The sequence below is a fragment of the Rhodoferax sp. OV413 genome, from assembly GCF_945881795.1.
Taxonomy (GTDB): Bacteria; Pseudomonadota; Gammaproteobacteria; order Burkholderiales; family Burkholderiaceae_C; genus Allorhodoferax.
In genome coordinates, this window is the sequence record NZ_CAMCVG010000009.1 from 1 (window position 1) to 44,504 (window position 44,504).

43 protein-coding genes are annotated in these 44,504 nt (G+C 64.8%); 15 read left to right on the forward strand and 28 right to left on the reverse strand.

Annotation, left to right across the window (positions count from 1 at the left end):
• On the reverse strand, positions 1-707 hold a 707-nt coding region (locus Q0O05_RS02225), incomplete at its 3' end, for an amidohydrolase (RefSeq protein WP_293660247.1).
• Between the two features lie 121 nt (positions 708-828).
• Here Q0O05_RS02225 and Q0O05_RS02230 point away from each other — a divergent pair.
• Positions 829-1,464 carry a MarC family protein gene (locus Q0O05_RS02230; protein ID WP_293660248.1) on the forward strand — a complete coding sequence of 212 codons (636 nt, stop codon included), beginning with the start codon at positions 829-831 and terminating at the stop codon, positions 1,462-1,464.
• A gap of 16 nt (positions 1,465-1,480) precedes the next feature.
• On the opposite strand, the gene Q0O05_RS02235 is transcribed toward Q0O05_RS02230, so the two are convergent.
• Genes Q0O05_RS02235 through Q0O05_RS02250 form a run of 4 tightly spaced genes read right to left on the reverse strand, consistent with a single transcriptional unit; the run spans position 1,481 to position 5,234 of the window.
• Positions 1,481-2,164 carry an ABC-type transport auxiliary lipoprotein family protein gene (locus Q0O05_RS02235; RefSeq protein WP_293660249.1) on the reverse strand — a complete coding sequence of 228 codons (684 nt, stop codon included), beginning with the start codon at positions 2,162-2,164 and terminating at the stop codon, positions 1,481-1,483.
• A 41-nt stretch (positions 2,165-2,205) separates the two neighbouring features.
• Entirely contained in the window at positions 2,206-3,228 is a 1,023-nt protein-coding gene (locus tag Q0O05_RS02240) for an MlaD family protein (protein WP_293660251.1), read from the reverse strand.
• Between the two features lie 12 nt (positions 3,229-3,240).
• Positions 3,241-4,062, reverse strand: a complete 822-nt coding sequence (locus Q0O05_RS02245) for an ATP-binding cassette domain-containing protein (RefSeq protein ID WP_293660252.1) — start codon at positions 4,060-4,062, stop codon at positions 3,241-3,243.
• Positions 4,059-5,234 carry an ABC transporter permease gene (locus tag Q0O05_RS02250; protein WP_293660253.1) on the reverse strand — a complete coding sequence of 392 codons (1,176 nt, stop codon included), beginning with the start codon at positions 5,232-5,234 and terminating at the stop codon, positions 4,059-4,061. Before Q0O05_RS02250 ends, Q0O05_RS02245 begins: the two co-directional genes overlap by 4 nt.
• Positions 5,235-5,330: 96 nt before the next feature.
• On the opposite strand from Q0O05_RS02250, the gene Q0O05_RS02255 reads away from it, so the two are divergent.
• From Q0O05_RS02255 to Q0O05_RS02270, 4 genes are all read left to right on the forward strand, one after another.
• Entirely contained in the window at positions 5,331-6,116 is a 786-nt protein-coding gene (locus tag Q0O05_RS02255; RefSeq protein ID WP_293660254.1) for an enoyl-CoA hydratase/isomerase family protein, read from the forward strand.
• A 17-nt stretch (positions 6,117-6,133) separates the two neighbouring features.
• Positions 6,134-7,399, forward strand: a complete 1,266-nt coding sequence (locus Q0O05_RS02260) for a putative Na+/H+ antiporter (protein ID WP_293660298.1) — start codon at positions 6,134-6,136, stop codon at positions 7,397-7,399.
• A complete protein-coding gene (locus Q0O05_RS02265) occupies positions 7,396-9,135 on the forward strand; it encodes a GMC family oxidoreductase N-terminal domain-containing protein (protein WP_293660255.1) in 1,740 nt (579 codons plus the stop codon). Before Q0O05_RS02260 ends, Q0O05_RS02265 begins: the two co-directional genes overlap by 4 nt.
• Before the next feature lie 295 nt (positions 9,136-9,430).
• Positions 9,431-10,195, forward strand: a complete 765-nt coding sequence (locus Q0O05_RS02270) for a TSUP family transporter (RefSeq protein WP_293660257.1) — start codon at positions 9,431-9,433, stop codon at positions 10,193-10,195.
• A gap of 12 nt (positions 10,196-10,207) precedes the next feature.
• Here the strand turns inward: Q0O05_RS02270 and mrdA are convergent, their stop codons facing one another.
• From mrdA to Q0O05_RS02290, 4 genes are read right to left on the reverse strand one after another with little or no spacing between them, the layout of a single operon-like run.
• A complete protein-coding gene (gene mrdA / locus Q0O05_RS02275) occupies positions 10,208-12,145 on the reverse strand; it encodes a penicillin-binding protein 2 (protein WP_293660259.1) in 1,938 nt (645 codons plus the stop codon).
• Positions 12,146-12,157: 12 nt separating this feature from the next.
• On the reverse strand, positions 12,158-12,688 hold the full coding sequence (mreD, locus tag Q0O05_RS02280) for a rod shape-determining protein MreD (protein ID WP_293660260.1): 531 nt from the start codon (positions 12,686-12,688) through the stop codon (positions 12,158-12,160).
• Entirely contained in the window at positions 12,685-13,617 is a 933-nt protein-coding gene (gene mreC, locus Q0O05_RS02285; protein ID WP_293660262.1) for a rod shape-determining protein MreC, read from the reverse strand. Before mreC ends, mreD begins: the two co-directional genes overlap by 4 nt.
• Before the next feature lie 39 nt (positions 13,618-13,656).
• The gene (locus Q0O05_RS02290) at positions 13,657-14,700 is read right to left on the reverse strand and encodes a rod shape-determining protein (RefSeq protein WP_293660263.1); all 1,044 of its coding nucleotides are present in this window, start codon (positions 14,698-14,700) and stop codon (positions 13,657-13,659) included.
• 201 nt (positions 14,701-14,901) lie between these two features.
• Between Q0O05_RS02290 and gatC the strand changes: the two genes are divergently transcribed.
• From gatC to gatB, 3 genes are read left to right on the forward strand one after another with little or no spacing between them, the layout of a single operon-like run.
• Positions 14,902-15,201 carry an Asp-tRNA(Asn)/Glu-tRNA(Gln) amidotransferase subunit GatC gene (gene gatC / locus Q0O05_RS02295; RefSeq protein ID WP_293660264.1) on the forward strand — a complete coding sequence of 100 codons (300 nt, stop codon included), beginning with the start codon at positions 14,902-14,904 and terminating at the stop codon, positions 15,199-15,201.
• A gap of 14 nt (positions 15,202-15,215) precedes the next feature.
• A complete protein-coding gene (gene gatA / locus Q0O05_RS02300) occupies positions 15,216-16,733 on the forward strand; it encodes an Asp-tRNA(Asn)/Glu-tRNA(Gln) amidotransferase subunit GatA (RefSeq protein ID WP_293660265.1) in 1,518 nt (505 codons plus the stop codon).
• A gap of 23 nt (positions 16,734-16,756) precedes the next feature.
• Positions 16,757-18,202, forward strand: a complete 1,446-nt coding sequence (gene gatB, locus Q0O05_RS02305) for an Asp-tRNA(Asn)/Glu-tRNA(Gln) amidotransferase subunit GatB (protein WP_293660299.1) — start codon at positions 16,757-16,759, stop codon at positions 18,200-18,202.
• On the opposite strand, the gene Q0O05_RS02310 is transcribed toward gatB, so the two are convergent.
• On the reverse strand, positions 18,199-18,858 hold the full coding sequence (locus Q0O05_RS02310) for a DUF4124 domain-containing protein (protein WP_293660266.1): 660 nt from the start codon (positions 18,856-18,858) through the stop codon (positions 18,199-18,201). The two genes, gatB and Q0O05_RS02310, sit on opposite strands and share 4 nt — an antisense overlap.
• Positions 18,855-19,529, reverse strand: a complete 675-nt coding sequence (gene pyrE / locus Q0O05_RS02315; RefSeq protein WP_293660267.1) for an orotate phosphoribosyltransferase — start codon at positions 19,527-19,529, stop codon at positions 18,855-18,857. The genes Q0O05_RS02310 and pyrE overlap by 4 nt, the downstream gene beginning before the upstream one ends.
• Before the next feature lie 10 nt (positions 19,530-19,539).
• Here pyrE and Q0O05_RS02320 point away from each other — a divergent pair, with 10 nt between their 5' ends.
• Positions 19,540-20,331, forward strand: a complete 792-nt coding sequence (locus Q0O05_RS02320; protein WP_293660269.1) for an exodeoxyribonuclease III — start codon at positions 19,540-19,542, stop codon at positions 20,329-20,331.
• A 64-nt stretch (positions 20,332-20,395) separates the two neighbouring features.
• On the opposite strand, the gene Q0O05_RS02325 is transcribed toward Q0O05_RS02320, so the two are convergent.
• Positions 20,396-22,165, reverse strand: a complete 1,770-nt coding sequence (locus Q0O05_RS02325; protein ID WP_293660270.1) for a methyl-accepting chemotaxis protein — start codon at positions 22,163-22,165, stop codon at positions 20,396-20,398.
• A gap of 154 nt (positions 22,166-22,319) precedes the next feature.
• On the reverse strand, positions 22,320-23,237 hold the full coding sequence (locus tag Q0O05_RS02330) for a M48 family metallopeptidase (RefSeq protein WP_293660272.1): 918 nt from the start codon (positions 23,235-23,237) through the stop codon (positions 22,320-22,322).
• A 21-nt stretch (positions 23,238-23,258) separates the two neighbouring features.
• On the opposite strand from Q0O05_RS02330, the gene Q0O05_RS02335 reads away from it, so the two are divergent.
• Entirely contained in the window at positions 23,259-24,602 is a 1,344-nt protein-coding gene (locus Q0O05_RS02335; protein WP_293660273.1) for an AmpG family muropeptide MFS transporter, read from the forward strand.
• Positions 24,603-24,682: 80 nt separating this feature from the next.
• Here Q0O05_RS02335 and Q0O05_RS02340 read toward each other — a convergent pair whose 3' ends face one another.
• The 8 genes from Q0O05_RS02340 to alr form a co-directional block, all read right to left on the reverse strand.
• A complete protein-coding gene (locus Q0O05_RS02340; protein WP_293660301.1) occupies positions 24,683-25,837 on the reverse strand; it encodes an ROK family transcriptional regulator in 1,155 nt (384 codons plus the stop codon).
• A gap of 469 nt (positions 25,838-26,306) precedes the next feature.
• Positions 26,307-27,326: a lipopolysaccharide heptosyltransferase II gene (gene waaF / locus Q0O05_RS02345; RefSeq protein ID WP_293660302.1), complete on the reverse strand. Its 1,020-nt coding sequence runs from the start codon at positions 27,324-27,326 to the stop codon at positions 26,307-26,309.
• An 89-nt stretch (positions 27,327-27,415) separates the two neighbouring features.
• Entirely contained in the window at positions 27,416-27,622 is a 207-nt protein-coding gene (locus Q0O05_RS02350; protein WP_293660274.1) for a zinc-finger domain-containing protein, read from the reverse strand.
• A gap of 2 nt (positions 27,623-27,624) precedes the next feature.
• Complete coding sequence (locus Q0O05_RS02355; RefSeq protein ID WP_293660275.1) at positions 27,625-28,575, reverse strand: branched-chain amino acid transaminase; 951 nt, start codon at positions 28,573-28,575, stop codon at positions 27,625-27,627.
• 50 nt (positions 28,576-28,625) lie between these two features.
• A complete protein-coding gene (locus Q0O05_RS02360; RefSeq protein ID WP_293660276.1) occupies positions 28,626-29,051 on the reverse strand; it encodes a glycerate kinase in 426 nt (141 codons plus the stop codon).
• An 80-nt stretch (positions 29,052-29,131) separates the two neighbouring features.
• Positions 29,132-30,499, reverse strand: a complete 1,368-nt coding sequence (gene radA / locus Q0O05_RS02365) for a DNA repair protein RadA (RefSeq protein WP_293660278.1) — start codon at positions 30,497-30,499, stop codon at positions 29,132-29,134.
• A gap of 53 nt (positions 30,500-30,552) precedes the next feature.
• A complete protein-coding gene (locus tag Q0O05_RS02370; RefSeq protein ID WP_293660279.1) occupies positions 30,553-31,764 on the reverse strand; it encodes a hypothetical protein in 1,212 nt (403 codons plus the stop codon).
• Between the two features lie 14 nt (positions 31,765-31,778).
• Complete coding sequence (gene alr / locus Q0O05_RS02375) at positions 31,779-32,873, reverse strand: alanine racemase (protein WP_293660280.1); 1,095 nt, start codon at positions 32,871-32,873, stop codon at positions 31,779-31,781.
• A 93-nt stretch (positions 32,874-32,966) separates the two neighbouring features.
• Between alr and lplT the strand changes: the two genes are divergently transcribed.
• Together lplT and Q0O05_RS02385 are read left to right on the forward strand one after the other, a co-directional pair.
• Positions 32,967-34,250 (forward strand): lysophospholipid transporter LplT, encoded by a 1,284-nt coding sequence (lplT, locus tag Q0O05_RS02380; protein ID WP_293660282.1) that lies wholly within the window; start codon positions 32,967-32,969, stop codon positions 34,248-34,250.
• Positions 34,251-34,322: 72 nt separating this feature from the next.
• Entirely contained in the window at positions 34,323-34,805 is a 483-nt protein-coding gene (locus Q0O05_RS02385; RefSeq protein WP_293660283.1) for a glutathione peroxidase, read from the forward strand.
• Here Q0O05_RS02385 and glcF read toward each other — a convergent pair.
• The 6 genes from glcF to glnK form a co-directional block, all read right to left on the reverse strand.
• On the reverse strand, positions 34,802-36,058 hold the full coding sequence (gene glcF / locus Q0O05_RS02390) for a glycolate oxidase subunit GlcF (RefSeq protein WP_293660284.1): 1,257 nt from the start codon (positions 36,056-36,058) through the stop codon (positions 34,802-34,804). The genes Q0O05_RS02385 and glcF overlap by 4 nt on opposite strands.
• A 27-nt stretch (positions 36,059-36,085) precedes the next feature.
• Entirely contained in the window at positions 36,086-37,252 is a 1,167-nt protein-coding gene (gene glcE, locus Q0O05_RS02395) for a glycolate oxidase subunit GlcE (RefSeq protein ID WP_293660285.1), read from the reverse strand.
• A 98-nt stretch (positions 37,253-37,350) separates the two neighbouring features.
• Positions 37,351-38,262 (reverse strand): SMP-30/gluconolactonase/LRE family protein, encoded by a 912-nt coding sequence (locus Q0O05_RS02400; protein ID WP_293660286.1) that lies wholly within the window; start codon positions 38,260-38,262, stop codon positions 37,351-37,353.
• On the reverse strand, positions 38,259-39,128 hold the full coding sequence (locus Q0O05_RS02405; RefSeq protein ID WP_293660287.1) for an aldose 1-epimerase: 870 nt from the start codon (positions 39,126-39,128) through the stop codon (positions 38,259-38,261). The genes Q0O05_RS02400 and Q0O05_RS02405 overlap by 4 nt, the downstream gene beginning before the upstream one ends.
• 160 nt (positions 39,129-39,288) lie before the next feature.
• Positions 39,289-40,791, reverse strand: coding sequence for an ammonium transporter (amt, locus tag Q0O05_RS02410; RefSeq protein WP_293660288.1), 1,503 nt, complete (start codon positions 40,789-40,791; stop codon positions 39,289-39,291).
• 19 nt (positions 40,792-40,810) lie between these two features.
• Positions 40,811-41,149 (reverse strand): P-II family nitrogen regulator, encoded by a 339-nt coding sequence (gene glnK / locus Q0O05_RS02415; RefSeq protein ID WP_293660290.1) that lies wholly within the window; start codon positions 41,147-41,149, stop codon positions 40,811-40,813.
• 248 nt (positions 41,150-41,397) lie between these two features.
• Between glnK and Q0O05_RS02420 the strand changes: the two genes are divergently transcribed.
• From Q0O05_RS02420 to Q0O05_RS02430, 3 genes are all read left to right on the forward strand, one after another.
• Positions 41,398-42,966 (forward strand): YifB family Mg chelatase-like AAA ATPase, encoded by a 1,569-nt coding sequence (locus Q0O05_RS02420; RefSeq protein WP_293660291.1) that lies wholly within the window; start codon positions 41,398-41,400, stop codon positions 42,964-42,966.
• Positions 42,967-43,044: 78 nt separating this feature from the next.
• On the forward strand, positions 43,045-43,299 hold the full coding sequence (locus tag Q0O05_RS02425; protein ID WP_293660292.1) for a type II toxin-antitoxin system HicA family toxin: 255 nt from the start codon (positions 43,045-43,047) through the stop codon (positions 43,297-43,299).
• Positions 43,296-43,628 (forward strand): type II toxin-antitoxin system HicB family antitoxin, encoded by a 333-nt coding sequence (locus tag Q0O05_RS02430; protein WP_293660294.1) that lies wholly within the window; start codon positions 43,296-43,298, stop codon positions 43,626-43,628. Before Q0O05_RS02425 ends, Q0O05_RS02430 begins: the two co-directional genes overlap by 4 nt.
• Positions 43,629-43,667: 39 nt before the next feature.
• On the opposite strand, the gene Q0O05_RS02435 is transcribed toward Q0O05_RS02430, so the two are convergent.
• A partial coding sequence (locus Q0O05_RS02435) for a vitamin B12 dependent-methionine synthase activation domain-containing protein (RefSeq protein ID WP_293660296.1) occupies positions 43,668-44,504 on the reverse strand: 837 nt, incomplete at its 5' end.

Below are 44,504 nucleotides of genomic sequence, written 5' to 3' on the forward strand. Positions count from 1 at the left end.
GCCCGCCATTCGGGGCACAGGGTCAACACGCCGCCCGCAGAGCAGGTCAGCCCCGGCCGGTACGACAGCTCCCCCATCAGACCCGGGTATTGGCGCAAAAGGGCGCGCACCCGCTCGACCGGGGTGCCGCCGATGCCGGTGTGGGCCCATAGCAGCTTGCTGCGGGCGCCGCCCGAGGGGGTGGCACGCAGCAGGCCGTCTACCGCAACATCGTCCACATGCGCCAGCACCACCAGTCCCTCCTGCTCGGCACGGGCCATCAGCTGCATGGCAGTGGGGCCGGCGGCATTGGCGCTGTCGTAGAGGTGAAACTCGCCCAGACCGCGGTAGGGGCCGGCAGCCGTGCCGCGCTGCAATTCAGCGTCCACCATGGCTGCGATGCTCGGATCGCGAAACCAGCTGCTGTAGTCCGCGCGGTCGCGGTAGAGGCGCACCAGCGGCACCACGGTAACCCCCGCCGCCCGCGCCAGGGCGCCTGCCTCGGTCAGGGTGCGCGTGCCGTCGTTGGGGCGGGAGTTGGCCAACACCGCTCGCACCCCGCTGCGCTGCATCCGGCCCAGCACGTCGGCCAACGGGTGGGGCTTTTGCGCCTCCACGTTGTAATGCAGGTGGGCATCAAAAATAGGGCCGGCGTAATCTGCCGCCTGCGCCAGCGTGGCTACCAACAGGCTTGCCGCCACCAGGCATGTAATAAGTACGTGTTGCATGTTGTCGCCACTCCATCCGGTATGTGCAAGCCGTTTGCCGCAGTATGAGCAGCACTCAGCATAGCCAAGGTGCTTTACGATGATTGGTCTGCCGCACCGGCAGCGCCTACCGGACACTGCTATGGACCTCAAACCGCTGGTGACTCTTCTGGCCATCGTGAACCCGCTGGCCATCGTGCCGTTTTTCATCCACTACACCCAGGGCTTTTCGGACGCGCAGCGGCGCAACACGGTGTGGGTGTCGTCGGTGAGTGCGTTTGTGGTGATTGCGGTGAGCGCCATGCTGGGTCTGCAGATACTGGCGTTTTTCGGCATCACGCTGGCGAGCTTTCAGGTCGGCGGCGGCATGCTGCTGATGACCAGCGCACTGAACATGCTCAACGCCCAGCCGGCCGAAGCCAAGCCCAGCAGCCACGAGCTGCAGGACGGCGCCGAGAAAGCCGCCATGGGCGCCAGCATTGCGGTGGTGCCGCTCACCATCCCGCTGCTCACCGGCCCGGCCACCATCTCCACCGTGGTGATTTACGCCGACAAGGCCAAGTCATTCCTCCAGCTCGGCACGCTGGTGGGCTACGGCGTGGTGGTCGCGCTGGCCACGGCGCTGTGCTTTTCGCTCGCGCAGCCGATTGCCCGCATACTGGGCAAAACCGGCATCAACGTGATGACGCGGCTCATGGGCCTGATTCTGGCCGCGCTGGCAGTCGAAGTGATGAGCGACGGGCTGACCAAGCTGTTCCCGGCGCTGGGCGTGCGCTAGTCGCGGTCGTGCGGAGTCAGGGCTTCGCGGCCGCGGCGCCCTGCGTTTGCTGCACCCATTCGTCGAGCTGAGTGACCGCAGCGGCGGCAGCGGCGGCCAAGGCGCGCACCCCGCCTGCGGCGTCCTGCGTGGCGGCCGGGCTGCTGACCAGCACGGTGCGCTGGGCCAGCAGAACCTCGCCCCCGGGGGCAGTTTGCGTGAGTGTGGCACGCAAGCGCAGCAGTCCACGGCTGGACTGGGCGCTGTCAAACAGCTGGCTAAATTCTTCCAACTCCAGCCGCAGCACCTGGCTGCCCTCGGGGAACTGCAGGCCTTCACTGACCGACATCACTGGGCGTCGCGCGCCCAGGGCCGAGCGAAGCTGCTGGCGCAAAAGCTGGGCCGGCGGCATGCTCCAGCGGGCCTGGGCGTAGGGTTGCAGCAGATTGGCGTCGGCGTAGCCCAGCCGGTAGAGCACGGCCGTGTTGTCCAGGGCGGCCACAGCCGCCACCTCGGCCAGTGCCAGCGGAGGCAGCGGCGCGGCAGTTGTGCGCTGCTCCGGCATCGGGGCCGAGGCCCCGGGCCCGAAGTCGTACACCAGCACGGTGCTGCCGCGGGGGGTGGCACAGCCCGAGAGCGCAAGCGCAAAAACAAGGCAAAAAGTGCCGCCAGCCCAGGTGGAGTATGCGCGGGCAGCTATGAATTGGATAGCGTTTTTCACGTGAGGGGCTTCCGGTTCAGCGGGTTCTTCTGGCGCCGGCTTCAGGGGGCGGTGGCGGTTACGGGGGTGGCTAAGGCCGCGGGCGTCACAAAGCCAGGTTCGCCAGGCCCCGGGGCGTGGGTGCCGCGGCCCCAGAGCACGCTTTGGGGCTGGTCACCCAGGCTCTCGGCGCTACGGCCCACCTGGCGCACGGTGCGGCCGGCGTCCTCCACGGTGCGGTTCAGGCGCGGCAGCAGCTGGCTCTGAACCTGGCGGCTGGTGGCAGCCAGCGCGTCGGTGCTCTGGGAGATTTTGTCGAGCGTTCCGCCGGGTTCGCCGATGCGGCGGTTGGTACGGCGGAATTCCTCGGCCGAATCCCGCACGGTCTGGGCGCTGCTGCTCAGGCGCTCAGCGGTGGCCTGCATGGTCTTCAAGGTGGCTTCGGTCTGCGCCGCCAGCTGCGGCAGGTTGACCGCATCGGGCGCGTTGGCCGGGCCCAGCGCCTGTTCGGCCCGCCGGCTCAGGCTGCTCAGGTTGGCGGCTGCCTGGCTCAGGTTGCCGATGGCGCCCATGATCTGCTTCTGGTTGTCGTCGGCCAGCAGGCTGTTCATCTTGACGCTGGCCTGCTCAAGCTGGGTAAGCAGATTGCCGCCCTGCTCGGACAGGCGAGACACCATGCCGGCCCGCATGGGAATGCGCGGCAGCGCATCGCCTGCGGACTCCAGCGCCGGGCTGCCCTGCTCCTTGTCATCGAGCTGCACAAAGGCCAGCCCGGTCACGCCCTGATAGCTCAAGGCGGCAAAGGTGCTGCGGGTCACGGGGGCGGCTTCATTGACGGCAATGCGCAGCAGCACATTGCCCTGCTCCTGCGGGTCCAGCCCGACGCTGATGACCCGCCCGACCAGCACCCCCTTGTAGCGCACTGCCGCCTGCGGCTGCAGGCCGGCAACGCCCTCGGGGCTGGAAATCTCGAACACCCGCTGCTCGGTGGTGTCGCGGGTCAGCCAGACCGCCATTGCGGTCAGCAAGGCCAGCAACAGCAGCACGAAGGCACCGGCGGCAAAGGCGTGGGATTTGTTTTCCATACGTCGGTCTATTTAGGCTGGATTGTGAGCGGAATGCAAGAGCTGTTGCGCACGCCGCCCCCGCCCGCCCCGGAAAAAATCGTGCACGAAAGGGTGGTCAAAGGCCGCCACCACCGCAGGGGCTGCGTCCACCACCACATGCTTGTCCGCCACCACCGCAATGCGGGTGCTGAGCTCGAAGATGGTGTCCAGATCATGGGTGACCATCACCACCGTGAGGCCCAGCTCATGGTGCAGGCTTTGCAACAGGGAACAAAAGGCATCGGCGCTGTCGGGGTCCAGTCCCGCGGTGGGCTCGTCGAGCAGCAGCAGCGGCGGGTCCATGGCCAGGGCGCGGGCCAGCGCCACGCGCTTGATCATGCCGCCGGAGAGGTCGGCCGGCATCTTGTGGGCATGCGTGGGGCTCAGGCCCACCATTTGCAGTTTCACCATCGCCGCATCGCGCACCAGCGCCGGCGGCAGGGTGCCGAGTTCGCGCAGCGGGAAGGCAATGTTCTCCAGCACGGTAAACGCCGAGAACAGCGCGCCGTGCTGAAACAACATACCCACCCGGCTCGATGCTCCGGCACGCCCCAACTCATCGGCCGGCCGGCCCAGCACGGTGACACGTCCCTGCGCCGGTGTTTCCAGCCCCAGCATCTGGCGCAGCAGCACCGTCTTGCCGCTGCCCGAGCCGCCCACCACCGACAAAAACTCACCGGCCGCCACGCTCAGGCTCAGGTTTTTGTGGATGACCGCGGGGCCCGAAGCGGTCTTGAATACCGACGACAGGTTTTCGATCCGGACCACAGGCTGCGCCTTGGCTTGCAAAAGTCCGCTCAATACTCCGCTCACAGGCCCACCGACTTGAAAATCACTGCGAACAGGGCGTCGACCAGAATCACCGTGGTGATGGAGCTGACCACCGACGCTGTGGTGCCCTCACCCAGGCTCTGCGTGTCGGGCTTGACCCGCAGCCCGTGGTGGCAGGCAATCAGCGAGATCAGCACGCCGAAAACGCACGACTTGGCCAGCGCCAGCCAGAGGTTGACGATATCGACCGTCTTGGGCAGTGCGCTCAAAAAATACGCCGGCGCCATGCCCATGGACAAGTCAGCCACCAGCATGCCGCCCAGCAGAGATGCAATCGTGGTCCACCCCGCCACCAGCGGCATGGCCACCGCCATGGCCAGGGTGCGGGGCAAAACCAGGCGAAATCCGGTGGGGATGCCCATCACGCGCATGGCGTCGAGCTCTTCGGTCACCCGCATGACGCCGATTTGCGCGGTGATCGCCGAGCCCGAGCGACCCGCCACCAAAATGGCCGCCAGCACCGGGCCGAGTTCGCGGATCAGGGCCAGACCCAAAATATTGACGATGAAGCTGTCGGCCCCGTATTGCCGCAGTTGCTTGGACATCAGGTAAGCCAGCACCACTCCGATCAGAAAGCCCACCAGCGCCGTGATCGGCAAGGCGGTGGCACCAATGCGGTAGAGGTGGCCCGACACGTCCCGCCACGGGCCTTGCAAAGGGTTGCGAAGGAGCTGAACCAGGTCAAGCAACAGCTGCCCGATCAAACGCACCATGCTGCCTAAATGGCCTAGACCGCCAATCAGTTGGCGGCCCAGCGACTGCAACAGGCCCGTCCAGTGACGGCGCTCGGTGGCAGGGGCCGGCACGGAGAATGTCTCGACCCGCTCGAGCAGGGCACGCTGCACCGCGGCGGCCTCCAGCCGCTGGGGCCAGCGCCTGCCCCAGGCATTCCAGAGCACCTGCGCGCCAGTGTGGTCCATGCGCTGCACCCTCGTCAGGTCCCACGCACAGTCTTCCCGGGGAGCCGGGGGCGGCAGAAGCGTTTGCGTGGGTGCGGCCCCGGGCAGCCGGGCGGGCAGCTTCGCGAGCTGCTGCTCCAGCCCCGGCCACACGCCGCGCACAGCCAAGGCGTCGGCCGTCCAGCGCCCGCGCAAAGCAATGTGCGGGCCCTGCGGACCGTGGCTGATGATCAAGGCGGGTTGGGTATCCTCCACGGGGCGCAAATGACGAAGTGGCTAAGCGTGGAATGGTACCCTCACGCGGCAGCCGATCCCATCGAACACAACATTGGCGCAGGAGACAGACCCACCATGCAAGAAGACAAGCGTCCCACCGGGGAACTCGGCACCGAATTGCGTGCCGGCGTCCTGTGGCTCACCATCCAGCGCGAGGAGCGCCGCAACGCCATGAGCCACGGCGTTCTCGCTGGCATGGCCGAAGCCATTCGCGCCGCGCAGCAGCAGCCTGATGTGCGCGCCATCGTCATCACCGGCGCCGGCGCCAAGGCCTTCTGCGCGGGCGCCGACTTGCAGGCGGCCAAGGCATTTACCGACGATTTTTCGCAGCCCCACGGCCATCTGGCGCAGCTGCTGCGCGCTGCGCGGGCCAGCCATGTGCCGCTGATTGCCCGGGTGAACGGTCATTGCCTGGCCGGCGGCATGGGCCTGTTGTCCATGTGCGACATGGCCGTGGCCGCCAGCCACGCCAGCTTCGGGCTGCCCGAGGTGAAGCTGGGCTTGTTCCCCGCGCAGGTGCTCACCGCGCTGCAGCACCTCATTCCACGTCGGGTGCTCTCCGAGATGTGCATCACCGGCGAGCCCATGACCAGCGCGCAAGCTCTGGCCTGCGGGCTGGTCAACTATGTGGACGACGATGTCGACGCCAAGTTGCAGTGGCTGCTGAACCGTATCCTGGACAAATCGCCCGCCGCCATCCGCCGCGGGATCTACACCATGAAAGCGGTGCAGACGATGGCCTTCGAAGAATCCATGGCTTTCACCGAGAGCCAGATCGCCCTTCTCACCCTGACCGAAGACGCGCAAGAGGGCCAGAAGGCCTTCCAGGAAAAGCGTAAACCCGTCTGGAGCGGCCGATGAGCACCACCGCCGAAACGATGACGCTGTTGCAGTGGGTCGGCGCCGTGGTGTTTGGCGTGGCGCTCCTGCACACTTTTTGCGCCAAGCTGCTGGAGCGGCTGGTCCACCGCTACCCTGCCCACGCCGGACTGCTGCACCTGCTGGGCGAGGTGGAGGTGGTGTTTGGTTTCTGGGCCTTTGTGCTGGTGGCGGCTATTGCGCTGCTGGCGGGCAGCCAGGAGGCCATCGCCTACGCTGAGTCGCGCAAGTACACCGAGCCCTTGTTCGTGTTTGTGGTGATGGTGGTGGCCGCGTCCAGGCCGGTGCTCGCGCTGGTGCGCGGCGTGCTGGGGGGCATCAGCCGCTGCGTCCCGCTGCCGCAGGCGCTGGTGCTGGTGTGGATGGGACTGGCGGTCGTGCCTCTGATGGGCTCGCTGGTCACCGAGCCGGCTGCCATGACCCTGGCCGCGCTGATGCTCGCGCCGCTTATCTTTACCCCCGCCATGCCGGAGCGCCTCAAGTACGCGGCGCTTGGCGTGCTGTTTGTCAATATTTCCATTGGCGGCACGCTCACCTCGTTTGCCGCACCACCGGTGCTGATGGTGGCCGCAACCTGGCAGTGGGATAGCGCTTACATGGCGACCCATTTCGGCTGGAAGGCGATGGTGGCGGTGGTGCTGAACGCGAGCGTTGTGACCTGGGCGATGCGCCGCAACCTGGTGCCGTCCGGCAGCAATGGTCAGGCGGCGCAGCCTGAGGCCGGCGCCGATGGCGTGCCGTGGGTGGTGAGCCTGGTGCATATCGGCGTGCTGGCGGGTGTGGTGGTGCTGGCGCACCACCCGGTGTTGTTTATGGGCTTGTTCCTGTTCTTCCTGGGGTACACGCAGGCCTACCCCGCACACCAGAGCCCGCTCATCCTCAAGGAGGGGCTGCTGGTGGGCTTTTTCCTGGCGGGGCTGGTGGTGCTCGGCGGCATGCAGCAGTGGTGGCTTCAGCCGCTGGTCGAGAGCCTGACCCCTAACGCCCTGTTCTGGGGCGCCGTTGCGCTCACCGCCGTGACCGACAATGCCGCCCTCACCTATCTGGGCTCGCTGATTGAGGGCATCAGCCCCGCCGCGCAGTACATGCTGATGGCCGGCGCAGTGACCGGTGGCGGACTCACCATCATCGCCAATGCGCCTAACCCTGCGGGTGTTGCCTTGCTGCGGCAAGGTTTTCAAGACCAGTCCGTCGGCGTGCTCGGTTTGCTGTTGGGCGCCCTGTTACCCACGGCCGTGGCAGCGGCCTGCTTTTTGATGCTATGAACCACGAAAACACCTTTGACTACATCATCATCGGCGCCGGCACCGCGGGCTGCCTGCTGGCCAACCGCCTGAGCGCAAACGCCTCCAAGCGGGTTCTGCTGATCGAGGCCGGCCGCAAGGACGACTACCACTGGATTCATATCCCGGCGGGCTACCTGTATTGCATTGGTAACCCGCGCACCGACTGGCTCTACCAGACCGCCGCCGAAGCAGGGCTCAACGGCCGCAGCCTGCGCTACCCGCGCGGCAAGACTCTGGGCGGCTGCAGCAGCATCAACGGCATGATTTACATGCGCGGGCAGGCCCGCGACTACGACCGCTGGGCCCAGCTCACCGGCGATGCCAGCTGGACCTGGGACAACAGCCTGCCCTACTTCAAGCTGCACGAAGACCACTACAAAGGCGCGAGCGCCATGCACGGTGCCAAGGGCAGCGCCCAGCCGCTGTTGCAGGACGGCGCGTCGGAGTACGCACGGGTTCTGCGCCACCGCCAGGCCGGCGGTGAGTGGCGCATCGAAAAGCAGCGCCTGCGCTGGGACGTACTCGACGCCTTTGCCCGGGCCGCAACGCAGGCGGGCATTCCTGCCACCGACGACTTCAACCGCGGCAACAACGAGGGCGTGGGCTACTTCGAAGTCAACCAGAAAGACGGCTGGCGATGGAACACCGCCCGGGCCTTTTTGCGCCCGATGTGCTACGGCCGCCCGAACTTCGAGCTCTGGACGAGCGCACAGGTGGCCAAGCTGGTCATCGAGCCCGCGCCAACCGGCGCCGCGCAGGACGCCTCCCTGCGCTGCACCGGAGTGCAGGTGTGGGACGGCAGCGAGATGGTCACCGCCACGGCGCGCGCTGAAGTGCTGCTGTGTGCCGGCGCAGTGGGCTCGCCGCAGATTTTGCAGCTCTCCGGCATTGGCCCGGCGCAGCTGCTGCAAAGCCAGGGCGTTGCGGTGCTGCAGGACACCCCCGGGGTGGGCGCCAACCTGCAGGATCACCTGCAGATCCGCGCCGTCTTCAAGGTGCGCAACACCACCACCCTCAACACCCAGGCCTCCAGCCTATGGGGCAAGGCCAAGATCGGTCTGGAATACGCGCTCAAGCGCAGCGGCCCGATGAGCATGGCGCCCAGCCAGCTCGGCGCCTTCGCCCGCAGCCGCCCCGAGCTGCCCTACCCCAACATCCAGTACCACGTGCAACCCCTGAGCCTGGATGCCTTTGGTGAGCCGCTGCACCGCTTTAACGCCATCACCGCCAGCGTCTGCAACCTCAACCCCACCAGCCGCGGCACGGTGCAGATCACATCCAACGATTTCCGGGCGGCGCCCCGCATCGCCCCGAACTACCTCAGTACCGACGAGGACCGGCAGGTCGCCGCCGACTCGCTGCGGATGACGCGGCGCATCGTGGCGCAGCCGGCTCTAGCGTCTTTTCAGCCCGAGGAATACAAGCCGGGCAGCCAGTTCCAGAGTGATGCCGAGCTCGCGCAGCTGGCGGGCGACATCGCCACCACCATCTTCCACCCCGTGGGCACTACCAAAATGGGCCAGGTGGGCGGCCCTCTGGACGACCCGCTGGCGGTGGTGGACAGCCGCCTTAAGGTGCGCGGCGTGGCCGGCCTGCGGGTGGTGGATGCCGGCGTCATGCCGCTCATCACCAGCGGCAACACCAACTCGCCCACGCTGATGATTGCCGAGAAGGCCGCCCAGTGGATTGCGGAGGATGCAGAACGGCCGCAATGAAGGGTTTATCCCGATGCCCGGATACGGCGGCCCCCGCTACAGTCGCGTCCAACTCAACACCCCACAAGCAACTGCGAGGCCCACAAGGCCAAACTGGAAGAGACGCCGAGGAGACGGCCAAGAATCACAGCAATATTTTCTGCACGCCAAGATGCAGCCTCACCAAAGCACCGGCTCCGTCCGGTGCTTTTTTATTTCTACAAGGCAAATGGGCACTGAGCGCCCGTCCCTATCGCGCAGACAGCTCTTGAAACCATAGCAATAACCCCGCCGGTCGCGGTGCGACAATCCCCGCATGGAACTGCTCATCGTCTCGCTGGCGTCCGGCCTGGCCGGATTTGTGGATGCGATCGTGGGCGGTGGCGGGCTGATACTGACGCCCGCACTGTTCGCCGTGTTTCCGGCCGCACATCCGGCCACGCTGTTCGGTACCAACAAGGGCGCCTCGGTGGTGGGCACGGCCTTCGCCGCCGTGCAATACAACCGCAAGGTGAGCCTGCCGTGGCACGCGCTGCTGCCTGCCACGCTGGCCTGCTTCACGGCTGCCATGGCAGGGGCCTGGCTGGTCACGCAAGTCTCCCCCGCCTACCTGCGCAAAGCGCTGCCATTTGTTTTGCTGCTCGTGCTGGCCTACACCCTGGTGCGTAAGGACATGGGCCGGCACCACGCCCCGCGCTTTAGCGGCCGCCAGGAGGTGCTGGTGGCCTGCCTGCTGGGCGCGTGCGTGGGGTTTTACGACGGCTTTTTCGGGCCGGGCACCGGGAGCTTTTTTGTGTTCCTGCTGGTGCGTCTGCTGGGCTATGACTTCTTGCATGCGTCTGCGGGCGCCAAGCTGCTCAACACCGCGTCCAATTCTGCAGCCTTGCTGTTCTTTGGCCTGACCGGCCATGTCTGGTGGCACTTTGTGGCCGTCATGGCGCTGGCCAATGTGGCGGGCAGCCTCGCAGGCACCCACCTCGCACTCAAACATGGCGCCGGGTTTGTGCGCGGAGTGTTCCTGGTGGTGGTGTCTGCGCTGATTGTGAAAACGGCCTACGACGCCTTCTTTCGGGCCGGCTGAAGGCGGATCGTTTCAGGGCCAGGGCAGTTCCGCGGCGACGCGCGGTTTGCCGATTGGGGCGAAGGCCTTGCCCTGGCTCACCGCTGCCATGTCCTCTTCGCTGGGATATTGGCCCAGCAGCCAGTAATCAAAGGTGCGCCGGGCGATAGGGGCGGCGGCGGCCGAGCCGAAGCCCGCGTTTTCCACAATCACGGCCAAGGCGATGGTGGGCGCCTCGGAGGGCGCAAACGCAATGTAGAGCGAGTGGTCGCGCTGGTGCTCTTCCATGGCCGAGGCGTTGTATTTCTGATTTTTGTTCAGGCTCACCGCCTGCGCCGTGCCGGTCTTGCCGCCGCTCAAATAGCCGGCGCCTGCAAACACACGGGTGCCAGTGCCTCCCTGGGTGACGCCAACCATCGCGTCGCGAATCACCTGAATATGGTCGGGCTTATAGCCCAAATCCACCGGCGGCTCCGGCGGAACCGGCGTGCGCACCCTAGAGCTGGCCTCGCGGGTGGCGATGACGAGTTGCGGCTTGTGCTTGACGCCGTTGTTGGCCACGATCGACATGGCCTGTGCCATTTGCAGCATGGTGAAGGTGTTGTAACCCTGGCCGATGCCCAGCGAGATGGTCTCACCGGCATACCAGCGCTGCTGCTCTGGGCGCTTGTAGTACCTGCGCTTCCAGGCCTGGCTGGGCAACACACCACGTACTTCGCCCTGAACATCGATACCGGTGAGCTGCCCGAAGCCCAGCGGCCGCATGAAGTCGTGCATGGTGTCCACGCCCAGCTCGTTGGCCAGCGAATAAAAGTAGACGTTGCTGGACTCCACGATGGCGCGGCGCATGTCCATGATGCCGCCCTTCTCGTTCTCGGGGCTGCCGAAGCGGTTGCCGCCGAACATATAAAAGCCGGGGTCGTTAATCAGTGTCTGCGGCGTGCGGGTGCCGGTCTCTAGGGCGGCCAGCGCCATAAAAGGTTTGTAGGTCGAGCCCGGCGGATAGGTGCCGCGCAAGGCCCGGTTCAGCAAGGGCTTATCGATGGATTCGTTGAGCATTTGCCAGTTTTCCTGGTCAATGCCTTCCACAAAGAGGTTGGAATCAAAGGTCGGCTTGCTGACGAATGCCAGCACCTCGCCGGTCTTGGGGTCCATGGCCACCAGCGCACCGCGCCGCGTGCCGAACATGTCCTCAATCAGCTTTTGCAGTTTGATGTCGATGGACAGCACCACAACATTTCCCGGGGTCGACGGATTGCTCGCCAGCTTGCGAACGGCGCGTCCGCCGGCCGAAGTTTCAATACGCTCCACGCCGGTGATGCCGTGCAAGACCGACTCAAAGCTCTGCTCCACACCGAGCTTTCCGATGTACTCGGTGCCACGGTAATTGGCCTGGTCTTCACTCTCGTCAATTTTCTCTTTCTCAGACCGGTTGATGCGCCCGATATAACCGATCACGTGGCTGGCCAGTTCGCCATACGGGTAGTTGCGGAACAGCCGCGCTTTGATTTCTACACCTGGGAAGCGGAAGCGCTGGGCTGCAAAACGGGCCACCTCGGCGTCGCTCAGGCGGGTGCGGATGGGCAGGGACTCGAAGCTTTTGGACTCCTCCATCAGCTTCTTGAAGCGCCGGCGGTCGCGTGCGCTGATGTCCACCACTTTAGCCAGCTCGTCAATCGTCTCCTCGAGGGCGCGACTTTTGGAAGGGTTGATCTCCAGCGTGTAGGCGGAGTAGTTGGTCGCCAGCACCACGCCGTTGCGGTCTTCAATCAGGCCGCGGTTGGGCACGATGGGCACAATCGAGGTGCGGTTGCTCTCGGCCTGCGCGCGCAGGTCTTCGTGCCGGACGATTTGCAGGTACACAAGCCGGGCAAACAACAAAAAGAAGCAGACCAACACCAGCAGGCTGACCACAAAAATACGGGTGCGAAACCGTGCCAACTCCGCCTGAACATTGCGCAGTACGGTCACGGCGCCCCCACCTTACAAGGGCCGGTTGACATCGGGGTCAGGCGCACGTCGCTGCGGCGCCAGCAAAACAACGCTGACCAGCGGCCACAAAGCGGACTCCAGCAGCGGGGCCAGCACCATGAGCCAGCCCGGAAAAGTACCGCCTCCTGCCAGCCGCAATAGCAACTCCAGCGCCTGCGCGAGCGCAAACAAAGGCAGCACCTGCGCCGCTTGGGAAGGCACCGAGAACCAGAGTAGCCGCCGGTGGACGGCAATAGCCATGTAGCTCAACGCCGAATACGACATTGCATGCTGGCCCAGCAAAGCCCCTTGATGCACATCGCTCAGAAGGCCGAAGAAAAAGGCAGCACCAATGCCCACGCGAAGCGGCTGGTGCACCGTCCAGAACAGCAGCAACACAGCCAGCAGGTCGGGCGTCCAGGCCTGGCGGCCCCAGACACCCATGTTGAGCACCATGTTGAGGAGCAGGGCAACGACCAGGCTACCCCAGATGAACAGGGGCTTGGCCGGCAGCAGCAATTGCTGACCCGGGCGCATGATCATGGCCGGCCTCCTTTAGGCTTTGCGGCAGGCGTTGGCTGCGACGCGGACGCAGGCTCGGGCCGCTCCGGTATCTGGCTGCCCACAGGGTCGAGCACCACGACATGCGTCGCACCCGACACCAGCCCCAGCGGCACGCAGTAAATACGGGCGAACACCGCGTCCACTTTGCGCTCCACTTTCTCGACGCGGGCAACCGGCAGGCCTGGCGGGTAGACCCCGTCGACACCGCTGCTGGTGAGCAGGTCGCCGACCGCCACATCGGCGTTGGCCGCCATGTAGCGCAATTCCAGCGCGTCTGCACGGGTTGAGTTCTCACCGAAGGCCACGCCGCGCGCGCCGGTGCGCACATTGAGCACGGGAATCGCGTGATCGCGGTCGGTGATCAGGGTCACCTCGCTCACCAGCGGGTAGACCCGGGTAACCTGTCCAATAACACCGGTTTCATCGAGCACCGGCGAACCCACCTGCACCCGTTGCAGCAGGCCCTTGTCGATGATGACTTTACGGGTGTAGGGGTCGGCGGCGTCGTACAACACCTGGGCTGCCCGTAGGCCGGTGGTGATGCGCTGGGACAGGTCCAGCAGCTTGCGCAGGCGCTGGTTTTCGAGCTCGAGCTCTTCGACTTGGTTGGCCCGCAGGGACTGCATGCTTAGCTTGCGACGGGACTCTTCCTGCGCAGTTTCAGCGGTGGCTATGGTGGACCCATAGTTGCCTGCGCGATCGGCCCATTGCACCGGCTGGATGGCCAACCACTGCAGCGGATACAGGGCGCCCGCCAGCGCGATGCGCGCAGGCTGCAAGACTTTGAATCGCGCGTCAGCCACCATCAACAGCAAAGCCAGCGCGCTACAGACGGCCAATTTAGACAGGGCCGAAGGGCCCTGGCGGAAGAAGGGGGGAGGATCTCTGTCCAGCGTACCGAGTGGCATCGCTGCTTCCGGCTTTCAGGGTCTGGTGGGGGGGGGGAATTATTCGTTGGTGAAAATGGAGCCCAGGCGTTCCATCTGCTCCAGAGCAATGCCGCAACCGCGCACCACGCAGGTCAACGGATCTTCAGCCACCAGCACCGGCAGACCGGTTTCTTCGGCCAGCAGACGGTCCAGGTCGCGCAAGAGCGCACCGCCGCCGGTGAGCATCATGCCGCGGTCGGCAATATCGGCGCCCAACTCCGGCGGTGTCTGTTCCAGTGCGTTCTTGACGGCCGAGACGATGTTGTTCAGTGGCTCGGTCAGCGCTTCGAGAATTTCGTTGGACGAGATAGTGAAGCTGCGTGGCACACCTTCAGAAAGATTGCGGCCGCGGACTTCCATTTCCCGGACCTCGGAGCCGGGGAAAGCGGAGCCGATTTGCTTTTTGATGGCCTCAGCCGTGGGCTCTCCGATCAACATACCGTAGTTGCGGCGGATGTAGTTGATGATGGCCTCGTCAAACTTGTCGCCGCCAACGCGCACAGAGCCCTTGTAAACCATGCCGCCTAGCGAGATCACGCCCACTTCGGTGGTGCCGCCACCGATGTCGACCACCATGGAGCCGCTTGCCTCGGCCACCGGCAAGCCGGCGCCGATGGCAGCTGCCATGGGCTCTTCAATCAGGTACACGTCGCTGGCGCCCGCGCCCAATGCAGATTCGCGGATGGCACGACGCTCTACCTGGGTGGAGCCGCAAGGAACGCAGATGATGATGCGGGGGCTGGGTTTGAACACGCCGCGCGGGTGCACCATCTTGATGAACTGCTTGAGCATCTGCTCAGTCACCGTGAAGTCGGCAATCACGCCGTCTTTCATCGGGCGGATGGCTTCGATGTTGCCGGGCACTTTGCCCAACATGGCCTTGGCTTCGCGGCCAACGGCTTGGATCGTTTTTTTGCCTTGGGGGCCACCTTCGTGGCGGATGGCAACGACAGACGGCTCGTCGAGAACGATGCCCTTGTCGCGCACAAAAATCAGGGTGTTGGCAGTGCCAAGGTCAATCGCCAAGTCAGTAGAAAAATACTGACGAAAAGCACCAAACATTACAGATCCTCTCAGGTACACGGCGCGCTTCGGCGCCGCATCACCGGTTTTTGACAATTTACGAGTGCATTTTGGGCCTCAGGGCCGATGTTTTCCGGACCCCGAACCAAAGGCTGGATAATACCCCATCGCCTGTGAATAACTCCCGGGGAACGCTGCACTTTGGCGCGATTTGCCCCCAGATTAAACCCTTCTAAACCCATGTCACTGACATCTACCGACATCGCGCGAATTGCCAATCTGGCGCGGCTCGAACTACAGCCCGAGGAAAGTGAGCGCATGCTCACGCAACTCAATGGATTTTTCGGCATCGTCGAGGCCATGCGGACTGTGGACACTTCGGGCATTGAGCCCCTGGCGCACCCCGTGGCCGCCATTCAGGACATCACGCTCCGGCTGCGGGATGACATAGTCTCCGAGCCCGACCAGCGCGAGGCCAACCAGCGCAGCGCCCCCGCCGTGGAACGTGGTCTGTTTCTGGTTCCCAAGGTGATTGAGTAATTTTTTCTGGCCCTATGACGACCCCCCTCTCCACCCGCGCCGCGCACGACCTCAGCGCCCACGAGCTGCTGCAAGCGCTTGCAGCCAAACAAATCTCTGCCGTCGAATTGGCGCAACATTTTCTGGACCGCGCGCAGGCGCACGCCGGCTTGGGCGCTTTTGTGGATATCAACCCCGAGGCCACTTTGGGCCAGGCAAAGGCCGCTGACGCGCGCCGGGGCGCCGGATGCGCCGGACCGCTCGAGGGCCTGCCGCTGGCGCACAAGGACATCTTTGTGACCCGCGACTTCGCCACCACCGCCGGCTCGCGCATGCTCAAGGGCTACCGCTCACCGTTTGATGCGACCGTTGTGCAGCGCCTGGCCGACGCCGGGGCCGTCACCGTGGGCAAGCTCAACTGCGACGAATTTGCCATGGGCTCGGGCAATGAAAACTCGGCCATCGCACCGGTAGGCAGCGACTCCGTTCAGCCGGTGCGCAATCCCTGGGATGCCGCACGCATTCCCGGCGGATCGTCCGGTGGTAGTGCGGCGGCCGTGGCAGCGCGCCTGGTGCCCGCAGCCACCGGCACCGACACCGGCGGGTCCATCCGCCAGCCCGCGGCGTTTTGCGGCATCACCGGCATCAAACCCACTTACGGCCGCGCTTCACGCTACGGCATGGTGGCATTCGCCTCCAGCCTCGACCAGGCCGGCCCCATGGCCCGCAGCGCCGAAGACTGCGCATTGCTTTTGACTGCCATGTGCGGCCCCGACCCCGACCGGGACTCCACCACACTAGACCTGCCTGCCGAGAACTTCAGCCGCACGCTGAACGACAACATCGAAGGCCTGCGCATCGGCGTGCCAAAAGAGTTTTTTGGAGAGGGCCTGTCGGACGATGTGCGCACGGCGGTCGAGTCCGCACTCAAGCACTATCAAAGCTTGGGCGCAAAACTGGTGCCTATTGCCTTGCCGCGCACTGAGCTGTCCATCCCCGTTTACTACATCATTGCGCCGGCCGAGGCCTCGAGCAACCTCAGCCGCTTTGACGGCGTGAAATTCGGCCACCGCGCCAAGGACTACGGCGACCTGGCCGACATGTACAAAAAGACCCGCGCCGAAGGCTTCGGCGACGAGGTGAAGCGCCGCATCATGATCGGCGCTTATGTTCTCAGCCACGGGTATTACGACGCCTACTACCTGCAGGCGCAAAAAATCCGCCGCATGATTGCTGACGACTTTCAGAACGCCTTCAAGGAATGCGATGTGATTGCCGGTCCGGTGGCACCCACGGTGGCCTGGAAGATCGGTGAAAAATCTGCCGATCCGGTAGCCAACTACCTGGCCGACATCTTCACTCTTTCGGGCTCCCTGGCGGGTCTGCCCGGCATGAGCATTCCGGTAGGCTTTGCTTCGAGCGAGTCCGACAAGGGACTGCCGATTGGCATGCAATTACTCGGCAACTATTTCGCAGAGTCCCGCCTCCTCAATGCGGCGCACCGCTTCCAACTCGCGAGCGACTTCCACCTGGCCAAGCCCGCAGGAATCTGACCATGGCAAGCACACCCTCCCCCATCAAGTCCTTGCTCGTCGGCGGCTACGAAGTTGTCATCGGCTTTGAGACGCACGCCCAGCTCTCCACCCGGTCCAAGATTTTTTCGCGCGCGTCCACCGCGTTTGGCGCCGAGCCCAACACCCAGGCCTGCGCCGTGGATCTGGCACTGCCCGGTACCCTGCCGGTGATGAACAAAGGTGCGGTGGAACGCGCAATCCAGTTCGGCCTGGCCATCGGCTCGCACATCGCGCCGCGCAGCATCTTCGCCCGCAAAAACTACTTCTACCCCGACCTGCCCAAGGGATACCAAATCAGCCAGTTTGAAATACCGGTGGTGCAAGGCGGCGCAGTGGAATTCTTTTTGGGCGAGGAAAAGAAAACCGTCCGCTTGGTACGCGCCCACCTGGAAGAAGACGCCGGCAAGTCCTTGCACGAGGACTTCATCGGGCAGAGCGGCATCGACCTGAACCGCGCCGGCACGCCGCTACTGGAGATCGTTACCGAACCCGACATGCGCTCCAGCGCCGAGGCCGTGGCCTATGCCAAGGAGCTGCACAAGATCGTGACCTGGATCGGCATCTGCGATGGCAACATGCAGGAGGGTTCTTTCCGCTGCGACGCCAACGTCTCGGTGCGCAAGCCCGGCCAGCCGCTCGGCACCCGCCGCGAGATCAAGAACCTCAACAGCTTCAAGTTCATGCAACAGGCCATTGACTTTGAAGTGCGCTGGCAGATCGGGCAGATTGAGGACGGCCACGCCATCCAACAGGCCACCGTGCTTTTCAACCCCGACACCGGCGAAACCCGCGCCATGCGCACCAAGGAAGACGCCGCCGACTACCGTTATTTCCCCGACCCCGACCTGCCACCGCTCTGTATTTCGGAGCAGTGGATTGAGGCGGTGCGGGCGCAGATGGCCGAGTTGCCGCGCAACATGGCGGCGCGCTTTCAGGCGGACTATGCCTTGAGCGAATACGACGCCACCCAGCTGACCCAAAGCCTGGCGATGGCCAGCTACTTTGAGTCCGCTGCCCGCGCCAGCGGCCAGGCCAAACTGGCCAGCAACTGGATGACCGGCGAACTCGCAAGGCGCCTGAACGCCCAGGACCTGTCCATCGCTCAGTCGCCGGTGGCGGCCCCTACGCTGGCTCAGCTGGTGGGCCGCATTGCGGATAGCACCATCTCCAACAGCGCCGCCAGGCAAGTGTTTGACGCGCTGTGGGAGGGAGCGACCGATGTGGATGCCGTCATCGACTCCAAGGGACTCAAGCAGATGAACGACACCGGCGCGCTGGAAGCCATCGTGGATGAAGTGATTGCGGCTAACGCCAAGAACGTGTCCGAGTTCAAGGGCGGCAACGAGAAAGCCCTGAACGCGCTGGTCGGGCAGATCATGAAAGCCAGCAAGGGCAAGGCCAACCCGCAGCAGGTGAACGACCTCCTGCGGGGAAAGCTCTCCGTCTAGCGCGGGGCGGCGCCTGCCGCAGCCCACAGGCGTTGGAGTCGCTTGAGCTCGTCATCAAATCGCTCATTCACCCGGCGGGCCTCGGCGTCCTGATCGGCAATAAAGCGGCGCTGCACCGCCTGGTTCTGGACGTTTTCTTCGATTTGCCGGCGCATGTACGCGGGTGCCTTGTCAAGGTCCCGGTTGTAGAACTCCATCTCGCTGTCCAAGGTACGGCGCTGCTTTATGAGCGCCTCGAGGCGCAGGACGGCTTCGCTTGCAACCGAGACCACTTGGGCCAGCGCCTGCGCCCGTTCCTGGTCGTGAGCGGCCCTCGCGGGGTAGCGCATGAGCAGGGCCCGGTCACGGCGCCTTTCGTCAGCGCTGCGGCTGCGCTCCAAGGCTTCGCGCTTGTGCTGGGACTCCAACTCCGCCTGCTCGTGGGCGGTGAGGCTGGGCCCGATTTTCGCCCGCACCGTGCCGCTCGGATTCAGGATTTTTTGTTCGCGGTCCAGGCAGTCGGTGATGGGCCGGTCCGCAGTGAGCTTGCGCCCTTTGGCATCCACACAGGTGTAGACGCTGCCGGCGGGTGGCGCCTCTTGCGCCCACAGAGACGAAGACGCCGCGGCCAGCATGGGCAGCACAAGGATGCGCGCTATGCAGCCGCGCCGCTTCATGGCGCGTCTTTCACGCCGTAGCGCTGGCGGTAGTCCAGCACCCGTGCGGCGTGCTCCGCCAGCGTGCTGTCGTGCTCGAGAAACTGCATCAAATCCGCCAGCTTCGCTATCGCGCCCACCTGCAGCCCGAGCTGCTGGCGCACGTATTGCACCGCGCTGTAGGGAACGTCCTGGCCGTTCTCGGTCGCCATCTCCTGCCGGTCCAGCGCAATACACACCGCATGCGGCGTCGCACCTGCGGCCCGAATGATGGCAATCGACTCGCGCGCAGCGGTGCCCGCGGACATGACGTCGTCAATGATCAGCACCCGGCCCTGCAAGGGCGCGCCCACCAGGGTGCCGCCCTCACCGTGGTCTTTGGCTTCCTTGCGGTTGTAGGCAAAAGGGACGTTGCGCCCGCGGCGCGCCAGCTCCACGGCGACCGCCGCCCCCAGCGGAATTCCCTTGTAAGCTGGGCCGAACACCATGTCGAACTCGATGCCGCTCGTCATCAAACGCTGCGCATAGAATTCCGCGAGCCGGCCGAGCTTGGCCCCGTCGTCAAACAGGCCGGCATTGAAAAAATAGGGGCTCATGCGCCCGGCCTTGGTCTTGAACTCACCAAACCGCAGCACCCCGCACGCCACCGCAAATTGCACAAACTCCTGGGCCAACGGGTCCTTGTCCGACATGGGGATTTCCTTGTTCAAATTAACCAGCCTCAACCTCAACGGCATCCGTTCTGCCACCAGCAAGGGCCTAGAAGCCTGGCTTGCCCGGGCGCAGCCTGATTGTATTTGTGTGCAAGAGGTGAAGGCCCAGGCCGGTGACGTCCAAGGGCGCTTCGAACGCCTGGGCGATTTGCACGGGCACTTTCATTTTGCCGAGAAAAAAGGGTATTCCGGTGTCGGTATCTACAGCCGGCACACGCCCAGCGATGTGCGCATCGGTTTCGGCTCCGCGGAGTTTGACCCCGAAGGGCGCTATCTTGAACTGCGCTTTGACACGCCGGTGCGCAAGCTCTCCATCATCAGCGCCTACTTTCCCAGCGGCTCCTCCGGCGAAGACCGGCAGGCCGCCAAGTTCCGTTTTCTGGAGGAGTTTTACCCGCACCTGCAAAAGCTCCGCACAGAGCGCGAGCTGCTGCTGTGCGGCGACCTGAACATCGCCCACCAGGAAATCGACCTGAAAAACTGGAAGGGCAACCGGAAAAACTCTGGCTTCCTGCCCGAAGAGCGCGCCTGGATGAGCAAGGCCTTGGGTGAGGGCGGCTTCATCGACGTGTTCCGCCAACTCGAGCCCACCGCCACCGACGACTGCTACACCTGGTGGAGCAACCGCGGCCAGGCGTATGCCAAGAACGTGGGCTGGAGGCTGGACTACCACCTCGCCACGCCGGCCCTCGCAGCCAGCGCCCGAAGCGTGAACATTTACAAGGGCGAGAAGTTCTCAGACCACGCGCCGGTCACCCTGGAGTACGACCTGGCGCTGTGATCCCGGGTGCAGCAAGTCGCGGGTCTAGCCGCGCGGCGTGCCTCAAAGCGCCAGCGGCTTAGCCTCAGAAGCTTTCCCACTCCTTGTTATCGCCCGCTTTGTCGGTCTGCGCAATGCTGTCCGGTTTTGGCAATGAGGCTGCCTTCTGCGCGGGGGCCCGGAGCTTGGGGCTGGCGGGTGGCGGGCTGCGGCGCTCGGCGCTCTGGTGAGCGGCCACTGGCGCACGCGCAGCGGCGCGAACGGCGCCGCTGCCGGGCTTGAACTGGCTATTGTTGCCGGAGCCCTGTGCGTCGAGCTTGAAGACAGCGACCACCTTCACCAGTTCGCTCGACTGAGCTCTGAGGCTGCTGGCGGCCGCGGCCATTTCTTCGACCAATGCGGCATTTTGCTGGGTGGCCTGGTCCATCTCGGTCACGGCCTCACCGATTTGCGCGGCACCCGCAGCCTGCTCGTCGCTGGCAGAGCTGATTTCGCCCACCAAGTCGCTCACCCTGCGGATGGAGCTGACCACTTCGGTCATGGTCGACCCTGCGTCGTCCACCAGCGCGGCGCCGTGCTCCACGCGCTCCACGCTGGCGTTGATCAGGTTCTTGATTTCCTTGGCCGCCGCGGCACTGCGCCCTGCCAGCGAACGAACCTCACTGGCCACCACCGCAAATCCGCGGCCTTGCTCGCCAGCGCGGGCCGCTTCGACCGCCGCGTTCAGCGCAAGGATGTTGGTCTGGAAGGCGATACCGTCAATCACGCTGATGATGTCGGCAATCTTGCGTGACGAGTCGTTGATGTCCTTCATGGTGTGGACTACCCGGCCCACCACCTCGCCACCGCGGGCAGCGATGGCAGATGCGCTGGCGGCCAGTTGATTGGCCTGGCGGGCGCTGTCTGCGTTGTGTTTGACCTGGGAGCTGAGCTCTTCCATGGTGGCGGCGGTTTCTTCAAGGGCGCTGGCCTGGCTGCCGGTGCGGGCGGACAGGTCCTGGTTGCCCTGGGCAATTTCCGCGCTGGCATTGGCCACGCTGTCGGAACTTTGGCGCACCTGGCGCACCAAGCGGATGAGCTCGGTTTGCATGGTCTTGAGGGCGGTCAGCAGCTGGCCGGTTTCGTCGGTGCTGTTCACTTGAATCGAGGTGCTCAGGTCGCCCTGCGACACGCTGCTGGCAATACGCACCGCCTGCGACATGGGGACGGTAATGGAGCGCGCAATGAAGATGGAGATAGCCACAGCGATCGCGAGCGCCACCGCGGTGAGGCCTGCGATCACGTAGATTGCGTTGGCAATGTCCGCCTCCATCTTTTCGCTGTCTTTGTGCATCAGGTCTTCCTGGTAGTGGACCAGCGCTTCGGCAGCCTGAAAGTACGCAAGCTGCGGCTTTTGAAACTCGGTCAGCAGGTATTCGCCGGCCTCATCCACCTTGCCGCTGCGCAAAATTTTGGTGAGCTCGGAGCGCGATGCGGCATAAGAATCACGTGACGATTTCAGGGCGTCGAACAGGCCCAGCCCCTTTTCTGAACGAATCAGCGGGGCCAACTTGTCAATCACCGCCGCATTGGCTGCGGCCTCCTGGTCAACCTTGGTGAGCCAGGCTTCCATCTTTTCGGGCTGCTTGGCTGCGAGGATGGCGTTGCGCAGGTAGCGGGCCTGCATGTTCTGGTGCTCAACTATTACGAATACCTGCTCCACCTTGGCGTAACGGTCGTGAATCACGATATTGACCATCTCACCCAGCGAGCGGAAGCGCTGGATGGAGAGCGTGGAAATCAGCACCAGAATCAGGCCGGCCAGACCAAAGCCCCACGCCAGCTTGCTGGCCAATTTCAAATTGTTGAAGTTCATGTTGAAAGTTAAAAAAATCAATGCGCACGGGGTGAACCAGGCTGTCATGTCGAGTCGGTGTGCGGCCCGAGCCGACCCCGAAGGTACTGGGGTTCTTGACGTGCGTCAATCTGGCAAGCCCTAGCACGGTAGGGCCTTGGCCGGCATCGTTCGCTTATCGGGCGGGGGGTTTTTGCGCACGCGCAAAAAGCGGCATGACCTGCGGCAGGGCGGCCTCTATGTCGGCAATGCGGGTGCTGCCGGCGGGGTGGGTGGAAAGCCACTGAGGGGGGGCGTTTTTATTGGCGGCCGACATCTTGCGCCACAGGGTAATGCCGGCGCGAGGATCGTAGCCCGCGCGGGCGGCCAGCTCCAGCCCCACCAGGTCGGCCTCGGACTCGTCTTCGCGGCCGAACTTGAGGGTGAGCAGCTGCGCGCCATAGTTCGTCACGGTCTGGCCGATCTGGCCCAGGCCCAGTGCCTGGCCCAGAAGGTTGGCCCCCAGCCCGGTGGCCACCGACTTGCCCATGCGTTCGCGGGCGTGCTCGCGCAAGGCGTGGGCGATCTCGTGGCCCATCACCATGGCGACCTCGTCGTCGGTGAGCTTGAGCGACTCCAGAATACCGGTGTAGAAAACAATCTTGCCGCCGGGCATGCAGAAGGCGTTGATCTGCTTGGAGCCCATCAGGTTCACCTCCCAGCGCCAGCCTTTGGCGCGCGGATTCCAGTCAGTCGCGAACGGAATAATGCGCCGTGCAATCGCCCGCAGGCGCTGCAGTTGCGCGTTGTCGGGGCCTGCCAGCGCGTTTTGTTGCCGCGCGTCGCCCAGCATCTGGGCGTACTGTCGGGCCGCCGAAAGCTCGATGTCTTGCGCCGGCACCAGCTTACTGAAGGCAGAGTTGCCACCCACTTCCACCCCCTCGCGGGCGAGCGCAGGCCCGCCGGCAAGGCTGAGAATCAGCCCGAGCCCCAACAGAAGCCCCAGCAGCCGGGCCCTCGCACCGGTGGACGCCAGCGGCATCGCCACGCCCGAGCTCGCCCGGCAGTTGTGGCCGGCGCGTTTCACGGGAGGAGACAGGGGGTTGGTGAACATGGTGGGAAGTATTATTCCCCGATGAGCCCTGCAACGCCTGACACCCCGCGCCCCGAAGACCCGCCCCGCTGGCGCGAGACGCTCAGGGTCTACGCCGAGCCGGCCTCGCTGCGCATGCTGTCGCTGGGTTTTTCGGCGGGGCTGCCCCTGCTGTTGGTATTCGGCACCCTGAGCTTCTGGCTGCGCGAAGCCGGCGTCGACCTGGCGACCATCGGTTTTCTGAGCTGGGTGGGACTGGTGTACGCCTTCAAATGGGCCTGGTCGCCGCTGGTGGACCGCCTGCCGATTCCGCTGCTCACGCGGCTGCTGGGGCGGCGGCGCAGTTGGCTGCTGCTGGCCCAGAGCCTGGTTGTGGGGGGGCTGGTGTGCATGGCGCTGACCGATCCCAAAGTCGCGCTGATGCCGGTGGTGTGGTGCGCGATTGCGGTGGCGGTGGGTTCGGCCACGCAGGACATTGCGCTGGACGCCTTTCGCATCGAGTCGGCCGACAGCCGTCACCAGGCCGCGTTGTCGGCCACCTATATGACCGGCTACCGGTTGGCCATGATCTGGGCCGGCGCCGGGGCCTTGTGGCTGGCCGCCAGCGCCGAGACGCCGCAGGCCGAGGCCTACCAATATGCCGCATGGAAAACCGCCTACCTGCTGATGGCGGCCAGCATGCTGCCGGGCATGTTGACGGTGCTGTTTTCCAAAGAGCCCGCGCAGCAGGCACTGCCGCCGGCGCGCAACGCCCGCGAGTGGCTCCAAGGCGCGCTGATTGCGCCCTTTGCCGACTTTGTGGGCCGCTACCGCTGGCATGCGGTGCTGATACTGGCGCTGATTGCCACCTACCGCATCAGCGATGTGGTGATGGGTATCATGGCCAACCCGTTTTATGTGGACATGGGGTTCAGCAAAACCGAAGTCGCCACGGTGAGCAAGCTCTACGGCGTGGTGATGACGCTGGCAGGCGCCTTTGTGGGCGGCGTGCTGGCCATGCGCTTTGGTGTGATGCGGGTGCTGATGCTGGGCGCCCTGCTGAGTTCTGCCAGCAACCTGCTGTTTGCCTGGCTGGCCGGCCAGGGGCACGACCTGAATGCGCTGATATTTGTCATCTCGGCGGACAACCTCTCCAGCGGCATTGCCACCGCAGCGTTTGTCGCCTACCTGTCATCGCTCACCAACATCAGCTATTCGGCCACGCAGTACGCGCTGTTCAGCTCGATGATGCTGCTGTTTCCGAAGTTTCTGGCCGGCTACTCGGGCTGGTTTGTGAAGGTGCAGGGCTACCCGGCCTTCTTCACCGCGACCGCCTGCCTGGGGGTGCCGGTGGTGGCACTGGTGGTGCTGGCTTCACGCATCAAAATCACCTCTAGCCCCCGCTGATATTGCGCAGACAGCTATATTTTTTGTAGCAAAGGTGGTGCAGGACACAGCCGCAGCCGCGAGAGGCGGAGTGGGTCGGTCTAAGCCGTGACCTTGAGGAACAAGTCGCGGTCGGGCGCGAAGTTTTCGTGCAAAGGCAGGAGCGCGCCGCCCAGTGCCCGGGCGTCCGAGCCGATGCTGCCGGCAATCACGGTGGCCGGCCACATGCCTTCCCAGTTGTAGTTGTTCAGGGCTCGCGTGGTCTCGTCAATCAGGCGCAGGAGCATGGTGCGGCTGAAGGAGCCGTCGATGACCACCGCGTCGAGGTCCAGAAATGCGGTCCCGCTCACCACGCACTGGGCCAGACCCTGCGCGGCGCTGGCAATCCAGGCGCCGGTGAGGGCGGCATAGGCGCCACCGAGTGCGCGATCATCGTAGGCCGCGGTGGGCTCGAGGCCGGCACCCTTGAAGTGCTGCTCCAGCTCCCAGAGCGAGGCATGGGCCAGCAGCTGCTCCGGCACACCAGCACCGCTGGCCACCTGCAGCGGCAAAGACGCCACCGCGCCCGCATTGCCGTGAATGCCGGCATGCAAATGCGAATTGAGCACCAGCCCGCCCCCGACAAAGGTGTCTACAAACAAGTACAAGAAGCTCTTTACATCGCGGCCGCGGCCGGCCACCAGCTCAGCCACGCAGGCGGCCTGGGTGTCCTTGGCAAAGCTCACCGGCACATCGGTCATGGCCTGCACCTGCGCCAACAGGTCGACCTGGTTCCACTGGTCGGACACGCTCTGCGGCAGGCCCAGCATTTTGTGCCAGCCGCCTAAATTAAAGGGCGCGGCGACACCTACCCCCACCAGACGCTGCGCCAGCGCGCCCATGCCGTCCTGGATGGCGCGCATTCGCAGCTGCACCTGCGGAATCAGCGCGGCGGCATCGGGAAAGTCGTAGGGAAGCGACTCGCGCACCCGCACCGCGCCGGTAAAGTCCACCAGCAGCCAGTCCGCGCTACGCCGGCCGATCTTGATGCCGAGCGAAAACGCGCCGTCGGGGTTGAGCGCCATGGGCACCGAAGGCTGTCCGATGCGCCCGCGCACCCGGTCCTGCCGGATGAGCAGGCCGTCGTCTTCGAGGCGGGTGGTAATGAGGCCAATGGTCTGGGCGGTGAGGCCGGTGAGGCGCGCGAGGTCGGCCTTGGGCAGGCTGCCATTGAGGCGGATGGCCTGCAGCACCACGCGTTCGTTGAACTGCCGCATGCCCACATGGTTGGAGCCGCGCGGCCGCAGCACGGCGGGGGCGGCCTCTTTGGGCGCGGTTCCGGGGTCAGCAGGGGTGTGCGGGAGGGCGTTGGGCAGAGTTTCAGCGGGCGTCATGGTGGCGAGATTCTCACCGAGGAAGGCATCCCCGCCCGAAAAAACCCGATCTCCGCGAATTCCCCCCAGGCGGGGGATGGTGCTTTGGCACCGCAGCCGGAACAATCCTTCCCAGCTGCTGTCACAGTGCTCAAGGAAAGAAAGAGAACAACAAAAGATCAGCAAAAGATCGGCAAAGGTCGACAACTTATGGAGAGCAACGAAGCCAGCGCAATAGGCTTGCCTCCAGAAGTTCCAAGGTTTCGAACCGTTCCAACGACGTCCCCTTCGGGGGACTTTTATAAAGCCACCTCCGGGTGGCTTTTTTTTATGCCGAATCGGCCCTTGGGGTCGGCAGCGTATGCGCCAACAGCTACAAAAGCGATAGCACCTGCCCAGGCGCAATGTCGTGCAGGCAGCGGGTGTGGCCCAGCGGGCAGACCCGCGCAAAGCAGGGCGCGCAGTCCAGCGGAGGCTGGTAGGCCGCATCGTTTTTGAGCCACAGCACCTGCGCCTGTGCATTGAGCGGGGGCGTGTGCAGCGGGCTGGAAGATCCAAAAATCGCAACCTGCGGCAAGCCAAAGGCGGCGGCTACATGCATCAGCCCCGAATCGTTGCTCACCATGGCGCGCGCGCCGGCAATCAGCGCCAATGCCTCATCCAGGCTGGTGCGTCCGGCCAGGTTTACGCAGCGGCCCGCGCCGGATTGGTTCACTTCATCGCCATTCACTTGGGCGGCAATCTCGGCGCACACCGGCTCGTCCTTGGCCGAGCCCAGCAGCAGCACCGGCAAGTCCAGCCGCGCGGCCAATGCAGCAAAGTGCGCGGCCGGCCAACGCTTGGCCGGGCCGTACTCGGCGCCGGGCGCCAGCACATAAAAACCCTGCGACGCCAAGCCCTGCGCGCTCAAAGCGGCTGCCAGCGCGTCAGGCGCCAGATGCAACTGCGGCCGGTCAGCGTCTACCCCGGCCTCGCCACTGAGCGCCGAATAAAACGCCACCATCGGCGGGCGGCTGCCCGAAGGCGGGTTGGGCAGGCGCGCATTGACAAGGCCGATGCGGAATTCGCCGGTGTAGCCCACGCGCGTCGCAATACCGGCCCACCAGGGAATCAGCGCGCTTTTCAGGGAGTTGGGGCCGAGGTAGGCCCGTTCAAAGCGACCGCGCAAGTTGTGTGCATAGGCCCGGCGGGCGCGCCACTGAACGCCGCCGCGGGCAAACGGCAGCAACAGCACCTCGGCCACCTGCGGCATGGCGCGGTACACCGGCGCCACCCAAGGCACCGCCGCCACGGTGATGCGCTCGCCGCGCGCCGCCAGCCGCTTGAGCAGCGGCTCGGTCATGACCGCATCCCCAATCCACTGGGGCGCAATGACCAAGGACTCCCCACCGATGCGGCCTGCGCCCGCGCTTCCCTCAAGGGGGCGCTGCTGGCGGCCCGGCAAAGCCGGATTGACGGCATGCGCTGGGGCCACGGGCACTTTCAGTGGCCCGATGCGAAGTGTTCGCCGTCCTTGAGTTGGTACACGGTGCCGCAGTAGGGGCACTTGGCGTTGCCCGTGCGGCCTACGTCGAGGTACACCTTGGGGTGGGTGTTCCAGGTTTGCATGCCGGCCACGGGGCTGGGGCAGAACACACCGCCCTGGTGGTTCAGGTCTTTGGCCAGGAGTTCGACAACAGCTTGGGACATGATCAGACTTTCGTGAGCCAGTGGGCGTAGTGGGGGTTGCGGCCGTTGACGATGTCAAAGAACGCGGTCTGGATTTTTTCGGTGATGGGGCCGCGGCTGCCCACGTAGTCGCCCCGGCCCATCGCGATGCGGTCGAGCTCGCGGATGGGGGTGACTTCGGCGGCGGTGCCGGTGAAGAAGGCTTCATCGGCGATGTACACCTCGTCGCGGGTGATGCGCTTTTGCACGATCTCGATCCCCAGGTCCTTGGCGATATGGAACACGGTGTTGCGGGTGATGCCGTTCAAGGCGCCGGCCGACAGGTCGGGCGTATAAATCACGCCATTCTTGATGACGAAAATGTTTTCGCCGGCACCTTCGGACACAAAACCGGAGCTGTCGAGCAGCAGGGCTTCGTCGTAACCGTCATCGGTGGCTTCCATGTTGGCCAGAATCGAGTTGGTGTAGTTGCTCACCGCCTTGGCCTGCGTCATGGTGATGTTGACGTGGTGGCGGGTGTAGCTGCTGGTTTTGACGCGGATGCCGCGCTTGAGGCCTTCTTCGCCAAGGTAAGCGCCCCAGGCCCATGCCGCCACCATCAGATGAATGGTGTTGCCCTTGGGCGAGACGCCGAGCTTCTTGTCACCAATCCAGGTGAGCGGCCGCAGGTAGCCGCTCTCGAGCTCGTTTTCGCGGATCACGGCGCACTGCGCGTCGTTGACCTGTTCCTGGGTGAACGGGATATTCATGCGCAAGATCTTGGCGCTGTTGAACAGGCGCTCGGTGTGCTCCTGCAGGCGGAAGATAGCGGGGCCGTTAACGGTGTTGTAGGCCCGCACACCTTCGAACGCGCCGCAGCCGTAGTGCAGCGTGTGGCTCAGGACATGGATCTTGGCGTCGCGCCACTCCACCATCTGGCCATCCATCCAGATTTTTCCGTCGCGATCAGACATGGAGGGGGGTAGTACGCTCATCGGGGTGTCCTTGAAGTAATTCGGTGGCAGGTAATACAGAAACGAGGATTTTACGGGGCGGGCCTTTGCAAATCCCAGCTTTGCAGCTTTCCGCCTGCAAACACGCACAGCACGCTGCTGCCAGAGGTGTCGGTCCAGCGGAAGCGCTCGGGCTGCGTCTCCGGCGGAGATTCGAGCTGCCCCAGCGCGCGGGTCATGGCCACCACATGCAGCAAGGGAGCCCCGGGGCGCAGCCTGGCATGCAGCATGACGGCGCTGTCCACATGGCCGATGGGCCGGTTGGCCGCCCGCTTGAGGACCTGGAGCATCCGGGTGAAATGCAGCAACTGCCACATCACCAGCGCGCCACCCACCAGCGCCAAGCCCGGCCAGCCGTAATGCCAGTAGCCCGCAACCAAGGCGGCCAGAGCGGCCAGCGGAATGAGAACGCGGTGGGCTATGCCCGCAATCCTGCTGCCCGGAGAGATATTCGCCATGCCAAGATTTTGGCAGGCCCGCGAGGCACGGTGGCTCAGCCGCCCCCGCCCCGCCCCCGCATCCTTAACCAGGCCGCGCCTCAGCCCAGGCCGCGCACCACGTTCATCGCCTCGTCCACCCGGTCAACCGCGTGAATGGTCATGCCCTCGATTGGCTTTTTGGGCGCATTCGCCTTGGGCACCACGGCCATGGTGAAGCCCAGCTTGGCGGCTTCTTTCAAGCGCTCCTGCCCGCGGGGTGCGGGCCGTACCTCGCCGGCCAGCCCCACCTCGCCAAAGGCAATAAAGCCTTTGGGCAGCGGCTTGCCTCGCAGGCTCGAGGTGATGGACAGCATGACCGCCAAATCGGCCGCCGGCTCGCCGATGCGTACGCCGCCCACAGCATTGATGAACACATCCTGGTCCATGCAGGCCACGCCCGCGTGGCGGTGCAGCACGGCCAGCAGCATGGCCAGTCGGTCTTTGTCCAGCCCCACACTCAGGCGCCGCGGCGACGGCCCACCCGTGTCTACCAACGCCTGAATTTCGACCAGGAGCGGGCGGGTGCCTTCTAACGTCACCATCACGCAACTGCCGGGCACCGGCTCAGCATGCTGGCTCAGAAAAATGGCGCTGGGGTTGCTCACGCCCTTGAGGCCTTTTTCGGTCATGGCAAACACGCCAATCTCATTCACCGCACCAAAGCGGTTTTTGATGGCGCGCACCAGCCTGAACTGGCTGTGCGTGTCGCCCTCGAAGTACAGCACCGTGTCCACCATGTGCTCCAGCACGCGCGGGCCGGCCAGCGCGCCTTCTTTGGTCACATGCCCGACCAGCACGATGGCGGTGCCGCTGGCCTTGGCCGCGCGGGTCAGGTGCGCCGCGCATTCGCGCACCTGGGCCACCGAGCCCGGCGCGCTGGTGAGCTGCTCGGAATACACCGTCTGGATTGAGTCAATCACCGCCACATCGGGGCGGTTGGCCTCCAGGGTGGCGAGGATTTTTTCGAGCTGAATCTCGGCCAGCACCTTCACCTGCGAATGGTCCAGCCCCAGCCGGCGCGAGCGCAAGGCCACCTGCGCCCCGCTCTCTTCGCCGGTTACGTAAAGTGTGGACTTGCCCGAGCGTTGCAGCGAATCGAGCGCCTGCAACAAAAGCGTGGACTTGCCGATGCCGGGGTCTCCGCCGATCAGCACCACCCCGCCTTCGACCATGCCGCCACCCAGCACCCGGTCCAGCTCTTCGTGGCCGGTGGGCGTGCGCTCCACGTCCTGCGCCTCGATGTCGGACAGCACCGTGACCTCGGCGGTTTTGGCAAGGGACGCAAACCGGTTTTTTGCCGGCGCGTCACCACTGGCAACCGATTCGATCAGCGTGTTCCAGGCGTTGCAGTGCGGGCACTTGCCCAGCCATTTGGGGCTGGTGCCGCCGCATTCATTGCAGGTGTAGATGGTTTTGTCTTTGGCCATGGCGGGAATAATACTGTATATAGATACAGATATGCAGCGCGGCTGCCTCCGCCTCAGACCTTGGGCAAGCGGCTGCGGGCCCGCTGGACCTTGTCAGCGCTGACGGCAATGCGAACGGTTTGAAAGTTCAGCGGGGCGGCCATGGCCCAGTCGGGGTCGTGGGTGTCGCGGCAGGTGTAGTGGAGGATGGGCATGCTGTCTTTGTCCATCACCGGCACCACCCACGGTGCGTTGGCGCGGGTACTGCGCTGGGCCACTACCGCGGTGTCGCCGTTGGTCAGCAGCACAAAGGTCCCCGGCGGGTAGAAGCCGGTCGCGGTGGCCATGGCGGCGCCCACGTTGGAGGCATCGCCCGGAGCCCCGTCCACGCCCTTGACGATGGCCTTGGCCGCGCTGATGGAGGGCAGCGGCGGGCGGGTCTTGCGCGAGGCCATCTTGGCTACAAAGATGTCGGCGGTGAACAAAATACGGCGGGCTAGGGCATTGCGCCCCAGGGCCTGCGGATCGTTGGGATGGTGGTGCCAGCGCACGATATCCAGCGTGTCCTCGTCTTCCAGCCCGAGCCGGTTCAGCGTCTCACAGGCCAGGGCAGGGTGGTCGGCAATCAGGCTGCGCTGCCAGGCGGTGGGCGCGGCGTGGTGGGTGGCCAGGCTGTCCTGGTCGCGCGCCATGGCCATGTTCTGGATGAGCGCAGCATCCAGCAGACTACGGCGTAGGCTCGGGTCCAGGCCCAACTTATCGGCGGTCAGCAGGCTCATGCTGCCGCAGAGCAGCGCATGGGTGGCGCAGTAGCCCAGGCTGTTGTCGCTCAGCATCTGAAACAACCGGAACAGGCCGTCGTCGGTATCTGCGTTGAGCAGCTTTTGCACCGTGCGCGCCACTCCATCGAGGCGAACCAGCGGGTTGATGGCCAACCCGCCCTGGTACAGGATGCCGCGCAGTACGTCCTGCACATCCAGCCAGCCGCCGCTCAGCGCCTGGCTCACCACGTAGTCCATATCACGGATGCGCGCCGGCATGGGAAGGCTGGCCAGGGTTTGCACATCCACCCCCTCGCGCAGCATCTCGTGCACCATGCGTTCATAGGCGCGCTGCCAGGCCATGGCATCGCCCGGCGTGGCGCTGGCGTTAAAGGCGTGCAGCTTATCGCGGTGCTGCCCGGAGACGATCGGCTGGCCTTTTTTCAGCAGCAGCTGGCCGGTGTCACTCCAGATGTCCACCGGCAAGGGCTGCCCCACCTGCAGCATGGAGATAGGAATGGGCACATACCGCACGGCGCTCAGTCTCCCACCGCCACCGGAACCCGCGGTGCCAGCGCACACATCAGCTCGTAGCCCAGCGTGCCGGCGGCGGCGGCCACCTCGTCGATGGGCAGCACAGCGCCGTTGTGCGCGCGGCCCCAGAGCGTGACTTCAGTGCCCAGAGTGGCGTGGGGCACCGGCCCGAGGTCGACGGTGATCATGTCCATGCTCACCCGCCCCACGGTGCGGCAGCGCACGCCGTCCACCAGCACCGGCGTACCGGTGGGGCACACACGCGGATAGCCGTCGGCATAGCCGCAGGCCACCACGCCGATGCGCATGGCGCTTTCGGCCACAAAAGTAGAGCCATATCCGACGCTATCGCCTGCCGATATTGCGCGGGTAGCTATTATTTTGGAAGCAAGCGTCATGCCGGGCAGCAAGTCCCAGTGCCGGCTGTCGTGCGCGGGGTGGTCGGGTGCGCTGCCGTAGGTGGCAATTCCGGCGCGCACCCAGTCCGACACCAGACCCGCGCCGCTGTGGCGCAGGATGGCGGCGCTGTTGCTCAGGCTGCGCTCGCCGGGCAGATCGTCGGTGGCGCCCCGAAAAAGCGCCAGCTGCGCGGCAATGCCCTTGGGGCCATCGGCGTCGCTGAAATGGGTCATCAGCGAGATTTCATCCACCTGCGGCAAGGCGTTGAGCCGCGTCCACGCCGAACGCACCTGCCCGGGCTGAAAGCCCAGCCGGTTCATACCGGAGTTGACCTTGAGGAACACCCGGTGCGGCTCGTTGGTCTTGTGGATAGCCAGCATGTCGATTTGCTCCTCGCAGTGCACCGTGTGCCACAGCCCCAGGCGCGAACATAGCTCGAGGTCACGCTGCTCAAAGGCCCCTTCGAGCAGCAGAATCGGCCCGCGCCAGCCCAGGCCGCGCAGGCGCTGCGCCTCGGACAGGTCCAGCAGCGCAAAACCGTCCGCCCCGCGCAGGCCCTCAAACGCCCGCTCGATACCGTGGCCGTAGGCGTCGGCTTTGACCACCGCCCACAGGCGCGCGTCGGGCGCTGCGCGGCGGCAGACTTCGAGGTTGTGGCGCAACGCCTCGGGGTGAATGGTGGCTTGAATGGGACGGGGCATGGCGGGGATTTTGACATCGCCCCCCGTGCTATAAACAAAATCAACACGGAGACACCCCCCCAACTACCGGCGCTCGCACCCGGACACCGACCCATGAAACGCGGCTTCTACACCATCATGTCAGCGCAGTTCTTCAGCTCGCTGGCCGACAACGCTTTGTTTGTGGGAGCCGTGCAGTTGTTGCGCGGCGCCGGAGCGCCCGAGTGGCAGCAGGCCGCGCTGGTGCCGATGTTTGCCTTGTTTTATGTGGTGCTGGCCCCGTTTGTGGGCGCCTTTGCCGACTCGCTCCCCAAGGGGCGGGTGATGCTTATCAGTAACGGCATCAAGATCATCGGCTGCCTGATGATGCTGTTTGGCACCCACCCGCTGATGGCCTATGCGATTGTGGGTCTGGGGGCGGCGGCGTATTCGCCGGCCAAGTACGGCATCCTCACCGAGCTGCTGCCGGCGTCGCAGCTGGTCAAGGCCAATGGCTGGATTGAGGGGCTGACCATTGCCTCCATCATTTTGGGTGTACTGCTGGGCGGACAGCTGGTGGGGCCGCTGGTGTCCGGGGCGCTGCTCTCGATTGACCTGCCCTTCATTGACACCGGCATCGACTCCGCGCCTGAGGCTGCCATTGCGGCGCTGATCCTGGTGTACCTTGCGGCTGCGTGGTTCAACACCCGTATTCCCCACACCGGTGTGGACATGCAACCCCTGCCCCGCAAGCTGTTAACCCTGCTGCCGGACTTCTGGGGCTGCAATGTACGGCTCTGGAAGGATCGCCTGGGTCAGATTTCGCTGGCCACCACCACCCTGTTCTGGGGCGTGAGCGGCAACTTGCGCTACATCGTGCTGGCCTGGGCTGCGGCGGCTTTGGGCTACAGCGTCACGCAGGCCTCGGCGCTGGTGGGCGTGGTGGCGGTGGGGACGGCAGTGGGGGCGGTGGTGGCCTCGATGCGCATGCGGCTGGACCAGGCCGTGCTGGTCATGCCACTGGGCATTGCCATGGGGGTGCTGGTGATCATGCTGAACTTCATCAGCAATGTCTGGCTGGCGGCGCCCTTTTTGATTTTGTTGGGCGCGCTGGGCGGCTTTCTGGTGGTGCCGATGAACGCGCTGCTGCAGCACCGCGGACACAACCTGATGGGCGCGGGCCGATCTATTGCGGTACAAAACTTCAACGAACAGGCCTGCATCCTTGGGCTGGGTGCGTTTTACAGCCTGTCCACCGGCATGGGCTTGTCGGCCTTCGGCGCCATCAGCGTGTTTGGCGTGGTGGTGGCGGGCTGCATGTGGATGATCAAGCGCTGGCACGACCGCAACTGCCGCGAACATGCGGCCGAGGTGAACCACCTGCTCGATATCGCCCGCAATGACCAGTCGCACGGCTAGGCCTTGGCCCGGCCGGCCGCAGCCGCGCTTGCCGGCTGCTAAGGTGGCACCCCACACAACACGGAGATGCCCATGACCACGGTCTACGATTTTGAAGCGCTCGACATCAGCGGCAGGCCGGTCGCACTGCGCAACTTCAGCGGCAGCCCAATGCTGATTGTGAACACCGCCAGCGCCTGTGGTTTTACGCCGCAGTTTGCCGGGCTGGAGGCTTTGCACCAGCAATACGGCGCCCGCGGCCTGGTGGTGCTGGGCTTTCCGTGCAACCAGTTCGGCGCGCAGGACAAGGGCAGCAACGACGAAATTGCCACCTTCTGCCAGCGCAACTACGGCGTGAGCTTTGCCATGATGTCCAAGATCGAGGTCAACGGCGCCGGCGCCCATCCGCTCTTTCAGTGGCTGTGCAAAGAAGCGCCGGGCCTGTTGGGCACCAACTTCATCAAGTGGAACTTCACCAAGTTTCTGGTGGGCAAAGACGGCACGTCCATCACACGCTACGCGCCCAACGACACCCCGGCCAGCCTCGCGGCCGACATTGAGTCCGCGCTGGCTTAGAGCGCCGCGTCCAGCACTTCCACCCAGTGCTTCACCGGCGTGGCGGTGCCGCTTTGCAGGTGGGTGATGCAGCCGATGTTGGCGCTGATGATGACTTCATTCTCCGCAGCGGCCAGGTTTCCCAGCTTGCGGTCGCGCAGCTGGTAGGAGATGTCGGGGTTGAGCACCGAGTAGGTACCGGCGGAGCCGCAGCACAGGTGTGACTCATTGGCCGCCACCCGCACCGCAAAGCCGAGTGCGGCCATGTGGGTTTCCACTCCGCCCTTGAGCTTTTGGCCGTGCTGCAGGGTGCAGGGCGGGTGAAACACCAGCGCGGGTTGCGCGATGGTTTGTGAGCCGCCTTCTGCGCCATGCCCCCTCCGGCCTGAGAGGCGCGGCTGGAGGGCTGGCACCAGGTCAGGCAGCAGCTCGCTCAGGTCGCGCGTGAGGTCGCTGATGCGCTGCGCCTTCTCGGCATAGGCCGGATCGTCACGCAGGATGTGGCCGTATTCCTTGACGGTAACGCCGCAGCCCGACGCATTCATCACCAGCGCTTCCACGCCCTGCTCCACATACGGCCACCAGGCGTCGATGTTGGCGCGCATGGCGGCCGTGCCTCCGTCCTGGTCATTCAAGTGAAATTTCAGCGCGCCGCAGCAGCCCGCAGCCGGGGCCACCACCGCCTCAATGCCCGCCGCATCCAAAACGCGGACGGTGGCGCTATTGATATTGGGCGACATGGCCGGCTGCACGCAGCCCGCCAGCATCAGCATCTTGCGGGCATGGGTGCGGCGGGGCCAAGCACCGGAATCCTGGGGGGCGGGCACTTTGTTCTTCAGGCTTCGGGGCAGCAACGGGCGCAGCATCTGGCCCAGCTTCATGGCCGGCGCAAAAAGGGGCGAAGGCAGGCCTTCCTTGAGCGCCCAACGCAGGGCCCGCTCGCCAGCGGGGCGGGGCACCTTGGCATCGACCAGTTTGCGGCCGATATCGACCAGATGCCCGTAGTCCACGCCGCTGGGGCAGGTGGTTTCGCAGTTGCGGCAGGTCAGGCAGCGGTCCAGGTGCATCTGGGTGGCTCGGGTGGGTTGCTCGCCTTCGAGCACCTGCTTCATCAGGTAGATGCGTCCGCGCGGGCCGTCTAGCTCGTCGCCGAGCAACTGGTAGGTCGGGCAGGTGGCGGTGCAGAAGCCGCAGTGCACACACTTGCGCAGGATGGCCTCAGCCGCCTGGCCGTCGGCGGTGTTCTGGTATTCGGGGGCGAGGTGGGTTTGCATGCGCACTGGGGCCCGGAGGCCCGGAGGTCAGAAGTCGGGGTAGAGGCGTTGGGGGTTGAAGATGCCGGCTGGGTCAAACGCCGCCTTGAGGCGCCGGTGCATGGCCAGCTCCGTCGCAGAATAGGAGGAAAAACGGCTGCTAGCACCCGCCACATCGGCGCCATCAGCTACAAAAACAGTAGCATTTCCGCTGGCCGCCTGCGCAGCCGCCTGCAGCTGCGGTCCGGCCGAGAGCGGCGCCCACAGCCAGCGCAGGCCGCCGTGCCATTCGACCAACTGCGGCCAAGGCAATTCGAGCACCGGCGCAGTCTGCGCCACCGACAAGCGCCACAGCACCAGCCCGGAGCCGATACCGGCGGTGAAGAAAGGCAGCTTCTGGTCGCGACAGAGGGTCCAGTCGGCAGCGGCCTGCGCGGTATCCATGCGCTCGCCGGGCACTTCGGCCAACATGCGCTGGCATGCCGCCTCTACCGCCGCCTTGGCGCCGCGCAATCGCACAAACAGCAGATCGCGCGCACCCGGGCTGCCCTCACCGTCGCGCACCCAGCAGCTGGCGTTAAGCGGCAGCGGCTGCCCGCCCCAGCGGTGCAGATGCTCCAGCGCCTCGGCCTGCGACAGCGCAAACACCAGCGTGGCCTCGGCGGGCGCTACCGGCAGCACTTTGAGCGACACCTCGGTAATCAGGCCCAGCGTTCCCATGGCACCGGCCATCAGGCGCGAGACGTCGTAGCCGGCCACGTTTTTCATGACCTGGCCGCCGAAGGTGAGCAGCTCGCCGCTGCCGTTCACAAGCTTGAGGCCCAGCACAAAGTCGCGCACATTACCCGCGCTGGCCCGCGCCGGGCCGGCCAGACCGCAGGCCACCATGCCGCCCACGGTGGCGGAGCTGGAACCCGTTGCGGCATCGGCCGACCAGCCGAAGTGCGGCGGCTCAAAAGCAAGGCACTGGCCTTGCGCGGCCAGCAGGGCTTCGATCTCGCGCAGCGGTGTGCCGGCAGCGGCGGTAATTACCAGCTCGCTGGGCGCGTAATCAATCACACCGCTGAGGGTGCGGGTGTCAAGAATCGCGCCGTGGCCTGGCTGGCCATAGAAATTTTTGCTGCCACCGCCACGAATGTGCAGGGGGCTGCGCTGCTCAGCCGCTTCGCGGATCTGGTTCTGGAGGGGCTGTAGGGCGTCTGACAAGAGAGGCATGTAAAGGATGGTAAAGGCGCCACTTGCCGTGGGGCGTGAATTTTTTGAACGCGTAGACGCCGGAAATTTGCGGCGCTCGCGGCCATCGCGGGCGGCGTTCAGTCGACGAAATACTGAACCGGCAAACCAGCCACATCCATGCGCATGAAAAACACCGCGCCCGAAAGCGGAAACTGCGCCAACTCTGCAGCGCTGCGGCCGTGGCGGGCGGTGGTGATGAACAGGGTTTTTAGGTCCTCGCCGCCAAAGCAGGGCATGGTCGGGCATTGGGCGGGCGTCTCCCAGCTGGCTGAGAGCGTGCCGTCGGGGGAGAACTTGCAGATTCGGCGACCCTCAAACATGGCGGCGTAGTAGTTGCCTTCCACATCAACCGCCGCACCGTCGGGCCGGCCGGCATAGTGGGTGTTCTCAAACGTCCAGCCCGCGGGCTTGGGCGCATGTTGGCGCCAGCTGCGGTGCGCACTCAGGGTGTTGGTCTGCAGGTCGTAGTCCCAGGCATGGGTGAGGTGGTCGGGCGTGTCGGACCAGTACAGCGTGCGGTTGTCGGGGCTCCAGGCCAGGCCGTTGGCGGTGAGCGCGTTGCCCGCCTGCTGCTGCACCACCGCGCTGCCGCTGCGGCAGTCAATCGAAAAGAGCGCGGCGGCGCGGGCGGCCTTGGGCTCATCGATGGTGCCTACCCAAAAGCGGCCCAGGGCATCGCATTTGCCGTCGTTGGCGCGGACGGTGGCGGTATCAAAGGGGAGCGTGGCGATGTGCTGCAGCTCGCCGCCCCACACCCGCGCGCGAAACACGCCGTGGCGCAGCGCCAGCACCAAGCCGCCGCCTGCAGCAGGCGCAATGCAGCCGGGCTCGGTGGGCATGTCCCAGCGCTGCACCGTGCCCATGTAAATATTGGCCCGCAGCACCGCCCGGCCCGGAATATCCACCCAATACAGCTGCTGCTCTTGCGGATGCCAGAAGGGCGACTCGCCCAGCGCAAAAACCTGCTCGCTCAGGGCCTGCCAGCTCATGCCCTTGCTCCTTGCACCGCAATGCGCATGCTGCAGCTATAGCTCTCGCCGGGCTGCAGCACCACCACACCGAGGCTCTCGGCACTCACGCCCGTGCTGGCCATCAGAGACAGCGCGTTGTTCACATGACTCACCGGCTCCACCGCAATGTTGTCGCGCTCGGGCGTGGTGAACACCACCAAACGGCTCAAGGCCGAGCTGACGGTGACACGCATCAGGCTGTCTTGCAGGGTGAGCGTGCCCGCCCATCCGTCAAAGCAGTGGTCGACCGTCAGGTCGGCAGCGGGCTGGTTGAGCCCCGCATTCGGCGCGCGATGGGTGGGAAGTTTGTCTGCTGCCATTTCCCACCGGCCGGTGCTGGCGAACTGCACATGTGCATCGGCGCGCTTCACAAAATACGGGTGCCAGCCCAGCCCCACGGGCGCAGCAGCGTGGCTCTGGTTGGTGATGCTCAGGCTCATGTCCAGCGCGCCGTCTTCGAGCTTGAAGGCCTGCGAACAATCGAAGTCAAACGGCCAGGCCGCATCAGCGCGGTGCTCCAGCGACAGCAGCGCGTAGTTTTCGCGGCTCTCAAGAACAGCCCATGGCCGTTCCCATCCGAGCCCGTGGATGGTGTGGGGCTCGGGGTCAAAGTTCTTGACCAAGGGATGGCTGGTGCCCGACCACTGCAGCTGCCCGTAGCCGATGCGGTTCGAAAATGGCACCAGCGGGTAGCTGCCAGACTGCCGCACGCTGGTGAGCTCGAGCGCGGGCGTGGAGCGCAGCACCGGAACATCTCGCAGCCACAACCCCGCCACAGAGCCGCCAAGCTCGGGGCAAATCTCACAGCGCAAGGCGCCGTGGCGCAGGGTCAGGGGGGTGCTCATGGTCGGGTTTCCGCTCGGAGAGGTGAAAAGGAAGGGGATAGAGGGCTGCCTGCATTGTGCACGTGGGGCGCACAAAAAAGCCCGGCCAACCTTGCGGTTGCCGGGCTGCAATTTCTAAAAGAACCTGCTTGGTAACTGCAGCACCCGGCTGCAGAACCTGTTAGCGGTTGTAAGCGGTTTCGCCGTGGCTGGAGATGTCCAGACCTTCGCGCTCTTCTTCTTCCGAGACGCGCAGACCGATCACCAGGTCCACTAACTTGAAGGCGATGTACGCCACCACAGCCGACCAGATCACGGTGATCAGCACGCCTTGCAGTTGGATCCAGACTTGGCCGCTGATGGAGTAGCCGTCAGCCACCTTGTTGGCAACATAGTCGTAGACGCCGGTGCCACCCAAGGAAGGCGCAGCAAATACGCCGGTCAACAGGGCGCCGACGATACCGCCCACTCCGTGCACGCCAAACACATCCACTGAGTCATCTGCACCCAGCAGGCGCTTCAGGCCATTCACACCCCACAGGCAGGCGAAGCCACCCACCAGGCCGATGATGATGGAACCCATGGGGCCCACAAAACCGCATGCGGGGGTAATGGCAACCAGGCCGGCCACCGCGCCGGAGGCAGCGCCGAGCATGGATGCCTTGCCGCGGGACAGGGCTTCACCGGTAATCCAGGCAAGGGTCGCAGCTGCAGTGGCCAGCATGGTGTTCAGGAAGGCCAGGGCAGTCAAGCCGTTGGCTTCCAGGTTGGAGCCGGCGTTAAAGCCGAACCAGCCGAACCACAGCATGGCAGCGCCCACCATGGTCAGGGTCAGGCTGTGAGGGGCCATGGGCTCTTTGCCGTAGCCGATACGCTTGCCCACCATGAAGGCGCCCACCAGGCCGGCAACCGCGGCATTGATGTGCACCACCGTGCCGCCGGCGAAGTCCAGCGCGCCCTTAGCCCACAGGTAGCCGGCAGCAGCAGCCACTTTTTCCAGCGAAGCCGCGTCAGTAATGGCGTCGGGGCCGGCCCAGTACCAGACCATGTGCGCCACCGGCAGGTAGCTGAAGGTGAACCACAGCACACAGAAGGCAAGCACCGCGGCGAACTTGATGCGCTCGGCAAAGGCGCCCACGATCAGCGCGCAGGTGATGGCTGCAAAGGTAGCCTGGAAGGCGACAAATGTGAGCTCAGGAATGACCACGCCCTTGCTGAAGGTAGCGGCCACGGAATCAACCGTGATGCCCTTGAGGAACAGCTTGTCGAAGGATCCGAAAAATGCGCCGTCTCCACCAAAGGCCAGCGTGTAACCGTAAACGGCCCACAGGATGTAGATCAGTGTGGTCACGACAAACACTTGCATCAGCACGGACAGCATGTTCTTGCTGCGCACCAAACCGCCGTAGAACAAGGCCAAGCCGGGCACGGTCATGAACAGCACCAGCGCGGTAGCTATCGTCATAAAGGCGGTGTCGCCTTTGTTGGGGGCAGGGGCAACCGCGGGTGCCGCTTCAGCGGGCGCTGCGGCATCGGCCGCGGCTGCGGGTGCAGTAGAGGCGGGGGCGGCAGCAACTGCGGCAGCGGGTGTGTCAGCCGCGGGGGCTGCAGTTTGGGCTACCGTGAAGGAGCCTGCTGTCAGCAAACCCAGACCCAGGGCCAATGTGGCGAGAAGTTTTTTCATGGTGAGGCTCACTTTCTAGTTACAGCGCTTCGCGTCCGGTCTCGCCGGTACGGATACGCACCACTTGTTCCAGGTCGTACACAAAAATCTTGCCGTCGCCGATCTTGCCGGTGCGGGCTGCGCCCTCGACGGCTTCAATCACGCGCTCGACCAAGGCGTCGTCGATGGCGGCTTCGATCTTGACCTTGGGCAAGAAGTCCACCACGTACTCCGCACCGCGGTACAGCTCCGTGTGGCCTTTCTGGCGGCCGAAGCCCTTGACCTCGGTCACGGTGATGCCTTGCACGCCCATGGCGGACAAGGCTTCTCGCACCTCGTCGAGCTTGAACGGTTTGATGATGGCCGTTACTAGTTTCATGTGTTCACCTCAGCTAAGTAGTTGATTGCAGGGTCCGGGCCTGGTCTTGGCGCTCACCAGGCTGCAGGAGCTACAGGGGTTTAAGCAGAAGTCGTGCCAGCCCGTTTTGCTGGCTGGGCGCACAGAAATTCTTGCCCTCGCGGACGGGCTGGGCTAAGATAACTGTATAAAACAACAGTGCGCACATGCTTGGTGCGGGGCGGTTCCAGGTACCGGCTTGTCGCGCACCTTTTTGGGATGTCCGGAACATGAGCTTGTCTTTGGTGCAAAGCAGGGCCCTTTTGGGTCTGGAGGCGGTGCAAGTCACTGTGGAGGTCCACCTCGCCAACGGCCTGCCCAGCTTCACGCTGGTAGGGCTGGCCGATGTGGAGGTGAAAGAAGCCCGCGAGCGGGTGCGCTGCGCCATCCAAAACAGCGGGCTGGACTTTCCGAACAACAAGCGCATTACCGTGAACCTTGCGCCAGCCGACCTGCCCAAAGACTCCGGCAGGCTCGACCTGCCGATTGCCTTGGGCATTCTGGCGGCCAGCGGCCAGATCGATAGCGCTGCGCTTGCCGGTTTTGAGTTTGCTGGCGAGTTGTCGCTTTCGGGCGAGCTGCGTGCGGTGCGGGGCGCGCTGGCCATGGCGCTGGCTTTGCGCAAAACCAAACCCGGCGCGCCGCAGAGATGCCCCCAACTGGTACTGCCGCCGGGCAATGCCGAAGAGGCTGCGCTGGTTCCCGAATCCCGGGTGGTGCGCGCCCGCCATTTGCTCGATGTGGTGCACCATTTCGCGCCGGGCGGGCAGGCCAAGGATGCCGAAGGCCAGCCGCTGGAACAAGACCCCGAGGGCTGGGTGCGGGTGGAGCCCGCGCCGTTGCAGCCCGCCAGCGCGGGCCCCGACATGGCCGACGTGAAAGGGCAGGCAGCTGCCAAGCGCGCCTTGGAGATTGCGGTAGCCGGCGGCCACAGCCTCTTGCTGGTGGGGCCCCCGGGCTCGGGCAAGTCCATGCTCGCGCAGCGCTTTGCCGGCCTGCTGCCGGACCTCAGCACCGATGAAGCGCTGGAGAGCGCGGCCATCGGCAGCCTGTGCGGGCGTTTTGATGTCCAGCACTGGGGCCAGCGCCCCACCTGCAGCCCGCACCATTCGGCCAGCGCAGTCGCTCTGGTGGGGGGTGGCTCGCCACCCCGGCCGGGCGAGATATCGCTGGCGCACCATGGCGTGCTGTTTTTAGATGAGTTGCCCGAGTTTCCGCGCCCCGCCCTGGAGGCGCTGCGCGAGCCGCTGGAAACCGGCACTATCACCATCGCGCGGGCCGCGCGGCGGGCTGAGTTTCCGGCGCGCTTTCAGCTGGTGGCCGCCATGAACCCCTGCCCGTGCGGCTACTTGGGCTCGGGAAGCCGCAGCTGCCGCTGCACGCCCGACCAGGTGCTGCGCTACCAAGGCAAACTCAGCGGCCCGCTGATGGACCGCATCGACCTGCATGTCGAGGTGCCCGCCCTGCAGGCCAACGAACTTCTGAGCAGCCCGCCCGGCGAAGGCAGCGCCGCCATCCGCGAACGCAGCGGGGAGGCCCGAAACCGCGCGCTGCAGCGTCAAGGCAGCAGCAACCACGCTCTGGCTGGCCAGGCTATTGATCAATTTGTCGCGCTTGATGCAGGCGCCGCCAAGTTTTTGCAAACCGCAGCCGCTCAGCTGGGTTGGTCTGCCCGAAGCACCCACCGCACCCTCAAAATCGCCCGCACCATCGCAGACCTGGCCAAAAGCGAAGCCACCCTGCTCCCTCATGTGGCCGAGGCTATGCAGTACCGCAGGGTGTTGAAGGCGGGGGCGTGATGGAGTCGTTTCCGAAGGTGGGCACGCTGCTATCAATTAGTGCTTGCATTGCTACAAGTGCTGGCTAGAATTGCAGTCATGAATAGCAAGCAGCGTAAGACACTGGAAGCTATCTTTTTGCGGCCAACGCTCTCCACTATCGTGTTCAGCGATATCGAGCGCCTACTGTTGGCCTGTGGCGCGTTGCTTACCGAGCGCGAGGGCTCGCGCATCAAGTTCAGTACCGACACCCAGGAATGGCATGCGCACCGGCCCCATCCCGGTAAAGAAGCAAAGAAGTACCAAGTCGAAGGTGTGCGGGAATTTCTGGAAAGAATTGGAGTACGACCATGAGCAAGATGACCTACAAAGGCTACACGGCGCGCGTCGAGTTTGATGAATCTGATGAGATATTTGTGGGCCGCGTGCTGGGCATCCATGCGATTGTTGGTTTTCACGGGGAAACCGTTGCCGGGCTTCGCAAAGATTTCGAAGCGGCCATCGATTTCTTGATCGAGGACTGCAAGGCGAGGGGTGTGGAACCTGAAAAACCGGCGAGCGGCAAGCTCATGCTCCGGGTCCCCCCTGAAGTTCACAGCGCCGCGCTGATTGCCGCCCAAGCGAGCGGCACCAGCTTGAATCAATGGGCTGTAAAAGTCCTCAACGAAGCAGCCCGCGCCTGAGCTCAGGCTATCGGCTGGAGCTCACGACACGCCCCAGTCTCACAAGTTAGGCGCCAGCAGCCGCGCCAACGATTTGGTGTCCATACGGCGGCGTTGAGCCATGTCGTGCAGCTGGTCTTCGCCGATTTTGCCGACGTTGAAGTAGCTGGCTTCGGGGTGGGCGATGTAGAAGCCGCTAACGCTCGCGGCCGGCGTCATGGCCAGGCTCTCGGTCACCGCCATACCGATTTCCTCGCACTGCATGAGCGCAAACATCGCTTGCTTGGCGCTGTGGTCGGGGCAGGCGGGGTAGCCCGGGGCGGGGCGGATGCCTTGGTACTGCTCGGCAATCAGGGCCTCATGGCTGAGCGCTTCACCGGCGGCGTAGCCCCACAGGTCGGTACGCACCCGGTGGTGCAGACATTCGGCAAAGGCTTCGGCCAGCCGGTCGGCAATTGCTTTGAGCATGATGGCGGAGTAGTCATCGTGTTCGGCCAGAAAGCGCTGCTCCCACTTGTCCACGCCAATTCCGGCGGTCACCGCGAACATGCCGGCGTAATCGGGCTTGACGCCTTTGGGCGCCACAAAATCCGCCAGACAGCGGCTGGGGCGCATGACGCCGTCAATCTCTTGCTTCTCGGTCTGCTGGCGAAGGCCGAACCAGGTCATGGCCACTTCGCTGCGAGACTCATCGGTATACAACTCGATGTCGTCGTCATTCACCGTGTTCGCCGGGTAGAGCGCGACCACCGCATTGGCGGTGAGCCAGCGGCCCTCGATGGCGCGCTTGAGCAGGGCCAGCCCGTCAGCGCGTACCCGCCGGGCCTCGTCCCCCACCACCTCGTCCTGCAATATGGCCGGGTAGGGGCCGGCCAAATCCCAGGTCTGAAAGAAAGG

What these genes read in the sequence shown, in the direction of transcription:
- Q0O05_RS02230 (WP_293660248.1), top strand. Translation starts at nt 829, where the DNA reads ATGGACCTCAAACCGCTGGTGACTCTTCTGGCCATCGTGAACCCGCTG.
- Q0O05_RS02240 (WP_293660251.1), bottom strand. Translation starts at nt 3,228, where the DNA reads ATGGAAAACAAATCCCACGCCTTTGCCGCCGGTGCCTTCGTGCTGCTG.
- Q0O05_RS02255 (WP_293660254.1), top strand. Translation starts at nt 5,331, where the DNA reads ATGCAAGAAGACAAGCGTCCCACCGGGGAACTCGGCACCGAATTGCGT.
- Q0O05_RS02260 (WP_293660298.1), top strand. Translation starts at nt 6,134, where the DNA reads ATGACGCTGTTGCAGTGGGTCGGCGCCGTGGTGTTTGGCGTGGCGCTC.
- Q0O05_RS02265 (WP_293660255.1), top strand. Translation starts at nt 7,396, where the DNA reads ATGAACCACGAAAACACCTTTGACTACATCATCATCGGCGCCGGCACC.
- Q0O05_RS02270 (WP_293660257.1), top strand. Translation starts at nt 9,431, where the DNA reads ATGGAACTGCTCATCGTCTCGCTGGCGTCCGGCCTGGCCGGATTTGTG.
- mreD (WP_293660260.1), bottom strand. Translation starts at nt 12,688, where the DNA reads ATGATCATGCGCCCGGGTCAGCAATTGCTGCTGCCGGCCAAGCCCCTG.
- mreC (WP_293660262.1), bottom strand. Translation starts at nt 13,617, where the DNA reads ATGCCACTCGGTACGCTGGACAGAGATCCTCCCCCCTTCTTCCGCCAG.
- Q0O05_RS02290 (WP_293660263.1), bottom strand. Translation starts at nt 14,700, where the DNA reads ATGTTTGGTGCTTTTCGTCAGTATTTTTCTACTGACTTGGCGATTGAC.
- gatC (WP_293660264.1), top strand. Translation starts at nt 14,902, where the DNA reads ATGTCACTGACATCTACCGACATCGCGCGAATTGCCAATCTGGCGCGG.
- gatA (WP_293660265.1), top strand. Translation starts at nt 15,216, where the DNA reads ATGACGACCCCCCTCTCCACCCGCGCCGCGCACGACCTCAGCGCCCAC.
- Q0O05_RS02310 (WP_293660266.1), bottom strand. Translation starts at nt 18,858, where the DNA reads ATGAAGCGGCGCGGCTGCATAGCGCGCATCCTTGTGCTGCCCATGCTG.
- pyrE (WP_293660267.1), bottom strand. Translation starts at nt 19,529, where the DNA reads ATGTCGGACAAGGACCCGTTGGCCCAGGAGTTTGTGCAATTTGCGGTG.
- Q0O05_RS02325 (WP_293660270.1), bottom strand. Translation starts at nt 22,165, where the DNA reads ATGAACTTCAACAATTTGAAATTGGCCAGCAAGCTGGCGTGGGGCTTT.
- Q0O05_RS02330 (WP_293660272.1), bottom strand. Translation starts at nt 23,237, where the DNA reads ATGTTCACCAACCCCCTGTCTCCTCCCGTGAAACGCGCCGGCCACAAC.
- Q0O05_RS02335 (WP_293660273.1), top strand. Translation starts at nt 23,259, where the DNA reads ATGAGCCCTGCAACGCCTGACACCCCGCGCCCCGAAGACCCGCCCCGC.
- Q0O05_RS02340 (WP_293660301.1), bottom strand. Translation starts at nt 25,837, where the DNA reads ATGCGGCAGTTCAACGAACGCGTGGTGCTGCAGGCCATCCGCCTCAAT.
- Q0O05_RS02350 (WP_293660274.1), bottom strand. Translation starts at nt 27,622, where the DNA reads ATGTCCCAAGCTGTTGTCGAACTCCTGGCCAAAGACCTGAACCACCAG.
- Q0O05_RS02355 (WP_293660275.1), bottom strand. Translation starts at nt 28,575, where the DNA reads ATGAGCGTACTACCCCCCTCCATGTCTGATCGCGACGGAAAAATCTGG.
- Q0O05_RS02360 (WP_293660276.1), bottom strand. Translation starts at nt 29,051, where the DNA reads ATGGCGAATATCTCTCCGGGCAGCAGGATTGCGGGCATAGCCCACCGC.
- radA (WP_293660278.1), bottom strand. Translation starts at nt 30,499, where the DNA reads ATGGCCAAAGACAAAACCATCTACACCTGCAATGAATGCGGCGGCACC.
- alr (WP_293660280.1), bottom strand. Translation starts at nt 32,873, where the DNA reads ATGCCCCGTCCCATTCAAGCCACCATTCACCCCGAGGCGTTGCGCCAC.
- lplT (WP_293660282.1), top strand. Translation starts at nt 32,967, where the DNA reads ATGAAACGCGGCTTCTACACCATCATGTCAGCGCAGTTCTTCAGCTCG.
- Q0O05_RS02385 (WP_293660283.1), top strand. Translation starts at nt 34,323, where the DNA reads ATGACCACGGTCTACGATTTTGAAGCGCTCGACATCAGCGGCAGGCCG.
- glcF (WP_293660284.1), bottom strand. Translation starts at nt 36,058, where the DNA reads ATGCAAACCCACCTCGCCCCCGAATACCAGAACACCGCCGACGGCCAG.
- glcE (WP_293660285.1), bottom strand. Translation starts at nt 37,252, where the DNA reads ATGCCTCTCTTGTCAGACGCCCTACAGCCCCTCCAGAACCAGATCCGC.
- Q0O05_RS02400 (WP_293660286.1), bottom strand. Translation starts at nt 38,262, where the DNA reads ATGAGCTGGCAGGCCCTGAGCGAGCAGGTTTTTGCGCTGGGCGAGTCG.
- Q0O05_RS02405 (WP_293660287.1), bottom strand. Translation starts at nt 39,128, where the DNA reads ATGAGCACCCCCCTGACCCTGCGCCACGGCGCCTTGCGCTGTGAGATT.
- amt (WP_293660288.1), bottom strand. Translation starts at nt 40,791, where the DNA reads ATGAAAAAACTTCTCGCCACATTGGCCCTGGGTCTGGGTTTGCTGACA.
- glnK (WP_293660290.1), bottom strand. Translation starts at nt 41,149, where the DNA reads ATGAAACTAGTAACGGCCATCATCAAACCGTTCAAGCTCGACGAGGTG.
- Q0O05_RS02420 (WP_293660291.1), top strand. Translation starts at nt 41,398, where the DNA reads ATGAGCTTGTCTTTGGTGCAAAGCAGGGCCCTTTTGGGTCTGGAGGCG.
- Q0O05_RS02425 (WP_293660292.1), top strand. Translation starts at nt 43,045, where the DNA reads ATGAATAGCAAGCAGCGTAAGACACTGGAAGCTATCTTTTTGCGGCCA.
- Q0O05_RS02430 (WP_293660294.1), top strand. Translation starts at nt 43,296, where the DNA reads ATGAGCAAGATGACCTACAAAGGCTACACGGCGCGCGTCGAGTTTGAT.